The organism is Stenotrophomonas sp. 17(2023) (assembly GCF_030345315.1).
Classification (GTDB): Bacteria; Pseudomonadota; Gammaproteobacteria; order Xanthomonadales; family Xanthomonadaceae; genus Stenotrophomonas; species Stenotrophomonas acidaminiphila.
In genome coordinates this window covers 1-55,000 of sequence record NZ_CP128405.1, presented here as the reverse complement: position 1 = coordinate 55,000, position 55,000 = coordinate 1, and the positions used below count along the sequence as shown (strand labels likewise).

Below are 55,000 nucleotides of genomic sequence, written 5' to 3'. Positions count from 1 at the left end.
GCTGAGATCGCCTCGTGGATGTGGGCGCTGGGCATCGGCATGGGCGTGACCTGCATCGGCCTGTCGCTGCGCTACCGCATGCCGGTGGTGACGGCCTGGTCCACGCCCGGTGCGGCGATGCTGGTGGTCGGCTCCGCGGCGCTGCCGCTGTCCGATGCGATCGGCGCGTTCGTGCTGGCCGCGTTGATGGGCACGCTGGCCGGCTTCTCCGGCGTGTTCGAGAAGGCGATGCGGCGCATCCCGGTGTCGCTGGCCTCCGGCATGCTGGCCGGCGTACTGCTGCGCTTCGGGCTGGACGTGTTCGTCTCGGTCGGCACGCAGCCGTTGCTGGTCCTGGCGATGTTCGCCACCTACCTGGGCGGACGCCGGCTGGCGCCGCGCTACGCGGTGATCGCCACCTTGCTGGTGGGCGTGGCCATCGCCGGCAGCCAGGGGCTGATGCACATGGACCAGGTGCAGCTGCAGCTGGCACGACCACTGTTCACCCTGCCGACGCTGTCGTGGGCGGCGGTGTTCGGCATCGCGTTGCCGCTGTTCATCGTCACCATGGCCTCGCAGAACGTCCCCGGCGTGGCGGTATTGAAGGCCTCCGGCTACGACGCGCCGATCTCGCCGGTGGTGGGCTGGATCGGCGTGGCCAATACGCTGCTGGCGCCATTCGGCGGGTATGCGCTGAACCTGGCGGCGATCACCGCGGCGATCTGCATGGGCCGCGACGTGCACGAGGACCGGGCGCGGCGTTATCCGGCGGCGGTGAGCGCGGGCGTGTTCTATATCGTGATCGGGCTGTTCGGGGCGACGGTGGCGGCGGTGTTCGCCGCCTTCCCCAGGGAGCTGATCGCCACCCTGGCCGGCATTGCGCTGCTGGGCACCATCGGCAACAGCCTGGCGGTGGCGCTGAAGGACGAGGGCGAGCGCGAACCGGCGCTGGTGACTTTCCTGGTCACCGCCTCGGGGCTGTCGATGGCCGGGATCGGGTCGGCGTTCTGGGGGCTGGTGGCGGGCGCGGTGACGTTGCTGGCGCTGCGCCGGCGATAGCGGTTGCGCGCTGGCCGCCGCCAGTGCCGGCGCATGCCGGCATTACAACGGCCGGACCTCGAATACCTGCTTGAGGACGTGGCTGCCGCCCGGCGCCAGTTCGATCAGGTCCGGGCCGACATTGCCGGCTTCGACGCACACGTAGTTGCGCCAGCCGGCGCCGATGTCGTCCATCTTCGCGGCGGCCGCTTCGCCGGCATTCCAGACGACGGCGGAACGGCTGCCCCGGGTGGTGATGTCGATGCTGCGGCCGAAGCCCGGGTCGCGCAGCACGTAGTGGCCGCGCGCCTGCGTGTAGATGCGGTCGCTGCGGCCGGGATCGCGCGGGTCGCGCAGGTTCCAGTCGCCCTGCTGGACGTGGGCGTTGCCAGCGTCGAGCTTGTCCAGGTAGGTCAGGCCATCCAGGCCGGCGACGTCGACCTTGAGCGCATCGCTGACGTTGAAGTAGTTGTGCAGCGCCTGGGTGAAGACCGCCGGCTGGCTGCCGGTGTTCTCGGTGATGAGCTCCTGCTCCAGCGTGCGGCCGATGCGCAGCTTCATGGTCAGGCGCAGCGACAGGCCCTCCAGCACGGGCGGCACCAGGGTCAGGAGCATGCTGCCATCGGCCTCGCGGCGGGCGTCGCGCAGTTCCCAGGGCACGGTGCGCACGAAGCCGTGCGAGGGGACGTCGCTGCCCTGGCCCTGCCTGGCGAAATACGGCCAGCACACCGGGCTGCCGCCACGGATCGGCGTCGGCGGTGGCTTCGCCGCGGGCGAGAGCCACATCACCTCGCGGCCGCCGTTGGGCACGAACGACAGCAACTGGCCGCCAAACACGCTGATCGCCGCGGTGGAGAACGGCGTCTCCACCTTCCAGGCGGTGAAGCCGTTGAAATCGCCTGTGTCCAGGCCCTGCACATCCTTCATCGGAACCTCGCTCCGTACGATCGCTGAGTGGACGAACCGCGAATGGTCGGCGGGCAGCCGGAACACGGTGGGCGGCGCCGGCCGGGCATCGCGCAACGCCTGCAGGATGCGGCTGCCGGCGCGGCCGTCGGCATTCTGCCAGCCCAACCGCTGCTGTTCGATGCGGATCGCGCGGCGGGTGGCGTCGCCGACCATGCCATCGGCGCTACCGATGTCGTGGCCGCGCGCGAGCAGCAGGGACTGCAGTTCGCGGCGCTCGCTGCGGCCCAGGCCGGGATCGTCGGTGGGCCATGCCGCGACCAGTCCATTGCCGCCGCGCAGGCGGTCGGCCAGGGTGGCGATGGCCAGCGCGTAGCTCTCGGCCGCGTTGTAGGAATAGATCGCGTCGTAGTTGCGGAACACCAGCAACGCCGGCCCCGTGTTGCCCGCCGGCAGCAGCAGCGCGGCGGGGCTGTCGTCGGCCATCGCCTCGGCCTGCACCGCACCACCATCGACCCCGGTGATGCCCAGCGCGCGCCACGCCGCCAGCGGCCTGCGCTTTCCGCGCCCGGCCACGCTGGCGTCGAACCCGGCGGGAATGCGTACTTCCACGCCCCACGGCTGGCCGCTGCGCCACCCCGACTGCTTGAGGTAGTTGGCGGTGGAGGCCAGCGCATCGGGAATGCTGCCGACCAGGTCGCGGCGGCCATCGCCATCGCCGTCGACCGCGATGCGCGCGTAGGTGGACGGCATGAACTGGGTCTGGCCGAAGGCCCCGGCCCAGGAGCCGGTGAGGCCATCGGCGACCAGGTCGCCGCGATCGATCAGCCGCAGCAGCGCCAGCAATTCGCTGCGGAAGAAGGCCTGGCGGCGCCCGTTGCAGGACAGGGTCGCCAGTGACTGCAGCAGCGGGCGCCGGCCGGCGATGCGGCCGTAGTCGCTTTCCACGCCCCATACCGCGACCACGGTGGCCGGATCGACCCCGTACCCGCTGGCGATCCGCTCCAGCAGTGCGCGATGGGTGTCGAGCATGGCGCGGCCGTCGGCCACGCGCTGCGCATCCACCAGCGCGGCGAGGTAGTCCCAGATCGGCGTGGTGAATTCGGGCTGGGCATCGAGCAGGGGCAACACGCCCAGGTCCGGGGTGACCTCGGCGAACAGCGCGTCGAAGCGTTCGGCGGGCATGCCCTGGGCCAGGGCCGCATCGCGCACGCCGGCACCGCAACGACCGAAATCGGCAAGGGCGGCATGCGCCTGGGGCGCGGTGGCGAGCGCGCCGGCCAGGGCCAGCGCCGGCAATCTCCGCAACGACTTCATGCAACGGCTCCCTGCTTCGCGCCATCCTGGAACGCAGCCCGATGATAAGAGGCGCGGCGCCCGCCGTGCGAACTCAAGCCGGCCGCAGCAGGCGCAGGCCGAACATGCGCGCGGGCGCATCCCAGGCGGCCGCCACCCGCAGGCCGACGGCGGCCGCCATCGCGGCGAACTGCGCATCGTCGTACTTGTGGCTGTATTCCACGTGCATGGCCTCGCCGTGTTCGAAGGCGAATGCATGCCCGGCCACGTGCACCACCTGCGCGCGGCGACTCACCAGCGAGGTCTCGATGCGCCGCCAGGGCACCACGTAGCGGGCACGATGAGCGAAGCAGGAAAGATCGAAGTCGCTGCCGATCTCGCGGTTAAGCCGTGCCAGCAGGTTGAGGGTGAAGTCGGCAGTGACCCCGGCCGCATCGTTGTAGGCGGCCTCGATCAGCGCCGGATCCTTGTCCAGGTCGATGCCGATCAGCGCCAGCCCCTCCTCGCCCATCGCCTGGCGCATGCCGCGCAGGATCGCCACCGCCGCGGCCTCGGTGAAGTTGCCCAGGGTCGAACCCGGGAAGAACAGCAGCGTGCGCCGCGCCGCGCGCCGTGGCGGCGGCAGCGCCGGCAGCGCGGTGAAGTCGGCGCAGACCGGGAGCATCTCGACCGCGGGGAAATCCACCGCCAGCGCGCGGATGCTGTCCAGCAGCGCGGTGCGCGATATCTCCACCGGGGTATAGGCCACCACGTCGTCCAGGCCCTGCAGCAGCAGCCGGGTCTTGCGGCCACTGCCGCTGCCGTATTCCACCACCCGCACCCTCGGCCCGGCATGCGCGGCGATCTCCGGCAGCACCCGGGACAGCAGCTCGAGCTCGGCGCGGGTGAGGTAGTACTCCGGTTGCCGGGTGATGCACTCGAACAGCGCCGAGCCGCGCGCGTCGTAGAAGTACTTGGAGGGCAACGCACGCGGCCGCGCCGACAGCCCGGCGAGCACGTCGGCGATGATGGTGGCACGGTCGGGACGGTGGTCGACCAACCCCTCCAGCAACGGATCGGCGCTGCCCATCAAAGATCCCTGGCCAGGCGCAGGCCGGCGAACTGCCAGCGCGCCGAGGGTGGAAAGAAATTGCGGTAACTGGGGCGCACGTGCCCGGCCGGCGTGGCGCAACTGCCGCCGCGCAGTACGAACTGGCCACACATGAACTTGCCGTTGTATTCACCGGCACTGCCGGGCAGCGGGCGGAAGCCGAGATAGCCGGTGTACGCGCTGCCGGTCCATTCCCAGACATCGCCGAACAGCTGCCGTGGCACGCCCGGCGCCGTGGCCGCGACGGCGGCCGGGTGCAGCAGGCCGGCGTCGGCGAAGTTGCCGGCCACCGGCCTTGCCGCGGCCGCCGCTTCCCACTCGAACTCGCTGGGCAGGCGCGCACCGGCCCAGCGCGCGCAGGCGTCGGCCTCGAACCAGCTCAGGTGGCACACCGGCGCATCCGGATCCAGCGCGCGCCAGCCGCCCAGGGTGTATTCGCGTTCCAGCGCCGGGTCCCAGTACAGCGGACGGCACCATTGCCCTGCCTGCAGCTGCGCCCAGCCGTCGCTCATCCACAGCAGGGGATCGCGATACCCGCCATCCTCGATGAAGGCGCGGTACTCGGCGTTGCTCACGGGGCGGTCGGCCAGCGCGTGCGCCGGGACCAGCACGCGGTGCCGGGGCGACTCGTTGTCGTAGGCAAAGCGCGCATGCGCGGGCCAGGCCGGCGCGCCGATCTCGACGATGCGTTCGGCGCTTTCGATCCACACCGCGTCGGCACGGGCAGGCAGCGCGGGCGGTGCGGGCAGGTCGTCGCGGTAGGCCGGCTGCAGCGGGTTGCTCCACAGCGCGTGCTTGATGTCGGTCAGCAGCAGTTCCTGGTGCTGCTGCTCGTGCTGCAGGCCCAGCAGCAGCAGGCGTTGGCCCTCCTCGTCCAGGCTGCCGGCGCGCAGGCACTGGCCGATGCGCTCGTCGACCTGGGCGCGGTACGCCAGCACCTGGGCCAGTGCCGGTCGCGACAGCAGCCCGCGTTGCGCGCGCGCATGCGCCGGGCCAACACTCTGGTAGTAGCTGTTGAACAGCACCTGCCAATGCGGCTGCAGCGGCCGGTAGCCGGGTAGCCGGCCAAGCACGAACTGCTCGAAGAACCAGGTGGTGTGGGCCAGGTGCCACTTGGCCGGGCTGGCGTCGGCCATGCTCTGCACCATGGCGTCCTCGGCCGACAGCGACGCCGCCAGCGCCAGGCTGGCCTGGCGCACGGCGCGGTAACGCTCGGCCAGCGTGGGCGGCGTTGTCGCAGCGCTGGAGGCCTTCAGCAATGCGGCACTGGAAATCTGCATGTCCCCGAGCTTAGTCATGCCCGGTTAGCGCGGCGTCATCGACGCCGGGCAGTGTTCAGGCAAGCGCGTCCAGGTAGTACCAGCGCCCGTCCTGGCGCACGAAGCGGCTGTGTTCCTGCATGCGCACGGCACTGCCGCCGCCGATGCGGTAGCGGGCGACGAACTCCACCTCGGCGGTATCGGCGCCGGTGACCCGGTGGCGCTTCACGTCCAGGCCGAGCCATTGCGTGCGCTGGCCCGGCGCATCGTCCAGCGACAGCGCCTGCGGCCGTGTATCGGGATGCCAGGTGGCAAGCAGGTAGCCGCTGTTTCCGGTGACGTAGGCGCTGTAGCGCGAACGCATCAGCGCCTCGGCATCGGGGGCGGCCTCGCCGGCATGCCAGCGCGCGCAGCAGCGGCCGTGGGGGTGGCCGGAGCCGCAGGGACAAGGAGAGGTCGGGGTGATCGGCATGCGCGTATTTTCCCTCCCCGCCACCGCCGCGGCCAGCCGGCACCGGCGTATGCTGTCGCGCCCCCCGTTCAGGTCCGACCATGCTGGAACTCCTGCCCACCGAGTTGCCCTGGCTGCTGGCCATCGCCTTCATCGCCGGGCTGGTGGACGCCGCGGTCGGCGGCGGCGGGCTGATCCAGCTGCCGGGCCTGTTCACGGTGCTGCCGCAGCACACGCCGGCCGCACTGCTGGGCACCAACAAGTTCAGCTCGGTGTTCGGCACCGGTGCGGCGACTTGGCGCTACGCGCGCTCGGTGCGGTTCCCGTGGCGGCCGGTGCTGCTGGCCGCGGCGACCGCGTTCGTGTTCGCCTTCCTCGGCGCCACCGCGGTCAGCCTGCTGGCCAAGGACGCGGTGCGTCCGCTGGTGCTGGCCCTGTTGATCGTGATGCTCGGCTACACGCTGGCGAAGAAGGACTTCGGCGCCCTGCACCGGCCGCGCGAAGTCGGCCGCCGCGAACTGGGCATCGCGCTGGCGATGGGCGCGGTGATCGGCTTCTACGACGGCTTCTTCGGCCCCGGCACCGGCAGCTTCCTGATCTTCCTGTTCATCCGTTTCTTCGGCCTGGATTTCCTGCGCGCTTCGGCCGCCTCCAAGGTGGTCAACCTGGCCACCAACGTGGCCGCACTGTCGTTTTTCGTGCCCAGCGGCAACGTGCTGCTGGCCTTCGCGGTGCCGATGGCGGCGGCCAACGTCGCCGGGTCGGTGACCGGCACCCGGCTGGCCCTGCGCGGCGGCACGCCGCTGATCCGCAAACTGTTCCTGCTGCTGGTGGTGGTGCTGATCGCGCGCATGGCGTGGGACACGTTCGCTGGCTGAACGCAGCAGGACGGATTGATCGAGGACAACGCCGCTACCACGCGCGGATGTGGATGATGGGGCGATGGCGGCTCTCCCCGGCCGCCCTGGAGACCCACCATGCAACTGGATTTTTCAGGCAAGGTCGCGCTGGTCACCGGCGCCGCCTCGGGCATCGGCGAGGCCGTCGCCCGGCAACTGGCCGCCGGCGGCGCGCAGGTCGTCGTCGCCGACCTCCACCGCGACGCCGCCGAGCAGGTGGCCTCGAGCATCGGCGCCCAGGCCCGCGCACGCCAGCTCGACGTCAGCGACGCCGACGCGGTACGGCAACTGGTGGACGCCACGGTGGCCGAGTACGGCGGGCTGCACCTGGCGGTCAACAATGCCGGCATCGGCGGCGCCAGCCAGGACACCGCCGACTACCCGCTGGAGGAATGGCACCGCGTGCTCGGGGTGAACCTGCACGGGGTGTTCTATTCGATGAAGTACGAGATCGCCGCGATGCTGGCCGGCGGCGGCGGTGCCATCGTCAACATGGCCTCGATCCTCGGCAGCAACGGCTGGGCCGGGTCCACCGCGTACGTCGCGGCCAAGCATGCGCTGGTCGGCATGACCAAGACCGCGGCGCTGGAGTACTCGGCGCGGGGGCTGCGCATCAACGCGGTAGGCCCCGGATTCATCGACACGCCGCTGCTCGCCGGCATGGACCGCGCGGCCTACGACGGCCTGGTCGCGCTGCATCCGGCCGGGCGCCTGGGCAAGGCCGCCGAAGTGGCGGCGCTGACCTGCTTCCTGCTTTCCGGGCAGGCGTCCTTCATCACCGGCAGCTACCACCTGGTCGACGGCGGCTTCTCGGCCCGCTGAACCACCGCGGCCGGCGGTGGCGGCGCGGGCCCGGCGGCTGCCGTCCGTCGGGTCCGCCCGCGTCTTCACCTGTTCGCTCCTAACGAATTGCTTACATGTCGCCCACGCCCGTCATGGTGGCGGGCGAGGTAGTCCGGCAATCCAAGGAGCTTCCCGATGACGTCGTTATCGTTGCATCCGCACCGCCTGACCAGAGCCATACAGCTTTCCCTGCTGTGCCTGTTGCCTGCCGTCGCCACCGCACAGGAATCCACCACCGCCCGCACCCTGGACACGGTCCAGGTCACCGGCACCCGCATCAAGAAGGCCGAACTGGAAACCCAGGTACCGGTGCAGGTGCTCACCCGCGAGACCATCGACCGCACCGGCTACACCTCGGTGGCGGACGTGGTGCAGCACCTCACCGCCAGCGGCGCCTCGCTGAGCACCAAGCTCAACTCCAGCGGCAACTTCGGCTTCCCGCCCGACGGCGGCGGCGTCGGTGCCGGTGCGGCGACGGTGGACCTGCGCCACCTGGGGCCCAAGCGCGTGCTGGTGCTGGTGGACGGCATCCGCTGGGTCAATGAATCCTCCGGCTCGGGCGTAGGCGCGTCGGTGGACCTGAACACCATCCCGCTGGCGCTGGTCGAGCGCATCGAGGTGCTGGAGGACGGCGCCTCGTCGATCTACGGCTCCGATGCCATTGCCGGCGTGGTCAACATCATCACCCGGAAGAACGTGGAAGGTGGCCGCGTCGAGGTCCAGTACGGCGACTACAACCTCAAGGGCGGCGGCACCACCGGCGTGGACTTCAGCTTCGGCCGCAGCGGCGACCGCGCGCAGTGGGTGGTCGGCGCCTCGTACTTCAAACAGAAGGAAATCTCCTCGGCCGAGTACCAGTGGGCACGCGAGCCGGTACCGGGCACCGGGCTGGCCAACGGCAGCTCGGCCACGCCGCAGGGCCGGCTGGTGTTCGCCGACCCGGGCGGCAATACCTACAGCATCACCTCCAACACGGGCGTCACCAGCCCGCGCTTCGATCCCACCCAGACCGGGTGCGTGCGCACCGACGACTACCACTGCTTCGCGACGCCGGACCGCTTCAACTTCGCGCCGTACAACCTGCTGCTGACGCCGAGCGAGCGCAAATCGGTGTTCGGCCAGGTGCGCCTGGACTTCACCCCTGCGGTCAGCGGCTGGTTCCGCGGCCTGTACAGCGAGCGCACGTCGGCCAACCAGGCGGCACCGGAGCCGATCTTCCTGGGCACCGATGCCGGCGTGTACAACGCGTGGGCCGAAACCCGGCTGGTGATCCCCGCCAACCAGCGCTACAACCCGTTCGGCTTCGACCTGACCACCATCGGCCCGGACGCCAACCTGTTCCTGATCGGGCGCCGCCCGGTCGAAGGCGGGCCGCGCCGCTACGAGCAGGACGTGAAGACCTGGTACGCCGCCGGTGGGCTGGAAGGCAGCTTCGAGGTCAACAGCCGGCCGTGGAGCTGGGACATCAACGCCATGTCCAGCCAGAGCAAGGCCACCCAGACCAACACCGGCAGCTACAACGTCAAGCACATCAACCAGGCGCTGGGCGACCCGGCGGCGTGCGCGGCCATTGCCGGCTGCGTGCCGCTGAACATCTTCGGCGGCCCCGGAACCATCACCGCGGACATGCTGGCGTGGATCTCGCCGGTGGTGCGCGACCGCAGCAAGAACACGCTGAGCCTAGCCTCGGCCAACATCACCGGCGAACTGGCCGACCTGTGGGCCGGGCCGCTGTCCTTCGCCGCCGGCGCCGAGTGGCGCCGCTACAAGGGCGAGTACTACCCCGACCCGATCACCGTGGCCGGCGAGTACAACGGCGTGCCGTCGGGCATCACCATCGGCAGCTATTCGGTGAAGGAAGCCTATGCCGAGTTCGACGTGCCGCTGGCACGCGGCGGCTTCTGGGGCAAGAGCGTGGATCTGAGCGTGGCCGGCCGGTATTCGGACTATTCCACCTTCGGCGGCACCGGCACCGGCAAGATCGGGCTGCGCTGGCAGCCGGCCGACGAACTGTTGCTGCGCATGTCCTTCGCGCAGGGCTTCCGCGCACCATCCATCGGCGAGCTGTACGGCACGCTGAGCCGCTTCGACGCCACCCTGGTGGACCCGTGCAACAACGCCGCCTCCACCACCCCCAAGTGCGTGGCCGATGGCGTGCCGCCGGGTTATGAGCAGGTCAATCCGCAGATCTCGGTAGTCACCTCCGGCAACCGCGACCTGCAGCCGGAGAAGAGCCGTTCGTTCATGGCCGGCGCGGTGTGGAGCCCGGGCTGGGCCGAGGGCAGCAGCTGGGCCAGCAAGCTGGACCTGGGCGTGACCTTCTACCGCCACACCATCGACGGCGCGATCCAGGCGCCGGATGCGCAGGCGATCCTCAACCGCTGCATCGACAGCCGCGACGCGGTGGCCTGCGCCAGCTACACCCGCAACGAACGCGGGCAGATCGTCCGCTTCGAGGACATCCTCGCCAACCTGGGCACGATCAACACCAGCGGCTGGGACTTCAGCGCGCACTGGCTGCTGCCGGAAACCGGCTGGGGCCAGCTGGGACTGGACTGGAAGGCGACCTGGGTCACCCGCTACGAGCTGGTCAACGAATCCGGCCAGGCCGAGCCCAAACGCCCCGGCGTGGAGGTCAACGACAGCTCGATTCCCGAATGGACCTCGAACCTGACCGCCAACTGGGACTACCGCAACTGGAACGCGAGCTGGTCGCTGCGCTACGTCGACCGCCTGCGCGAAAGCTGCGCCGGCGCCAACGGCTTCCCGATCTGCACCGACAGCGCGGCCGACCTGCACTGGCTGGGCGCCACCACCCTGCACGACGCGCAGGTGAGCTGGCGCACCGACGCGTGGATGAAAGGGCTGAAGATCACCGTCGGCGTCAACAACGTGTTCGACAAGAACCCGCCGATCTGCCTGAGCTGCACGCTCAACGGCTACGACCCGGGTACGTACGACCTGCCCGGCCGCTACAGCTACGCCCGGCTCAGCCTGGACTTCTGAGCCGCCACCCCGGCAACGACGACAAGACGACAAGGGGAGCCACCAGGCTCCCTTTGTCTTTTGCTGCCCCGCTCCGCAACGGCCGCCGCTTACCGGCCATGCTGATGCGCTGCGTCCAGTTGAGCCAGGCGACGCGCGGTGGCGTCATGGATGTCCGGCAGGCCGGCGCGGATTTCCCGGAGACCGGCCAGCACGGCCAGTGCCGGCGCAGCGACCCTGATTGCTTCATCGCACCGCTCCGCCCATCGATGCGTCCATCCGGGATGGCGGGCAATGCCGTACCACTTCGGCCCGCCGGCAGGCTGCCCTGCCCTAGCGCAGCAGCGCGCCGGCCAGCCCCATCAGCACCAGCACCATCACCGGCAGCATCGACAATGCGAAGCCCAGCGCGCGGCTGGACGGTGCGCTCACGTAGGCGCGCCAGTAGATGAAGCGGCCGACCAGGTACACCGCGCCGATGCCGGCGGCCCAGGCGGCCGGCCAGAAGCGCGCGGCGACGAACAGCGCCGGCAGCAGCGCGACCATCAGCTCCAGGGTGTTCATCTGCACCCGGTAGGCGCGCTCGAAGCCCTCGTGGCCGCTAACCGCCGGCGCCTTCACGCCGTAGCGGCCGCGCGCACGCCCGACCATCACGCCGAAGAACAGGTACTGGACCACTGCCAGCAACGCCACCAACTCAACGTAATGCATGGTTACTCCGGGATGCTCGCGCGGGAATGCGGGGCGCCGGCTCCGCGCCTGCCGGTCGCCTGGCGCGCGGCTCAGCGGCGCGCGTGGCCCACTTCGATGAAGCGCAGGAACTCGGCGCGGGTGCGGGCGTCGTCGTGGAAGCTGCCGCGCATGCGCGAGGTGACCATGCTGACGCCGCGCTTGTGGATGCCGCGGGTGGTCATGCACTCGTGCGAGCCCTCCACCACCACGCCCACGCCCAGCGGCTGCAGCACGTCCTGGATGACGTCGGCGATCTGCGCGGTCATCTTCTCCTGCACCTGGAAGCGGCGCGCATAGGCCTCGACCACGCGCGCCAGCTTGGAGATGCCGACCACGCGGCCGTTGGGCACGTAGCCCACGTGCACGCGGCCGATGATCGGCGCCATGTGGTGCTCGCAGTGGCTTTCGTACTCGATGTCGCGCAGCACGATCATCTCGTCGTAGCCGGCCACTTCCTCGAAGGTACGCGCCAGGTACTCGCGCGGGTCGTCCTGGTAGCCCTTGAACCAGTCGCCATAGGCCTCGGCCACCCGCCGCGGGGTGTCCAGCAGGCCCTCGCGGGCGGGGTCTTCGCCGGCCCAGCGCAGCAGGGTGCGCACGGCCTCCTCGGCCTGGGCCTGGGTGACGGACGGGTTGTTGGAGTCGGCCATGGGTGACGGCGCCTGGATTGCGGGGGTGGACATGCTACCAGCCGGGTGTCGCCGGGGCATCGCCGGCAGCGGCCGGAAACGACGAAGGCGCCCGCAGGCGCCCTCGTCCACGGCTTGGATGCGCTGCCCTTACTGGCTGAGCACGTCCTTCACGTAAGCCACGATCTCCGCGTCCTGCGCATTGTCGAAGAACGCCTGCTGGAAGCGCGCGCCGCCCACGGCCTGCTTCACCAGCGCCGGGTCGATCGACTTCAGGCCGGCGATGAAGTCCTTCGAGGCGCCCTGCTTCACCTGCGCCAGGATGCCGGCGTTGGTCATCTGCGACTCCCTGCGCTCGGCCGGGTAGCCCTGGCCGCGCTCGCCGGCGAAGGCCTTCTCGAAGATGTAGCGGATGTTGATCTCCGCGCCCCAGCCATAGCCCTTGGCGAACGGCAGCGACAGCGCGTTGCCGTTGTTGACCTGGGCGAACAGGAACGCATCGGTCGGCTCGATGCAGTAGCCGCAGTACACGCCCGGCCAGGCGTTGAGCGACATCAGCGCGCCCTGCCCGGTACCGCAGCCGGCAACCACGAAGTCCACGGCCCTGGCGTTGAGCAGCAGCGCGGCGCAGATGCCCAGGTGGATATAGGTCAGGCGGTGGTCGTTGTCGCCATCCATGCCGACGTTGAACACCTGGTGGCCCTGCGCGGCGGCCACGGTCTGGAGCTGTTCCAGCACCACCGGGTTCTTGGCGGCCTGGCTGAACTCCTGCATCAAGGCGATCTTCATTGCGTCACTCTCTGTTCGAAGGGGGAAATGCATGGCGCCCGACCGTAGCCGCGCGCCGGGGGATGCCGGATCAGCGCGCCAGCCAGCCGCCGTCGACCGGGATGACCGCGCCATTGACGTAGTCCGAAGCGCTGGAGGCCAGGAACACGGCCGTGCCGCCGAGGTCTTCCGGCCTGCCCCAGCGGCCGGCCGGGATGCGGTCCAGGATCGCCTTGCTGCGGTCCTCGTCGGCGCGCAGCTGCGCGGTGTTGTCGGTGGCCATGTAGCCCGGGGCGATGGCGTTGATGTTCAGCCCCTGCTGCGCCCATTCGTTGGCCAGCAGCCGGGTGATGCCGGCGATGCCGCTCTTGGACGCGGTGTAGGACGGCACCCGGATGCCGCCCTGGAAGGACAGCATCGAGGCGATGTTGATGATCTTGCCGCGGCCCTGGGCGATGAAATGCCTGCCGGCGGCCTGGCACATGAAGAACGCCGACTTGATGTTGACGTTCATCACGTCGTCCCAGTCCTTTTCGCTGAACTCCACCGCGTCTGCGCGGCGGATCAGGCCGGCGTTGTTGACCAGGATGTCCAGCCCGCCCAGGCCCTCGACGGCCTCGCGCACCACCCGCTCGACCGGCTCGATGCTGCCCAGGTTGGCCTCGATGTTGACGAAGCGGCGGCCCAGCGCGCGCACCTTGGCCGCGGTCTCCTCGGCCGGAACGATGCCGGCGCCGGCGATGTCGGCCCCGGCGGCGGCCAGGGCCAGCGCGATGCCCTGGCCCAGACCGGTATTGGCACCGGTTACCAGCGCGATCTTGCCTTCGAGGCTGAATGGATTCGTCATGGTGTTCCTCTCCCTGAGCGGTGGTACGGGGGTGGGTTGCGGTGCCGCGCCTTGCCCGGTGGGCGATGCCGCGCGGCGCTGGCGCCTGGCGGGTCCTGGACGGACCTGCCGGATGCGATTCGGGGCCATCATAGCCAATTGGGTAACCGGTGTCATTCCGCGCCGCGGAATACTGGCTTTCCTTTCCGGAACAATGGTTTGGGATCAATCCAGGGGCGGTTGGCAGGAATCGCGCACGATCAGGTGCGGACGCACGCTGGCGATCTGCAGCGCGGCCTGGCCCTCGGGCTGGATCAGCATCGCCGCGGCGGTGCGGCCGGTATCGCGGGTATTGCGCCGCACCGAGGTCAGCGACGGCCACAGCCGCGAGGCCAGTGGGCTGTCGTCGTAGCCGACCACCGACAGTTCGCGCGGGACGTTGATGCCGGCGCGCATGGCGACCTTGTAGACGCCGGCGGCCATCTCGTCGTTGCCGGTGAAGATCGCGGTCGGGCGCTGCTTGCCGAGCAGCAGCTTCTCGGCCGCGGCCACGCCCGATTCGAAGGTGTAGCCGGCCTCGATGATGCGCGCCGGCGGCAGTTCGATGCCACGCCGCTGCAGCGCGTCGATGAAGCCGGCGGTGCGCTCGTGCGCCGAGCGGTAGGCCGAGGGGCCGGTGATCAGGGCGATGTCGCGGTGGCCGAGCGAAAGCAGGTAGTCGGCGGCCTCGGCGGCGCCGTCGCGGTCATGGGTGATGACCATCTGCGAGGTGTCGTCCAGCGGCAGCGAGGCGATGCGGGTGTAGCGGCAGCCGATCTCCTCCAGCATGTCGGCCAGCGCCTGGTCCTCGGATGCGCGCGGCACCAGGATCACGCCGTGCAGCTTCTGCTGCTGCACGAAGCGCTTCACGCCCTCGATGTAGCCGGGGCTGCGGGTGTCGCAGGGATGCACCACCAGCTCGAAGCTGGAGCCGCGCAGCGCGTCGAGCGCGCCGTACTGCATGTCCACCACGTACTGCGCGGTGGGGTTGTCGTAGACCATGCCGATCAGGAACGAACGCCGGAACGCCAGCCCGCGGGCCAGCGGATCGGGCGCGTAGCCAACCTCGCGCATCAGCGCCTCGACCTTCTCGCGGGTGTCTTTGCGCACCAGCGGCGAGTTGTTGATGATCCGCGACACCGTCTTTTTGGACACGCCGGACAGGCGCGCGATGTCGTTGATGGTCGCGGCCCTGCCCAGCGGCCGGGTCGTGGCGTTGGAATCGGCCTTCTTGCGCAATGACATGTCCTTGCAAACCATCCAGCGGAACGGGTTCTGGCGGCGCCGCGCCCGGGGGGCACGGCGATGGGAGCGGCGCGGCGGCCTCCCGTCGCTGCCGGCGGTATCCGCCGGCGGCAGGGCAGGGAACCCGCGCCAGGCGGTGATGTTAGCCCGAGACGGCGCCGTGGGCCGGAAACGGCGCCTGGCTGTCGCGGCCGGCCCGGCTCAGCCGCGCAGCAGTGCCGGCAGCCACAGCGACAACTGCGGGAAGAACGTCACCACCAGCAGTACCCCCAGCCCGGCCAGCCAGAACGGCCAGATCGTCTTCATGCTCTGGCCCACGGTGATCTTGCCGATGGCCGTGCCGATGAACAGCACCGAGCCCACCGGCGGCGTCACCAGGCCCAGGCCGCCGGTCAGCACCAGCACCAGGCCGAAGTGGATCGGGTCGATACCGTAGGCTTTGGCCACCGGCAGGAAGATCGGGGTGCAGATCAGGATCATCGGCGCCAGGTCCATGAAAGTGCCCAGCAGCAGCAGCATCACCACGATCATCAGCAGCACCATGAATTTGCTGTGCGCGAACGACTGCAGGAACGCCACCGCCGCCGCCGGTACCTGCAGGTAGGCCAGCAGCCAGCCGAACACCGCCGCGGTGGCGATCACGAACAGGATCACGCCGGTACTGCGCGCGGCATGGATCACCGTGTCCAGGAACGCGCGCCAGCGCAGCTGCCGGTACAGCACGGTGGTGACCAGCAGCGCGTAGACCACGGCGATGGCCGCCGACTCGACCGCGGTGAAGATGCCGGCGCGGATGCCGACGAAGATCAGCGCCACCAGCCCCAGGCCGGGCAGCGCGGCGACCAGCCGCAGCAGCACCGCGCGCAGGCCCGGGAAGGCTTCCACGCCGTAGCCGCGGCGCCGCGCCACCGCGTAGCCGGTGACCATCAGCACCACCGTCATCAGCAGTGCCGGCACCACGCCGGCGGCGAACAGGTCGGCGATGGACAGGCCGCCGCCGGCCGCCGCCGAGAACAGGATCAGGTTGTGCGAAGGCGGCACCAGCAATGCCACCAGGGCCGCGGTGATGCTGACGTTGACCGCGAAATCGCGGTCGTAACCGCGCTGGACCATCTGCGGGATCATCGTGCCGCCCACCGCCGACACATCGGCGATGGCCGAACCGGAGACGCCGCCGAAGAACAGCGAGGACAGGATCGAGACCTGGCCCAGGCCGCCGCGCAGGCGCCCGACCAGCGACGCGGCCAGCGCGATCAGGCGCTCGGAGATGCCGCCGCGCATCATGATCTCGCCGGCGAAGATGAACAGCGGAATGGCGATCAGCGAGGCCGAACCGGTGCCGGCCGAGATCTGCTGCACCAGCACCACGCTGGGCAGGTCCAGGTAGAGCAGGGTGGCCAGCGCGGCGGCGGCCAGCGCATAGGCGACCGGCACGCCGATCAGCAGCAGCGCGGCGAACACGGCGAACAGGATTGCGATGCCCATGGTTCAGCGGTCTCCTTCGATGGCGGCCGGCTGCAGCGCCAGCCACAGCCGGTTCAACGCGAACACCACCATCAGCGCGCCGCCCAGGCTCAGCGGCAGGTAGTTCACGCTCTGCGGCAGGTTGGCGCCGGCGGTCTTGATGTGCAGGCCGTCGATCCACAGCACCCAGCCCCACCAGGCGATCACCGCGCCGATGGCGGCCACTACCAGTGGCACCAGCGCATCGACCACGCGCCGCACCAGCGGGTTGAGGTGGTCGGCCAGCAGGAAGAAGCCGAAGTGGCGGTGGGTATGCACGCCGGCGGCCGCGCCCATGCTCATCGCCGTGCTCAGCAGCAGCAGGGTGACCGGCTCGGTCCAGCTGGGCGAATCATTGATCACGTAGCGGGCGAACACCTGCCAGCCCTGTACCACCACCAGCCCGAGCAGGGCGACGACGGCAACGTGGATGACGACGGTGGCCAGGGTTTCCAGCGCGCGCTGCGGGCCGGCCTGGGTACTGCGGGAAGTGGCTTCGGTCATCGCTGCGGATCCTCAGGCGAAATCGCGGATGCGACGGTGCAGGGCGGCGATCTCCGGCTGCTGCAGGTAATCGCGCAGCAGCGGGGCGGCAGCCTCGCGGAACGCGCCGATGTCCACCGCGTTGGCCTTCACGCCGTGGGCCAGCACCGCCTGCCGCGCCTTGTCCTCGGACGCATCCCATTCGGTGCGCATCACCTGCACCGACTGCCGCGCCAGGTCCAGCAGCAGCCGGCGGTCGCCGGGGGCCAGCGCGTCGAAGCTGCGCCGCGACATCAGCAGCACGTCCGGCGCGTACGAATGCTGGCTTTCCGACCAGTAGTGCGCGGCCTCGAAATGGCGGCTGGAGTGGAAGCTGCGCATGTTGTTCTCGGCGCCGTCGATCATGTGCGTCTCCATGCCGGAGAACGTGTCGCCCAGCGACATCGGCGTCGGGTTGGCGCCGAACAGGCGCATCAGCTGCAGGAAGATGTCCGAGCTGGCCACGCGCAGCTTCAGGCCGTGCAGGTCGCGCGGCGCCACGATCGGGTGCTTGGTGTTGTAGAAGCAGCGCGCGCCCGAGTCATAGATCGCCAGGCCGACCAGGCCGCGCTGCTCGAAGCCGGCCAGCACCGCGTCGGCGATGCCGCCGTCCAGCGCGCGGCGCATGTGCGCGACCGAATCGAATACGTACGGCAGGCACAGCGCGCGGGTCAGCGGGAAGGCATTGTTCAACGCCCCCGAGTAGACGCGGGTGATGTCGATGGCGCCGAAACGCGCCATGTCGATCGCTTCCGACTCGCGGCCAAGCTGGCCGGAGTGGTACTGCGCCAGCCGCAGCCGGCCACCGGTCTCGCGCTCGAGCTGCTGCCCGATCCACCTGACCGCGGTGACGGTGGGGTAGTCGGCCACGTGGACATCGGTGGCGGTGAGCACGCGCCCGTCGCCCACCGCCTGGCGCGCCCCGCCCGAACAGGCCACCAGCGCCGGCGCGGCAAGCGCGCCCAGGCCGGTGGCAAGAAATGTCCTGCGATCGATCATCGTACCCCCTCCACCCATGTCCACCGTATGCGCCGGTCAGCCGGCGGCCACCGCCCTGCAGGCAATCTCGCCGTGGCCCTCGAAGCGGATCACGGCCTGCTGGCCGACCGCAATGTCGTGGATGCCGGTGGCGTTGCCGGTGGCGATCAGGTCGCCACGGCGCAGCGGCCGGCCGCGGCGCGCCGAACGTGCCAGCGCGAACGCATACGCCGCACGCAGGCCGCCGGGCAGGTTGCAGGCACCGCCGATGCCGACCACCACGCCGTCGATCTCGGTGCGCGCCAGCAGGCGTGCTTCATCCAGCCGCGTCCAGTCGGCGATCGCGTTGCCCAGCACCAGGCCGTTGTTGTTGCCGAAATCGGACACCACCACCCGCGGCCCCAGCACGTTGATCGTCGCCAGCGGGCTGCTGGCCACTTCGACCCCGGTGAACAGGCGCGCGGGCAGGGCGGCGGCTTCCTCCGCGGTCCATTCCAGCTTGTCGGCAGGCGCATCGGCGTCGAGCTGCAGCACGTACTCGGCCTCGACCGCGGCAAACCCGCCGGCCCCGGAAAACACCGGGATATCCACGATGCTACCGGTAGCATTCCAGAGCTGACGTGCGAACACCGGGCCGAGCAGGCGCTCGTCGCCGGACGCATCGCGGCGCTCGGGGGCGATATAGCCGACCTTCCAGCCGACCACCGCATCGTCCCAGCGGCCGATGGCCAGGTCCTGCACGCGATAAGCGGTCACCAGGTCGGCCGGGATCCCGCCGGGGAACGCGGCGAGCGAACGCCCGGCGCGGCGCGCGTCCACGAACTGGCGGGCGATGTCGTCCAGCGCGGCGGACGGATCCTGTCGGCCTTGATCGTTGCTCAAGTGGCTCTCCTGGTGGCGTTGCTGCACCGCCCATCGACAGTGCTGTGGGTGCTGTATATGGTAAACCGGTGTCATATGGCAATACGCAACGCATCACGGCCGTCCCCGTTCCGCATCGCGAGAGTACCCATGTCCCTGCTCAGAATCGGCAGATCATTGTTATTCATGGCTTTTATCCTGGCCTACGGGGTTTCCGCCGCTGTCGCGGGCACCGCCCCGGACGGCGAACCGGCAGCGGGATCGGCACAGCGGATCGCGCTGTGGCCGGCTGGATTGGCACCGGGAGACAAAGCGCTGCCGGAGGCCGCCCGCATCGTCGAGCGCAGCGCCGATCCGGCGCTGCCGGACCGCTACATCACCCACGTCAGCGCGCCCTACCTGGTCATGTACCGGCCGGCCCGCCCCAACGGCACCGCGCTGCTGGTGACCCCCGGCGGCGGCTACCAGCGCGTGGTGCTGGACAAGGAGGGCTCGGCGCTGGTGCCGGCCTTCGTCGAGGAGGGCGGCATCACCCTGTTCGTGCTGCGCTACCGCTTGCCGGGCGAGGGCCGTGACGACCGCGATGCGGCGCTGGCCGATGCGCAGCGCGCGCTGCGCCTGATCCGTGCCCGCGCCAGCGAATGGCAACTGGATCCACGGCGCATCGGCGTGATCGGCTTCTCCGCCGGCGGGCACCTGGCCGCACGGCTGGGCAACGGCTTCGGACAACCGGCATATCCGGCCACGGACGCCATCGACCGCACCAGCGCACGCCCGGATTTCCAGCTGCTGGTGTACCCGGTGATCGACATGGACGGCGCCGACACGCACCCCGGCTCGCAACACCGCCTGCTCGGTCCCGATGCGGATGCAGCGCTGCGGCGGCGCTACTCGATGCAGCACCAGGTGCATGCCGACACCCCGCCGACCTTCCTGGTGCACGCCGGCGACGACGCCGCGGTGCCGGTCGGCAACAGCCTCGGCTTCTACGCCGCATTGCACCGGGCCGGCGTGCCCGCGGAACTGCATGTGTTCCCGTACGGCGGCCATGGCTTCGGTACCCGGGGCATCGCCGGGCTGGGCGCCGCCGCATGGCCGCGGCTGGCGCGCGACTGGATCGCCGCACAGGCGCCGGAGCGCGCGCCATGACCGCCCTGCCCGGCGATCCGCGACGGCGGCATTTCCTGCGCGCCGGCACGCTGTGCTCGCTCGGCGCCGGGCTGGCGGCCGCGCTGCCGGCCGCGGCCGCGCGCATGCCCCCGAGCCCGCTCGCCCGCGTGCGCGGGGGCCGTATCGCCGGGCAGACGGAGCACGGCATCCATGTGTTCCGCGGCATCCCGTATGGCGCGGACACCGCCCCCCGGCGCTTCCAGCAGGCCGTACAGGAAGCCCCCTGGCGCGGCGTACGCGACGCGCTGGCCTGGGGCCCGGCCGCGCCGCAGACCAGCGGCGAAGGGCCGGGCAGCGAGGACTGCCTGTATCTCAACGTGTGGACTCCGGCCCTGCGCGACGGTGGCCGCCGCCCGGTGCTGGTGTACCTGCACGGCGGCGCCTACAACAACGGGTCGGGCAGCGACCCGCTGTACGACGGCAGTGCCCTGTGCCGGCGCGGCGACGTGGTGGTGGTCACCGTCAACCACCGGCTCAACGTGTTCGGCTACCTGTACCTGGGCGGGCTCGGCGGCGAGGCGTTCGCCGATTCGGGCAACGCCGGCCAGCTCGACCTGGTGCAGGCGCTGCAGTGGGTGCGCCAGCACGCGGTCGAGTTCGGCGGCGACCCCGGCAACGTCACCGTGTTCGGCCAGTCCGGCGGCGGCGCCAAGATCGCCACGCTGATGGCGATGCCGGCGGCGCAGGGCCTGTTCCACCGCGCCTGGACGATGAGCGGCCAGCAGGTGACCGCCGCCGGCCCGCGCGCGGCCACGCAGCGTGCGCGACGGGTGCTGGAGCACTTCGGCCTGCGCGACCCGCAGGCGCTGCGCACGCTGCCCATGGAGGCGTTGCTGGAAGCGGTGAAACTGCGCGACCCGTCGTGGGTCGAGGACACCGGCCTGTACTTCGGCCCGGTGCTGGACGCGCGCCATCTGCCCACGCACCCGTTCTGGCCGCAGGCGCCGCTGCAGTCGGCCGCCATTCCCATGGTCATCGGCAATACCCGCGACGAGACCCGTGCCTTCCTCGGCCATGACCCGCGCAATTTCGCACTGGACTGGGAAGCGCTGCCGGCGAAGCTGGAGCGCGAACAGTTCGTGGACCTTCCCGCGTCGGAGGTGATCGCCGCCTACCGGCGGATGTACCCGCACTACACGGCGTCGGAGGTGTTCTTCGCCGCGACCACCGCCGGACGCTCGTGGCGCGGTGCGGTGGAGGAACTGGAGGCGCGCGCGCGCCAGGGTGCGCCGACCTGGGCCTACCAGCTGGACTGGTACGACCGTGGCGGCGACGCCGACCGGCTGCGTGCCTTCCACACCCTGGACATCCCGCTGGTATTCCACAACACCCGCCAGCCCGGTTCGCGCACCGGTGCCACCGCATCGGCCACGCGCATGGCCGATGCGATGAGCGATGCGCTGCTGGCGTTCGCCCGCCATGGCGATCCCAACCATGGCGGGCTGCCGCACTGGGCGCCGTACTCGCTGCAACGCCGGCAGACCCTGGTGTTCGACGACGACAGCCGCCTTCAGGATGATCCGCGCGGCGGCGAGCGCCGGCTGTACGCGCAGGTGCCGTTCGTGCAGCGCGGCACCTCATGAGCCACACATGCCACCCCGCCATGAGCGGCAGCGAACGGTTCGTTCACCGTTTTGCCCTAGACTGGCGGCATGATTTCAGATGCAAATGGTTACTTCGACTTCAGCGGGCGCGAGCGGCTGGTGGCGGCCATCGACGCCGCGCTGGCCACGGCTGATGTCGCCACCGCGGTGGCGCGGGTCGAACAGGTGCTGCGGCAGGCCATCGCCGACCCGGCGATCGTGCTGCCGGATTGCGTGCACGAGCCGATCAGCGACCACTACGCGCGCCGTGAGCTGTACCGCAGCGCGCGCCATGGCTACAGCATCATCGCCATGACCTGGGGGCCGGGCCAGGGCACGCCGCTGCACGACCATGACGGCCTGTGGTGCGTGGAGGGCGTGTGGCAGGGCACGCTGCTGATCACCCCGTACCGGTTGTGCGAAGACCACGGCGACATCGCCCGGCTGCAGCCCCTTGCCGCCGTGGACGGCGCGCGCGGCAGTGCCGGCAACCTGATCCCGCCGGATGAGTTCCATGTGCTGTGCAACGCCAGCGACGATGAGATCGCGATCTCGGTGCATGTCTACCAGGGGCCGATGGAGCACTGCACGGTGTTCGTTCCCGAGCCCGGGATCACCGACGGGTACCGGCGCGAGCGCCGGGTGCTGCAGACCGATACGCGGTGACGCCGGTCCCCCTTCTCCCGCCGGGAGAGGGGGATGGCCGGCATTGCCGGCGGTGCGCGACGCCTACCGCAGCGGCAGGCGGTTGTTGAGCCGCGTCACTTCCTCGATCCCGCCTTCCTGCATTACCCGCACACTGGCGCCGCTGCGCTGGAAACCCGGCGGCAACGCCAGTTCCACCGTGGTCGTGCGCGGCTGCAGGTCCGATGGCGCTTCCAGCGCCGGGATCGCAACGCGCGCCACTTCGCGGCCGCGTGCATCCTCCACCCATGCAAACCCGGGCCGGGTGGCGACATGGCCGAGGCTGTGCACGGTCAGCCGCACGCGCCCGTCCTCGACCTGCAGGTCGCCACGGCCGATGCCCAGGTCGGCGCGGGTTTCCACCGGCGTGCCCGCCGCGATCCGCTCGAACTCGAACACGTGCGCCTGCTTCGGTGCGAAACGCAGGGCGGTGGATGCGCTGCGCTCCAGCTCCACCTCGCGCACCTGCGGCTTGCCGTCGATCCGGTCGTCGCCGTCGCGGTCGATGCCACTGCTGATGCGCCAGGTGCCGGCGGCGATGTTCCAACCGGTCATCGTCGCTTCCAGCGGCACGTCTGCCATGTTCCAGGCGATCACCTTGAAGCGTTCGCGCGAGGGCGCGTGCACCAGCAGCGCCACCTGCTCGGCGGCCCCGGGCCGGGCGAAGCGCCAGCTCACGGTGTGCCCGGGGAAGCTCTGGTTGCGCTTGAGTGCGATGCCGCCCAGGCGCAGGCGCTGCAGGAATTCGCTCGGCGCCTCGACGCGGTCGCTCCACCAGTGGCCCTCGGTGTTCATGTACTCGCGCTGGGCCTTGGCCTGGATGCCTTCGGCATGCAGGGCTTCCAGATACGATTTGTCGCCGCTCAGCTGCCACGCCGTGACGGCGGCGAAGCCGGTGTCGCCCTTGTCGGCGGCGGCGACCAGCTGGCGGCCCCAGTCCTGCTGGCGGCCCAGCACGTCGATGAAGTTCTCGCCCAGGTTGGCCAGCGCGCCGGGGCCGCCGCGCTGCACGCGGTAGTCCAGCGCCTGCAGGTACTTGTCATCGCCACTCCAGCGCCAGGCCGCCCAGAACGTGTGCATGACGTCGCCAGCGCCCGAACCCTGGTTCAGTTCGCCACCCCGGGTCTTGCCGGTGGCCCAGTTGATCTCGTTCGGCAGCGTCCAGCGGCCGGTGTCGTCGGTATGGGCGTGGGCGAGGTAACTGTCGGCCAGGCCGGTGACCAGCGCGCGGCCGGTGCGATCGGCGTTGTATTCGCCCATCAGGAACGCCGGGTGCAGCGCCGGGAACGAATAGGGCTTCTGCCATTGCCAGTTCGGCTCGCGGTAGACCTTGTTGCCACCGAACCAGTTGCTGGAGAACAGCAGGTGGCCCTGCGGGTTGCGCAGGATGATGCGCTCGTCGAACGCGCGCACCGTGTGCATCAGCCGCTCCACGGTCAGCGGGTCGCCCCAGTTGAGGTAGAGCATGGCGCTGTTGGCGTTGATGCCTTCCTCGTAGGCGTGCAGTTCGTCGGTCTCGATGGTGCTCAGGCCGTTGGCGAACATGCCGTTGCGGTACACCGCGTCGGACAGCGCGGTCAGCGAGGCATTGAGGCGCTCCGGCTCCACGCCCATCAGCGCCAGCCCCGGCCACTGCTGGGTCAGGTCGGTATCGTCGGAAATGCCGCCGCCGAAATCGCCGTACTCGACCTGGCGGCTGTCGATCCACCAGTCGACGAAGCGGCGCACGCGCCTGAGGTCCTCCACCTGGCGAAACGCCCACAGCGGCACGCCCGCGGGCGGCTGCGGCTGCTGGAACGGTGGCCGGCCCTGGCTGTTGTAGCTGATGTAGTTCCAGTACAGCCGGCCCAGCGCGTGGTCGGGGTCCACCCGCAGCAGGTCGCTGAGGTCGGCGTACACGCGCGCATACAGGCGCTGGCGCTTGGAAGTGGTGTGCTCCTCGACCAGGAAGCCCCAGTTGTCGCGCACCTGGTTGAAGCGGTCGGCCAGGTGTTCGGCAAGCGCCTGGCGGCGGTCCTTGAACACCAGCCGCAGTTCGGCGCCATCCAGCGCGGCGGCATTGAAGCCGGGCGCGGCCGAGGCGATGGAGATCCACAGGCTGTCGGCGGTAAGGATCCGGTCGCGCAGGTCCAGCCATAGCGTGCGCGGCTGCCCGGGCCGTACCGAGACCGACACGTCGATCATGTCGCGGGCCGGCCAGATCGGGTCCTTGATGCGGATGTTCAGCGGGATCACCGCGCCGTCGGGGCCGTCGTGGGTGGCCGCCAGGTCCAGCGCCGGCAGGTCGATGGCGATGCCGTCCAGGCCATCGTGCATGTTCTCCCAGCTGTGCGCCCAGCTGCGGATCAGCGGCTGTGCCGCCGGCGCGTCGCCGACCCCGGATGGCACCAGTACATGCACGATCGGCTGCGGCCGTGCCGGCAGCGAATCGGCCGTGCGCCGGCGCGACCCCGCGCCCTTGGGCAGGGCCATCACCACGCTGCGCTCGTCGGGGGCGAAGCGGCCGTCGATGTAGTCGCGCAGCGCGGCGATGTTGGTGTAGTCCGGCAGCACCCGGCTGTCGATCAGGTAGCGCTGCTTGACCGTGCCCTGCGGCTCGGCGGCAGCGCTGACGTGGTAACCCCATATCTCCTGGATCGGTGTTTCCTGTTCGACGTTGGAAAAGCGCAGCGTGCCGCCGGTCTGCGTGGCGAACCCGTCCACGCTGCGGACCATGCCGCGGGGCCGGGTGAACAGGGTGCCGGCGCTGCCGCGCAGTTCGCCGTGGGCCGCGCCCCGGATCTCGATGCGGTTGATGGCTTCGCCATCGGGCACGGTCAGGTCCAGGTGCTGGCCGCCCTCGACATAGGTGTTCCAGTCCGGCAGCTGGAAGTAGTCGTTGCGGCCGGGCAGGCGCGAGCGGTTGTAGACGCCCGGCCAGGTGGTCTCGGCGATGCCGTCGGTGCCCTTCCACATCCACTGTTTCTTGTCGCGGACATCGGCGAACTCGACCTTGCGGATCGTGGTCACCGCCGCCTCCAGTACCGGCGGCGGCGCGCCGTCCCAGCCATGGCGGTGCCACCAGGCCCGTTGCGAGGAGGACGCGGTGCCCTCCTGCGCCCGTGGCGCGTCGTTGCGCGCCAGCGCGGCCACGTCGCTGGTGGCGAGCATGCGGTCGTAGACGCGGATCTCGTCGAAGTCGCTGCCGCGCAGGAAGTTGTAGCGGCTCTGCACCTGGTACGGCGCCATCACCCGCCCGGCCAGGCCGAGCTGGTCGAGCGCGGCGTCGTAGTCGCCGGTGGTGTCCACGCGCGCCACCTCGCGGCCGTCGAGGAACAGGCGCACGCCCTCGTCCTCGTCCCAGGCGAAGGCGATGTGCTGCCATTGTTCGGGCGACGGGTTGCGGTCCAGGCGGAACGACACGCGGGTCCGCGCGAGGTTGGCGTCGGTGACGAAGGCGTCGAAGCCATGGCCGTTCCAGTCGATGCGCAGCCAGGTCATGTCCCAGCTGCTGTGGTCGGCGTAGCCGACGCGGAAGATCACGAACGGGGCCTCGCCCACGGCGTAGCGCGAGCGCCAGAAAAAGGACAGGGTGCCGCGTTCGGCACGGATGTTGCCCGGTGCGTTCCACGACAGCACGCCGTCGTCCTCCCAGCGGATCGCGCGGCCGTGGGCGCCATCGTCGACCAGGCTCACCCTGTCCTGGAAGTTGGGGACGGCATCGCCCTGCGCCTGGTCGGCGACGAAGCCGTGGTCGGCCGATACGCGGAACAGCAGGTTCGGCGGGGAAGAAAGCGCCGCCGCCGGGAGAGCGGCGGACAGCGCCGAAGCCAGCAGCAGCAGGCGGAGCGGGGAGCAGGCGTTACGTGGTGACATCGGGCGTCTCTTGGAAGCGCGCGGCGGTTGCCTGCGCCGCGCGCGGTGGGCCAAGTTAGCGACGCCAACGCGTCATCACATCCTGCGTCGCACCATCGGCTGGCTCCCGGCAACACGCCGGGAGCGCAGCCATGATCAGAACCGGTAACGCAGTCCCAGGGTATAGGTGCGTCCGGTCTGGCTGTACTCCAGCGGCAGCGACACCGACGGGTTGGCCACCCACGATTCCTGTGCCTCGTTGGTCAGGTTGGCGCCTTCCAGGCTCAGCTCCAGCTGGTCGCTGATGCGGTAGTGGATCGACGCATCTACGATGGTGGTGCCGCTCTGGCCATGCACGCCGTTGGCGTCGCTGTTGAAGCCGGCCTCGGTGCCCGGCACCTGGATCAGGTAGTCGTTGCGGTTGGTGGCCGAAACACGACCGGAGAAACGCTCGCCTTCGTAGAACAGCGTCGCGTTCCACGAATTCTTGGACTGGCCGGTCATTGCCGCCTTCTGTGCCGTCGCACCGGAGGACAGCAGGTACTGGATGTCCGAATCGACGTAGGTGTAGTTCAGCTGCGTGCCCAGGTTGGACCACTTGCCCGGCAGGAAGGTGAACGGCTGCACGTAGTTCAGCTCCACGCCCTGCAGCTTGCCGCCCGGGGTGTTGACCGGCACGGTGAAGGTGAACTCGTCGCTGGGGCTGGCGTTGAGGTTGTCCAGCAGGCTGGCCGGCAGACCGCTGTCGGCGTAGACGCGGGTTTCGCGGGTGTTCTGGATGTAGCTGCCGATGTCCTTGTAGAACAAAGTGGCACCGAGCATGGCGCCTTCGTCGAAGTACCACTCCAGGCCCAGGTCGTAGCTCTTGGCGCGCACCGGGTCGAGCATCGGGTTGCCGCCGCTGACCGTCTTGGCGCTGCCGCTGACGTTGACGGTCACGCCCGGGGTCAGGCTGCCCAGGCCGGGACGCGACATCACCTTGGCCGCGGCGAAGCGCAGCAGGAAATCCGGGGTGAGTTCGGCCACCACGTTCAGCGAGGGCAGGGTGTCGTTGTACTCGCGGGTCACGGTGGTGGCCAGCGGGGTGCCGCTGGCGGTGGCGATGCCCGAGGAGGTCTGCTTGGTGCGGACATGGCGCACGCCGACGTTGCCGTACACCGGGATCGAACCGATCTCGGTGGAGAACTTGCCCATCAGCCAGCCGCTGCGGTCCTGTTCCTCGACGCCACGCATGCTGGCCGCGTAGTCGGCCAATGCGTAGATCCCTTCGCCGTTGAGGACACCGAACATACTGGCGATGGCGCCGAAGTTGGGCACCACCCACGTGCCGGGCGAGCCGGCCAGGCCGCCGAGGCTGGCCAGCTCGGTCATGTCGGCAGGCACGATCTTGTTGCCGGTGCTGAAGTTCGGCACCGCGGTCTCGTTGCCGACACGCCGGCGCTCCATCGAATCGAAGCTGTAGTTCTTGCCCTGCACGCCGCCGCTCAGGGTGAACGAAGGGCCGATGACCCACGAGAAATCCAGCTCGCCGTTGTGGAACTCGTTGGTCACGTAGTTCTGGCGCAGGCGGATCGTGGACAGGGTCCAGCCGTTCGGATCGGTCGGGCTGACACCGTAGTTGAACACCGGCTTGTTGGCGTTGCCACGGTAGTCGTAGCTGTAGCCCTTGACGTTGAGCTTGTCCATCATGATGGTCGCCTGGACCGGGTTGTCATGCTTGGACCGCGAGGTGCCGACCCTGCCGCTGAGGGTGAAGCTGTCGGTCAGCCTGTGCTCGCCGTCGAGGCTGACCTGGTAGAAATCCGTGCTCCATTCGTCGTGGCGGTTCTCGGCGCGGATATCGACGTTGTCCATCTGCGCGTAGACCAGGGCGCCGTTGCGCACCTCGCCGGCATTGACCAGGATTTCCCGCTTGCCCAGTGCGTCGGACTTGCTCAGGCCATTGGCCTCGATGTACTTCTCGTCGCGCTCGGCGTCGATCTTCGAGTACAGCGCATCGAGGCTGAAGGTGGTGCGGTCGCTGGGCTTGAACTGCAGCGAGCCAGTCACGCCCAGGCGCTTCTGGTCGTGCTCCATCAGCGTGTAGCGGGGGAACCGCGGCGCATAGACGTCGGACTTCAACGCCTCCTTGAACGCGGAGTTCGGATTGAAGCCGCCATTGGTGGTGCCGCCGGCCCAGCGCACGGTGCCGGTGCCTTCCTCCACGGTCTCGCGCTCGGAGTACGCCACCGACAGCAGCGCGCCGATCTTGCCGTCGGCCCAGCTGTTGGCGATCAGGCCGGCGAAACGCGGCATCGCCGCCTGCGAGGCGTCGTTGTAGGCGGTCTGCACGTTGGTCACGAGGGTGAAGCCGTCATAGTCGAACGGCCGTGCGGTGCGCAGGTCCACGGTGGCGCCGAGCGAGCCTTCCTCGACGTCGGCCGAGGCGGTCTTGCGCGCGATCAGCTGCGAGAACAGGTCCGAGGCGAATACGTTGAAATCGAAGCCGCGGCTGCGGTTGGTGCCGCCCTGGCCGTCGCTGCTGCCGACGGTGCTCAGCGCTTCCATGCCGTTGATGCGCACGCGGGTGAAATCCGGACCCAGCCCGCGCACGGTGATCTGGCGGCCTTCGCCGCCATCGCGGGTGATGACCACGCCGGGGATGCGCTGCAGCGATTCGGCCAGGTTGCTGTCGGGGAACTTGCCGATGTCCTCGGCGACCACGGCGTCGACCATGCCGGCTTCGCCGCGCTTGATGTCCAGCGCCTTCTCGACACTGGCGCGGTAGCCGGTGACGGTCACCGTGTCCAGTTCGGTGGCGGCGGCGCCTGCGTCCTGGGCGGCGGCGGCGCCGGCCTGCAGCGCCAGCGCGATCGACAATGCGAGCAAGGTAACCGGTGTCTTTTTCTGCTTGCTGTGTGGATACATGTGTTTCCCCCTCTCCAAAGGTTTACATGCGAAGCGGCGATTCCTGTAGTGCCAAAGGCATATGACACCGCTAGTCAAAACCGAAAGTAGCAGGAGCTCCGGGAGGGAGCATCTTGCACTGCAACAGGCGGGGAAATGCCCGCAACCCCTTGTCTTTGGGACATTACGGCGCCGATATCGACAGGGACAAGGGACATTTCGGCGTGTATGACACCGATGGTCAAACTATCGTGCCATCATTCCCGCCCGTGTAGACCGCGACAGGAGTCCCGATGAGTTCCCCCCGTGTTGTCTGTTTCGGCGAGCTGCTGCTGCGGCTCGGCGCCCCCGGCCACCAGCTGCTGCTGCAGACCCCGGCGCTGGAGGTGCATTGCGGTGGCGCCGAGGCCAACGTCGGCGTCTCGCTGGCGCACTTCGGCCATGACGTGGCGATGGTCAGCGTGGTCGCCGACAACCCGCTGGGCGCGGCGGTCGGCGGCGAGCTGCGCCGGCACGGGCTGGATACCACGCGGGTGCGGCGCGGCGACGGCCGCATGGGCCTGTATTTCCTGACTACCGGCGCCGGGCACCGGCCCAGCGAGGTGGTCTACGACCGCGCCGATTCGGCCTTCGCCAGCGCGCGCGCCGACAGCTACGACTGGCCGGCGCTGCTGCGCGGCGCACAGTGGCTGCACCTGTCCGGCGTCAGCCCGGCGCTCGGCGCCGAGGCGGCGCAGGCCACCCTGGCGGCCGCGCGCGCGGCCTGCGCGGCGGGCATCAAGGTGTCGTTCGACGGCAATTTCCGGCCGAAGCTGTGGGAGCGCTGGGGCGGTGACGCCAGGGCGATCCTGCATGATCTGTTCGACTGCGCGCATATCGTGTTCGCCGACTACCGCGACATCGGCGTGGTGCTGGGCGGGCAGTTCGCGCAGGCCGACGCACGGGCGCGCGTGGACGCGGCCGCGGCGATGGCATTCGCCGCATTCCCGCGGCTGCAGTACATGGCCTGCACCCAGCGCACCGCGCACAGCGCCGGCCACCACTCGCTCGGCGCGATGCTGCTCGGCCGCGACGGCACCCGCGCGGTCGCGCCGGATGCGGAACTGACCGGCATCGTCGACCGCATCGGCGGCGGCGACGCGTTCGCCGCCGGCGTGCTGCATGGCCTGATCGAGGGCTTCGACGCCGACGCCACGATCCGCTTCGGCCTGGCCGCCGGCTGCCTGAAGCATTCCATTCCCGGCGATTTCAACCCGGTCGGCGTCGCCGACGTGATGGCCCTGGTGGGCGAAGGAAAATTCGATGTCCGGCGCTGATCCGCGCGTGCGCGCTGTCCTGAAACTGGCACCGGTGATCCCGGTGTTCACCCCCGGGTCCATCGACGATGCCGTGCAGGTGGCGCAGGCACTGTTCCACGGCGGCCTGCCGGTGATCGAAGTGACCCTGCGCACGGCCACTGCCATGGACGCGATCAGGGCGATGGCCGAAGCGGTGCCCGACGCGGTGATCGGTGCCGGTACCGTGCTCGACGCGCGGCAGATGGCGCAGGTCAAGGCCGCCGGTGGCCGCTTCGCGGTCTCGCCGGGCGCCACCGACCGGCTGTATGCCGCCGCGCGCGATACCGACCTGCCGTTCCTGCCGGGCGTGGCCACCGCATCGGACCTGATGCGCGGGCTGGAGCAGGGGCTGGACACGTTCAAGTTCTTCCCCGCGGTACAGGCCGGCGGCACGGCGATGCTGGCGGCGTGGAACGGCCCGTTCGGCGACGTGCGGTTCTGCCCGACCGGCGGCATCGGCGTACAGACCGCCGCGCAGTTCCTGCACCTGCCCAACGTGCTGTGCGTCGGTGGCTCGTGGCTGACCACGCGCGATCTGCTGGCGGCGCGCGACTGGGCCGGGATCGAACGCCTGGCGCGCGAGGCGGCACTGCTGGCCGGCTGAACCGGCGACCGTCCGTCGGCCACCGCGCCGTTGCTTCCAGGGCGTGATCACGATCAATGCGGTGGCACGCGGACGGCGCGAGAGTAGGCGCGTTCCCCCACGGAGATCGCGCATGGACAGGACAATGAAGGCCGCGGTGGTGCGTGCATTCGGCCAGCCGCTGGTCATCGAGGAAGTACCGGTACCGCGCCCGGCGGCCGGTGACATTCTGGTGAAGATCGAAGCGTGCGGCGTCTGCCACACCGACCTGCACGCCGCCGAGGGCGACTGGCCGGTGAAGCCGGAGCCGCCGTTCATTCCCGGCCACGAAGGCGTCGGCCACGTGGTCGCAGTGGGCGAGGGCGTCCACCATGTCCGCGAGGGCGACCGCGTCGGCATTCCCTGGCTGTACTCGGCCTGCGGCCATTGCGAACACTGCCTCGGCGGCTGGGAAACGCTGTGCGAAAGCCAGCGCAACACCGGCTACTCGGTCAATGGCGGGTTCGCCCAGTACGCGCTGGCCAACGCCGATTACGTCGGCCACCTGCCCGACAGCGTGGGCTTCGTCGAGATCGCACCGGTGCTGTGCGCCGGGGTGACCGTCTACAAGGGGCTGAAGGTCACCGACACCAAGCCCGGCGACTGGGTGGTGATCTCGGGCATCGGCGGGCTCGGCCACATGGCCGTGCAGTACGCGCGGGCGATGGGCCTGAACGTGGCGGCGGTGGACGTGGACGAGGGCAAGCTGGCACTGGCGCGCCGGCTCGGCGCGACGGTCACCGTCGACGCCCGCGCCACCGACCCGGCGGCATTCCTGAAAAAGGAGATCGGCGGCGCCCATGGCGCGCTGGTCACCGCGGTATCGCCCAAGGCGTTCGCGCAGGCGCTGGGCATGGTCCGGCGCGGCGGCACGGTGTCGCTCAACGGCCTGCCGCCCGGCGACTTCCCGCTGGACATCTTCGGCATGGTGCTCAACGGCATCACCGTGCGCGGCTCCATCGTCGGCACCCGCCTGGACCTGCAGGAGTCGCTGCAGTTCGCGGCCGACGGCAAGGTCGCCGCGACCGTCTCCACCGATACGCTGGACAACATCAACGCGGTGTTCGCGCGCATGCGCGCCGGCCAGATCGAAGGGCGCGTGGTCCTGGACATGAGCGCCTGACCGTCCATGCATGGCCGCCGTCGCCCGCTTCCCCTCCCGTGGGCGCGGCGGCCGTGCATCGCCGCCTCAGTGCGGTGACCACTGCCATTCCAGGCCGAGGGTCCAGCTGCGGTCCGGGCCGGGTTCGTAGTAGCGGCGGTTGCCGTCGTTGACGATGACCGAACCGATGTAGCGCCGGTCCAGTACGTTGTCCACGCGCGCGAACAGGCGCAGCGGGCCGCTCGCGGTATGCCACTGGCGGGCCGCTTCCAGGTTCACGAGTGCGTAGCCCGGCGCGCGTCCGTCGCCCAGGTCGGTGCTTGTGGTCGCGCCCGCGGCCACGGTCTCGGCGGCCAGCTGCCAGCGATCCGGCCGCCAGTCCCAGCGCGCCTGCAACAGCTGGCGCGGCACCCCCGGCAGCGCGGTGCCGGGTGCCACTGGATTGCGCGGCGCGGTGCACGGCGCCGGCAGGCCCGAGCAGGTCAGGTAGCCCTCGCGCACACTGGCCTGCAGCCACGTCCATGCCAGCTGCAGGTGCTGGGCCTCGCCGATCGGCTGCCGCCAGCCCAGTTCCATGCCGCGGCGGCGGGTGGCGCCGATGTTGCGGTAACTGCTGCGGCCGCCGCTGTTGCTGGCGACCGCCAGTTCGTCGTCGGTATCGGTGTGGAACAGCGACAGGTCCAGCCGGGTGCCGGCCTGGGTGCGCCACTTGGCGCCGAGTTCGAGGGTGCGGCTGGTGGCCGGCGACAGGTCCAGCGCCAGCCCGGCACCGCCATCGGCGCGATAGCCCAGCTCGTTGAAGGTCGGCGTTTCGAAACCGCGCCCGGCCGATGCGTACAGGCGCAGGTCCTGGCCTGCACGGAACACCAGCCCCGCTACCGGGGTGGTGGCGGTGTACTGGCGGCGGCCGCTGTCGTCCGGGTTGCCGGCTGCGATGTAACGGTCGTCGGAGCGGAAGTCCACCCGGCTGTGGCGCGCCCCGGCCAGCAGCGACCAGCGCGGTGCGAACTGCCACCAGGCCTGCGCGAACGAATCGACGTTGCCGACCCGGTCGCGCTGGTCGCGACGCAGCCGGCCGCGGACGCCCAGCACGTCGCCGACGAAGTTCTCGTGGCCGCTGCGGTGCTGCCGCTGGCGGTCGGCGTTGGCGCCGATCACCAGTTCCAGCGGGCGCGCGGCCAGGGTGCCGTGCCAGGCCCAGCGTGCATCCACGCCGCCGTAACCACCGTCCAGGTCGATCACCCCGCCAGCATGCAGCGCATTGGCCTGCGCCGCGGGCGGGATGGCCAGGAACTGCGCCACGGTGCGCTGCCCGGCATAGGCCATCAGCCGCCAGGTCTGGCGGCTGCGCTGCAGCGTGTACACCGCGCCGGCCTGCGCCTGCCGCACCGACTTGCGGGTGTCGTACAGGGAGGCGACGGCAGTGGCCTGGCGCGGGTCCTCGCGCACCTGCGTGCGGTCCAGGCCCAGCGGGTCCTGCGCGCGCGGCGCATCGAGCACGTTGAACAGCAGGTCCAGGCGCTGGCCCGGCGCCATCTCGAACCCGAGCCGGGCGTTGAGCGATTGCCGCCGCGCCGCACTGTGCCGGCGCCAGCCGTCGGTGCGGTAGTCGCTGGCGGCGACGTTGTAGCGCATGGCACCGGCCTGGCCCCGCAGCTGCAGGCCCAGGCTGCGGCTGTTGTCGCTGCCGGCACTGGCACGCAGCCGCCAGGGGTCGCCCGCCTGGCCATCGGCGCTCCACAGCTGCACCACGCCGCCGGAGGAGTTGCCGTACAGCGCCGAGAACGGTCCGCGCAGCACGTCGATGCGTTCGGCGCCAAGCAGGTTGAAGTGCGACAGCTGGCCCTGGCCGTCGGGCATGGTCGCCGGCACCCCGTCCACCAGCAGCCGCACGCCGCGCACGCCGAAGGTGGAGCGCGCACCGAAGCCGCGGATCGACAGCTGGGTGTCCTGCGCCAGGTTCTGCCGCTCGCGCGCCAGCAGGCCGGGCACCCCGCCCAGGGCCTCGGACACCAGCATGCCGCGGCCATTGCCATGGGCGTCCACGTCCTGGGTGGTGATCGACGCGGGCAGGTCGAAATCGTCCACCGCATGCACCCGCGCCGCCTGTACCTGCACCGCGTCCAGGATCGCCGGGGCCGGCGCCGCCAGCGCCACCACCGGCAGCGCCGCTGCCACTTCCATCACCGGGAACCACCGCCTGCGTCGCTTCATGCCGGCATCATCGCCGATCGCCGCCAAGCGGTGGACCGTGCGCGACGGTTCCGCCTGAAACCCCCTGCGGCCAAGCGCCCCCGGCCCTGTTAGGATGGGGCGGTTTGACCGCGCTGCGCGGTCGTCCCGAAGTTCCCCCTCCCGCCACCGTGACGAGTACCGCCGTGTCCTTCTTTGCAAACGTGGAACAGGTTCCTGGCGACCCGATCCTGGGTCTGACCGAGGCCTACAACGCCGATCCGCGCCCGACCAAGGTCAATCTTGGCGTCGGCATCTATTACGACGAAGACGGCCGCATCCCGTTGCTGCGCGCCGTGCAGCTGATCGAACAGCAGCTCGCCGCCGAGGCCAAGCCGCGCGGCTACCTGCCGATCGACGGCCTGCCGGCCTACACCCAGGCCACGCAGAAGCTGGTGTTCGGCGAGGGTTCGGAACTGATCGCCAGCGGCCGCGTCGCCACTGCGCAGACCATCGGCGGCAGCGGCGCGCTGCGCGTGGGCGCGGACCTGCTGCACAGGCTGCTGCCGCACGCCACCGTGGCCATCAGCAACCCGAGCTGGGAAAACCACCGCGCGGTGTTCGGTGCCGCCGGCTTCGAGGTGGTCGATTACACCTACTTCGACAACGCCAGCCACGGCCTGGATTTCGCCGGCATGATCGCCGACCTGCAGAAGCTGCAGCCCGGCACCGTGGTGCTGCTGCATGCCTGCTGCCACAACCCGACCGGCGCCGACCTGGACACCGCGCAGTGGCAGCAGGTCGCCGCGCTGCTCAAGGACCGCCAGCTGTTCCCCTTCATCGACATGGCCTACCAGGGCTTCGACAAGGGCATCGAGCAGGACGGCCAGGCCGTGCGCATCATCGCCGAGGCCGGGATCGACAGCTTCATCGTCGCCAACTCGTACTCCAAGTCGTTCTCGCTGTACGGCGAGCGCGTCGGCGCGCTGTCGGTGGTCGGCCCGGATGCGGCCTCGACCAGGGCCGTGCAGTCGCAGGTCAAGCGCATCATCCGCACCATCTACTCCAGCCCGTCCACCCACGGCGCCGCGCTGGTGGCCGGCGTGCTGGGCAGCGCCGAGCTGCGCGGCATGTGGGGCGCCGAGCTGACCGCGATGCGCGAGCGCATCCACGCCCTGCGCGCCGGCATGGTGCAGAAGCTGGCCGCCCTGGGCGCGCCGGAGTTCGGCTTCATCCAGCAGCAGGCCGGCATGTTCTCCTATTCGGGCCTGAGCAAGGCGCAGGTGGACCGGCTGCGCGACGAGTTCGGCATCTATGCCGTCGGCACCGGCCGCATCTGCGTGGCCGCGCTCAGCCAGAACAACCTGGACTACGTCGCCAAGGCGGTCTACGACGTCAGCCGCGGTTGATCCGCGGCCGACGCCAGGATCCGGAAAAGCCCGGCCACGGCCGGGCTTTTTCATGCCCGGCTGCGTCGGCTCAGGCAGGTACCAGCCAGGTCGTGGCCGCCGCGCCGGCCACCATCGCCGCCAGCCCCGCGCCGACGGCGACGCCGTAACGCGGCCCGCCGCTGGCGAACGCCAGCACCGACTTGGCCAGCGAGGCCGAAGCCAGCAGCGCCACCACGCCCCAGCGCGCCGCGTCCAGCTGCAGGCCGCCGGACGCGTTCAGGCTGGCGATGCCGGCCGCGGCTGCGTGCAGTTCGCCGAGAGCGGCAATGGTCGCGCCCACCAGCGCCCCGGCCTGACCGAATACCTGGCGCAGCCATTCGGACACCAGCAGCACGGCGGCGATCACCAGCGCGATCATCACCGCATGGCCGAGGCGCAGTGCCTTGGCGGTGGCGGTACGCGGCACCGCCTCTTCCTTCACGTGGCGCAGGCCCAGCAGCGAGAACGCCAGCAGTGCCAGCGCGGCGGCCAGCAGCGGCCAGGCGCTGGCGCGCAGCAGCGCCGGCGACGTGGTGCCGATCACCGCCGCGAACAGCATCAACGAGGCCAGGTTGGCCAACAACGCCGCCGACGCCGACGGACCCACCAGCACGGCCGCCACCCTGCTGCCGCGGCCGAAGCCGGCCACCGCCGCGGTCGACGAGGCGAAGCCCGAGAAGAAGCCCGCCATCGGCAACCCCCAGCGCGCGCCGACCATCCGCAACGCCAGGTGGCCGAGCATGCCCACCCCCATCACCAGCACCACGATCTGCCACAACTTGGACGGCACCAGCACGCCCCAGGGGTCGATCGCCTCGTCCGGCAGCAGTGGCAGCACCACCAATGCACTCGCGGCGAGCAGCAACGCGTCGCGCATCTCCTGGTCGCTGATCACATCGCGGCTCAGCCGTGCCAGCGGCGCCTTGGCCCACAGCAGGATGGCCACCACCACCCCGAGCGCCGCCGCCAGTTCCGGCGCGTCGAACGCGAGCCCGCCGAGCAGTACGGTGAGCAGCAGCGCGATCTCGCCGGTCAGGCCCGGGTCGGCGCGCGCGGTGATCCGGTAACTGCTCCACGCCAGCAGGGCGGCCGCCAGCAGCACGACCAGGAATACCGCCTGTCCGAAGGCGATGCCCACGGTCCCCATCAACGCCAGCAGGGCGTGGGTACGCACTCCTGCCTGCAGCGTGGTGGCATTGCCATGCTGGCGCTCGCGCACGGCGCCGATCAGCAGGCCGATGCCGAGCGCCGCGGGCAGACTCTGCGTTGCCTGCTCCCAGTCCATGTCCCCTCCCTCCGGAATGCCCATTTTAAGCCAGTACCGGCAGGCCCCGACGGCGCGCGCCGGTCTCCAGGGACGACATCGCGTGGCCGCCGCCATGCCCTGCCAGGACAGGACCTGTCCATGACCTCGTAAAAGCAGGGACAACCCGCGACAATAGCGCTCCTTTCGTCTGAAGGTAGCTCCTGACCATGTCCCGCACGTCGCTGACCCGCTTCCTGATCGAAGAGCAGCATGCCCGGCGCATCAACGCCGACCTGCGCCAGCTGGTGGCGGTGGTGGCCCGCGCCTGCACCAGCATCTCGATCGCGGTGAGCAAGGGCGCGCTGGGCGGCGTGCTCGGCGACGCCGGTACCGGCAACGTGCAGGGCGAGGCGCAGAAGAAACTGGACGTGATCTCCAACGAGATCCTGCTCGAGGCCAACGCCTGGGGTGGCCACCTGGCCGCCTGCGCGTCGGAGGAGATGGACCACAGCCAGCCGGTGCCGTCGGAGTATCCGCAGGGCGACTTCCTGCTGCTGTTCGATCCGCTGGACGGCAGCTCCAACATCGACGTGAACGTATCGGTGGGCACCATCTTTTCGGTGCTGCGCGCGCCGCCGGGCGTGGAACAGCCCGGCGACACCCACTTCCTGCAGCCGGGCGTGCAGCAGGTCGCGGCCGGCTACTGCATCTACGGGCCGAGCACGATGCTGGTGCTCACCGTCGGCCATGGCACCCATGCCTTCACCCTGGACCGCGAGACCGGCGAGTTCGTGCTCACCCAGCGCGGCATGCAGGTGCCGGCCGACACCCGCGAGTTCGCCATCAACATGTCCAACCAGCGCCATTGGGAAGCGCCGATGCAGGGCTACGTGGCCGACCTGCTGGCCGGCCGCGAGGGCGTGCGTGGCAAGGACTTCAACATGCGCTGGATCGCCTCGATGGTGGCCGACGTGCATCGCATCCTCACCCGCGGCGGCATCTTCATCTATCCGTGGGACCGGAAGGACCCGTCCAAGCCGGGCAAGCTGCGGCTGATGTACGAGGCCAACCCGATGTCGATGCTGGTCGAGCAGGCCGGCGGTGCCGCCACCGACGGCCGCCGCCGCATCCTCGACATCCAGCCCGAACAGCTGCACCAGCGCGTGCCGGTGTTCCTGGGCTCGCGCAACGAGGTGGCCGAGGCTACCCGTTACCACCGCGAGCACGACGCGCAGGGCTGAGCCGCCTGCGACCTGGGGGCGCGGGGCAGCCGCGCCCCGCCGGGTCATGGCCGGGCGCAGCGCATCGGCGGCGGATCAGAACAGCTCGCCCTGCGGCGAGGCCTTCTTCGCTGGTACCGGCGGCACGAAACGGCTGCAGTCCAGCCACGGCCACTGCTCGCGCGAGGCGTTGAAGCCCAGGCGCCTGCTGGCCAGCGCGAAGCGCCGCGACAGCAGCTGCGCGTAGACGCCTTCGCCGCGCATGCGCCTGCCGAACTGGCTGTCGTAATCCTTGCCGCCGCGCAGCTGGTTGATGGTGCTCATCACGTGCCCGGCACGCTGCGGGTGGTGCGCCTGCAGCCAGTCGCGGAACAGCGGCGCCACTTCATGCGGCAGGCGCAGCAGCACATAGCCGGCGCTGCGCGCGCCCGCATCGCGCGCCGCTTCCAGCACTGCTTCCAGTTCGGCGTCGTTGATCCACGGGATCACCGGCGCGACCATCACCCCGACCGGGATGCCCGCGTCGTGCAGCCGCCGCATCGCCCGCAGCCGCGCATGCGGTGCGGAAGCACGCGGCTCCAGCCTGGCCGACAGGTGCGGGTCCAGCGACGTCACCGAGAAATGCACGCTGACCAGGCGCTGCGCGGCCAGCGGCGCCAGCAGGTCGATGTCGCGCTCGACCAGCGCGTTCTTGGTGATCAGCGAGAACGGGTGGCGGGTCTCCAGCATTACTTCGATCAGCTGCCGGGTGATGCCCAGCCGGCGTTCGATCGGCTGGTAGGCATCGGTGTTGATGCCCAGCGCGATCGGCTTGACCACGTACCCGGGCCTGGCCAGCTCCCGGCGCAGCAGCTCGGCGGCATTGGTCTTGGCGAAGATCCGGGTCTCGAAATCCAGCCCCGGGGACAGGTTCAGGTAAGCGTGGGTGGGCCGCGCGAAGCAGTACGAGCAGCCGTGCTCGCACCCGCGGTAGGGGTTCACCGACTGCTCGAAGCCCACGTCCGGGGAATTGTTGCGACTGATGATGCTGCGTGCGGTTTCCGCGCGCACGTCGGTGCGCAGCCGCGGCGCGGCGAACTCTTCGGTGTCGTCGGCCTGCCAGCCATCGTCGACGGCATCGGTGGTGGTGGTTTCGAAACGGCCGGGCAGGTGGCTGGCGGCACCGCGGCCCTTGATCACGGTCGGCATCGGCCTACGCTAGCGCGGCGGCGTCGCAGATGCAGCGACGCGGCGTTCATGCTGGCCGCCGGGGCGCCTTCGCCATCGCGCGCCATGCACCGCCCATGGCTAGAATCGCGGCATGCGCGAAGCCCTGCACCATCTCTGGACCGGCGTGTCCTCCATTCCGCACGCGGCCCAGATCCTGGCGGCGGCCTATGTCGTGTACCTGGTGCTGCTGGCCGGCTACATCGTGCTGCAGAAGCGCGAGCCGGTGGCGACGCTGAGCTGGATCCTGTCGCTGGCGGCGCTGCCCTACATCGGGTTGTTCGTGTTCTACCTGATCGGACCGCAGAAGATCGTGCGCCAGCGCCTGCGCCGCGGGCGTTCGCGCGAGGGCATGGAGGCCTACAACGTGGTCTGCCCGGCCGACCTGCACTGCACCGAGCTGGCGCGCATCGGCCAGGCCACCACCGGGCTGCCGCCCAGCACCGCCACCGCGGTGGACTGGCTGGTCGACGGCGCGGCGACCTACGCCGCGATCCTGGCGGCAGTCGCCACGGCGCGGCGCCACGTGAACCTGGAGTACTACATCTTCGAACCCGACCACGCCGGTAGCGCGCTGCGCGACGCGCTGGCCGAACGCGCAAGGGCAGGGGTGAAGGTACGGCTGCTGCTCGACGCGGTCGGTTCGTCGCGGATCCGGCGCAGCTTCCTGCAACCGCTGGTCGATGCCGGTGGCGAGGTGGTGTGGTTCCATCCGCGGCAGCTGCTCAAACCGTTCCAGCGGCCCTGGCTGAACCTGCGCACGCACCGCAAGCTGGTGGTGATCGACGGGGCGGTCGCCTTCACCGGCGGCATCAACATCACCGATGAGGAGGACGAAAGCCGCGACCCCAACGCCTATCGCGACCTGCATACCCGCCTGAGCGGACATGTCGTACGCAGCCTGCAGCTGGTGTTCCTGGAGGACTGGATCTACGCAAGCGGGCAGGGCATGGACAACTTCGACCGGGAGGACCTGTTCCCGTCCGACGGTCCCGTCCGCGAGGACGGCACGGTGCAGGCACAAGTGCTTGTGTCCGGTCCGGATTCGTCGTGGGAGGCGATCCATCGCATGCACGTGGCGGCAATCCACGAGGCGTCGCGCCGGGTGTGGCTGGTGACACCGTACTTCGTCCCCGGCGAGGCCGCGCGGATGGCGCTGACCTCGGCCGCGCTCGGCGGGCTGGACACGCGCCTGCTGGTCCCACGGCGCAGCGATTCGCTGTTCGTCACCCTGGCCGGCCGCTCGTACTACGACGAGCTGCTGCAGGCCGGGGTCAAGATCTACGAGTACGGTCCGCGCATGCTGCATACCAAGGCATTCATCGCCGACGACGACACCTGCATCGTCGGCAGCGCCAACTTCGACCACCGCAGCTTCCGCCTGAACTTCGAACTGTCCATGCTCTACCACGACCACCGGCTGACCGCGCAGCTGGATGCGATCCTTGCGCAGGAGTTCGAGCGCGCCACGCCGGTGTTGCCCGACCGCCATCGCCCACTGTGGCGCCAGCGCCTGCCCGAGGCATTCGCCCGCCTCGCCTCGCCGCTGCTGTAGCGCCCGGCACCATGGAACCGGCCCGGGGCGGGCCGCTACACTGGGCGCCTCCACCGGGAGATCGTCATGTACTGGCTGTCGCTGCTGCTCGCGCTGGGCGCCTTCACCGTTTCCATCACGACCACGCACAGCGGTCTGATGCTGCTGTCGTTGCTGGCCGCGCTGCTGCTGTTGCTGCTGTGGATGAAGGGGTTGTACGCGGCACGCTTCGGCAGCACCACCAGGCAGGCGCCTCGGCCGCTGCACGCGGCCGAGCTGCAGGCCCTGCGCGACCAGTTGCGTCCCCCGGTACCGCCGGCGGCTCCGCCGTCCTCCCCTGCACCTGAAGAACAACCGCCGTCATGACCTGCCTGAGCGTCAACGTCAACAAGATCGCCGTGCTGCGCAATTCGCGCGGCGGCAACGACCCCGACGTGCTGCGCGCGGCGGCCGCGTGCCTGGATGCCGGTGCGCACGGCATCACCGTGCATCCGCGCCCGGACCAGCGGCATATCCGCGCCGACGACGTGCATGTGCTTTCGACGCTTACCCGCGCACGCGGCGTCGAATTCAACATCGAAGGCAATCCATTCGCGCCACCACGCCCGGGCTATCCGGGGCTGCTGCCGTTGTGCGAGCAGACGCGCCCGGCGCAGGCCACCCTGGTACCGGACGGCGATGGACAGCTGACCTCCGACCACGGTTTCGATTTCGCCCGCGACGGCGAACGCCTGCGCCCGCTGATCACTGCCTTGAAGGGCTGCGGTTGCCGGGTCAGCCTGTTCGTCGACGCCGGCAACCCCGACATCGCGATGGCCGCGGCAATCGGTGCCGACCGCGTGGAACTCTATACCGGTCCCTACGCCGAAGCCTTCGCCAACGGTGCCCCCGATGCCGCGCTGGCGCTGTTCGCCGATGCCGCGCGCCGCGCCCAGGCCGCCGGCCTGGGGGTCAACGCCGGCCACGACCTGTCGCAGGCCAACCTGGGCCGCTTCCTCGCGCACGTACCGCAGGTGCTGGAAGTTTCCATCGGCCACGCGCTGATCGGCGAGGCGCTGTACGAAGGCCTGGATGCGACGGTCAGGAGCTACCTGCGCATCATCGGCCAACAGCGCTGATCCAGCCGCAACGCCCCTCCATCCCACAAGACCAGGCAGCCAGCGGGAGCACGGCACCGGCATCCCGGGAACGGCGCAGCGTGCATTGGAGCCTGCCCATATCCCCAGGCCCGGGCCGCGGAGCCGCTTGTCCGGGCACGCGGGCTCATCCGGCAACGATGCACGCCCCCGTCCGCAGCACGATGCTTCCGTGTCGGCCCAGGGGCCGGTAGCGGGTGCGTAGCGGAACCGGGACAAAGGCGTAGCGGCTGCATCAGGGCAAAAAAAAACGCCCCCGGCTTGCGGGGGCGTTTTCCAGTCGCGTCATGACTTGGGTATTGCGTTACTGCACGAAACCGATCTTCTTCATCTGGGCGTTCTTGGCCTGGGCCAGGATCTTGGCCATGACCTCGTACTCGGAATCCGGATTGGCATCGATGCGAAGTTCCGGCTGGTTGGTCGGATCCTTCTGTACTTCTTCTTCCATCTTCTGCTGCAGGTCGTTCACGTTCACCGGGCTGTTGTTCCAGTAAACCTGATTGCTCGCATCCACACGCAGATCGATCGGCGGCGGCGGCTCGCGCAGCTGCGGCGGCGGGTTGATGACCCGCTGCGGCAGGTCCACGGCGATCGGGTACGTCATGATCGGCGCGGTCACGATGAAGATGATCAGCAGCACCAGCATCACGTCCACGAGGGGCGTGACGTTGATGTCGGCCATGGGGCCCCTGTTTCCACCACTACTGAAAGCCATCGCTTATTGCCCCTTTTCTTTGGTGGCAACGAAACCGACGTCCAGCATGCCCTGGCCCTGCGCGATCTTGGTCACTTCATTGATCACGCTCATCTTGGTGGTCTTGTCACCACGCAGGTTGAGCGGGGGCTGCGGCGTCTGCTGGGCAGCAGTGGCGAAACGCGACTCCAGGGTCTCCTTCGACACCGGCTCATCGTTCCAGTAGAGCGAACCGTCTTCCTTGACTGCCACCGTGATCGGGCCCGAACGCTTCTCAGCGTCGTCCGGATTGATGTACAGGTTGGCCTCGGGCAGCTCGACCTTGACCTTGTGGGACATCAGGGGAGCCGTGATGATGAAGATGATCAGCAGCACCAGCATCACGTCCACGAGGGGCGTGACGTTGATGTCGGCCATGGGGCCGCCGCTGTTACCACTACTGAAAGCCATAACGGGCTCCGTCTATATCGTTGCGAGGACTGCTCTGCTGCCGGCTCAGCGAACGCGCGAGCCGGTGGCGAAGAAGTCGTGCAGATCGTGCGCGAAGGTGTCGAACTTGCTGACGGTGGCGCTGTTGATCTTGCTGAAGAAGTTGAAGGCGAACACGGCCGGGATCGCGACGAACAGACCGATGGCGGTCATGATCAGCGCTTCACCCACCGGGCCGGCAACGGCGTCGATCGAGGCCGAACCGGTGGCACCGATCTTGATCAGCGCGCCGTAGATGCCCCACACGGTACCCAGCAGACCCACGAACGGAGCGGTCGCGCCGACGGTGGCCAGCAGGATCATGCCGCCCTGCAGCTTGTTGGATTCGCGGGTGACGGCCTGGCGCAGGGCGCGGTCGACGAACTCCGAACGGCTCAGGGTCTCGGCGGCACCGGCCTGCTGGTGGTGCGCAGCGGCCTGGGCGGCGTCCAGCGCGATCTTCGAGAACGGCTCCGAAGCCGGCTGCTCTTCCATGGCGCGGATCGCGTCCTGGGCATTGGCGGCGTCCCAGAACATGCCCGGCACGCGGTCGGAAGCCGACTTCAGGCGGGTCGAACGGAAGATGTTGATGACGGTCCAGTACCACGACATCGCCGACATCGCGACCAGGGTCAGCAGCACGACCCAGGAAACCGCGAAGTCACCCGGCTTGGAGGTCATTTCGTGAATCAGATGCTCGAAGCCCATCTGCGAGAGCGCGTTGTTTGCGTTGCCCCCGGCAGCAGCGGCGATGAAGATTTCCTGCAGCATGACGCTTACCTTTGTTGTGTGTGGTGTTAAAGGGTGTAGCTAAAGTCGAACGGTTCCCTGCTGGCGGCCGAGGGCCGCCGGGGGATCAGCTCAGCGCAAAGTTGACCGGGACGCGGACGCGACCAGCCGCCTTTTGTCCATTGATGACGGAAGGATTGAACTTCCACTTGCGTGCCGCATCCATGGCGGCGCGGTCGAGATCACGGTTACGGCTGGACTTCTCGACGGACACATTGGTGACGTTGCCGCTGGCGTCGACATCAATGATGAGGATGACCTCGCCCTGGATACCGGCGCGGAAGGCGGCCGGCGGGTAACGCGGCGGGTTCATGTTCTTGGACGAGATGTCCACGCTGGCCTGGATGTCGGTGACCTGCGCCGGCGGCGACGGCGGCGACGGCGGCGTCACCACGTCGGTCGGGCGCGGTTCCGGCACGTCCACCACCGGAGCTTCCGGCGGCGGCGGCAGCGGCGAGGGCTTCGGCGGCGCCAGGTTCTTGACCGGCGGCGGCGGGGTGTCCTGCGGCGGCGGCGGCGGCGGCGGCGGCGGCGGCGGCGGCGGGGCGTCGACCAGCGTCACCATGACGTTGCGTTCCTTTTCCGCGGCGGCCTTGGGGGCCACGGCCGGGATCAGGAGCATCATCAGGGCTGCCAGATGGAGTGCGATTACAAAGGCGATACCGGCGATGCGGGGCCAGCTCAGACCCGTCTCTTTCTCGCCGTCATACCTGTGGTGGAAAACCAGTTGTTCCGTCATGCGCCAAGAGCTCATTAGTGGGGCCGGGACGCCGCTGTTCCGACGCCCCTGATTCAGCGGTGCATGACACCGCAGGAACCTCCAAGCTTATACCAATCCTGACCGGCTGCGCATCACAAATGCAGCTGTTCAGGCGTTATTCCTGCTTACTTCAGGTTGATGATCTTGTCTGCATCGGCCGGGTTCTTGACACCTTTAGCCTTTGCATCCCGGGCCGCCTGCTTGGCCTCGGGAATCCGCCCTTCAGAGTGCAGTACACGCGCCAGATTCAGGTAGGTCTCGCCATCCTTGGAAAGCGGGGCGGCCTTCTGCCACGCCTCGATGGCCTGCGGGATCTGGTCGGAGTAGTAGTACGACTGCGCCAGCGCCAGGTATGCCTGGTAGTCCGGCTTGAGGATGCCCTTGGACATGCCCTCGTTGATCACCGCAATGACGTCCTTTTCCTTGTTCTCGGTGTTGGCATAGATCGAGTACAGCTGCTTGTACTCGCGCTCTTCGGTGAGCTGTCCGGCCGTACGCAGCTTGTCCATCACCGCGGCGGCCTTGTCCATCTGGTCGGCCTGCATGTACATGCTGGCCAGGTTCAGTTGCGCCTTCTTGTCGGCCGGGTTCCTGGCGGCCAGCGCTTCGGCGGCCTTGACCGCTTCGCCGGTCTGGCCGGCCTCGGCGTAGGAGGCCATCAGCAGCTGGTTCCAGCTGTCCTTCGGCTCGGGCGAGGCGGCGATGGCAGCCTTCAGCACCGGAATGGCCTCGGCATACTTTTCGGTCTGGTACAGGGCCTGGCCCTTGATCACCAGTTCTTCGGGCTTCTGCGACTTGGACTCGGCGAAGTACTTGTCCAGGTTGGCCAGGCCTTCGGCGTACTGCTCGTCCTGCAGCTGCAGCTGGGCCAGCATCAACATCGCCTGGAGGTGGCCGTTGTTGTCCAGCTGGTTCAGGGCGATGGCCTGCTGCAGGTACTGCTTGGCGGCGGCGTTGTCGTCCAGGTTGTAGGCCGCCTGCGAGGCGAGCTGGTTGGCGACCGCCTTGTCGTACTCGTTGGCGCCCTCGGCGGCGATGATCTCATCGGCCAGCTTGCGGGTCTCCTCGTACTCTTCCTTGTTGTAGGCGGCGAACAGCTTCTGCAGCTTGCCGTTCATCTTCGAGGACGACTTGCCGTTGGGTTCCTGGCGGGTTGCCTCCGGATACAGCACCTCGGCCTTGGCCGCACCGCGGCTGCGACGTTCGCCACCGCGGTCGGACGAGCGTGCCTGGGCGGCAGCATCGGCAACCACGACACCACCAAGCACGGTCGCGATGAGGACGGAAAGCAGGGCCTGCTTATGGCTGCGGGAGATCATGGGTCACCTCGATGGAACCGCGGGGGCGGGGCTGTAGACGGGCTGTCTGTGGGGACAGAGCCGCCAAACGTAACAGAAAAATTTTGACGGAGAAATCACTTCCGATGCTGTATTGCACCAATGTCCAGGGCCCCGGACGCTCATGTCCACGGATCAACCGCAGCGTGGCGTGCGTCCGGACTGCCGCGCCTGGCGGTAGACGGGTTCCAGCACGGCCACGTCGCGCTGCAGTTCGCGGATCCGGTTGGTCGGGTCCGGGTGGGTCGACAGCCACTGCGGGGGACGCCCGCCGCCGGCCGCCATCATGTTCTGCCACAGGTCCACGGCCTGGGCGGGATCGAATCCGGCCTGGGCCATCAGCCGCTGGCCGACCACATCGGCCTCGCTTTCCTGGGTGCGCGAGCCAGGCAACAGGATCAGTCCCTGTGCGCCCATGCCACCGAACTGGTTGACCGCGCTGGCCGCGGTATCGCCGTAGGCGGCGCCGGCCAGTGCGCCGATTATGCCCAGGCCCAGCTGCGTGCCCTGCTGGCGGGTGAGGCGCTCCTCGTGGTGCCGCGAGATCACATGGCCGATCTCATGGCCGATCACCGCGGCCAGCTGGTCCTGGTTCTTCGCCACCGTGAAGATGCCGCTGTTGAGCCCGACCTTGCCGCCGGGCAGGGCGAAGGCATTGGGTTCCTTCTCGACGAACAATGCCGTTTCCCAACGTACGTCCCGGTATTGTTGCGGCAGCTCGGCGACCAGCGCGTTGACCACGCATTGGACATACGCATTCTGGCGGGCGTCCCTGCTCAGGGTCTGCCTGGCCTTGGTTTCGGCGAAGGCCTGCGCACCGAGCTGGTCCAGCTGCTGTGGGGAAATCCCGCCCACGACCTGACGGCGCCCGGTGGGCGAAGTGGTGGTCGCGCAGGCGCCGAGCAGCAGGGCGATGGCGGCGCCGAACAGCAGCGGTTTCATGGCGTACTTACCCTCATTCATGCAGGCAGTGTGCGAGTGCCCGGCTTAAATTTCCGTCAACCTGCGACGCGCTTACTGGAGCCCGAAAAACACCAGTGCCGTCAGTGCGATCGCGTTGTTGAGCGTATGCGCGCCGATCGCCGCCCACAAGGTCCCGGTGCGGCGGTACAGCCAGGCGAAAGCCACGCCCATGCCGCCATAGACCAGCCACAGCTGCAGGATTTCCGGCAGCCCGTTGCCGCTGGTCCCGGGAATCTCGTGGATGAACGCGAAGGCCGCGCCACTGAGCAGCATCCCCAGCCAGGGCCGGCCCGCCGCCCACAGACGCCCGAACAGCACCCGCCGGAACAGCAGTTCCTCGTAGGCCGGGGCCAGGAACACCGCGAAAACCACCAGGAACACGGGGTAGTGGGCCAATGCCTGTTCCATCAGCGGCAGATTGGTCGGTACCGGCTCGATGCCGAACTGCTTGCCGATCCAGCTGATCAGGCTGCTGCCGGCGAACACCGCGGCGGCCACCAGCAGGGTCCAGCCCCAGGTGGAACCACGGCGGACAGCGGCGTGGGAAGCGGCACGTTCGGCCTGCGAGGCGGGCCGGCGCCAGAAATACAGCACCAGCGCGGCAAGGCCTGTGGACACCAGTGCGATCAGCATCTGCGCCAAGGCACCGGGCTGGCCCAGCTGCGAACCCAGCTGCGCCGCATCCGGCGCTCCACCGCCTTCGCGTGCGAGCGCCATGCCGACCTCGAAACCGCGCCACAGGCCCCAGGCCAGGCCGCAGGCCAGGCTCAGGCCCAGCAGGATGCAGGCTGCCAGCAGGATATCCAGTCCGAAGCCCAGCAGTGGCGAACCCGGGCGGGACGCGCGGGGTGCGGCAGGCGGGACGGACAGCGGAACCGGTGGGGGTGCGGACATCGTGATCCTGCGGCAGCAGCGGAAGTCGTGGGCAGGCGCCAGCTGCGGCCCCTGCCCGTGTTGCCGGATTGTGTCAGATATCCAGATTGGTGACCTTCAGCGCGTTGTCCTCGATGAAATCGCGGCGCGGTTCGACCACGTCGCCCATCAGGGTGCTGAAGATCTGGTCGGCGGCCACGGCATCCTCGATCCGCACCTGCAGCAGGCGGCGGGTATCGGGGTTGACCGTGGTGTCCCACAGCTGCTCCGGGTTCATTTCGCCCAGACCCTTGAAGCGCTGGATCTGGCGGCCCTTCTTGGCTTCCTCCATCAGCCAGGCCTGCGCCTGGGCGAAGCCGGTGACCTCGGCCGAACGGTTGCCGCGGTTGATGGTCGCGCCTTCGCGGATCAGGCCGTGCAGCAGCTGCGACGCCTGGTGCAGCGGACGCAGGTCGCCGGATTCGAATGCCGCCAGCGGCAGCACCTGGATGTGTTCCTCGCCCATGTGGCGACGCGTGACCAGCACCGCGGCTGGACGCTGTTCGGTGGGCTCCTGCAGGACCAGGCTGAAACGCGGCGTGCCCAGGCTGCCCTGGTTCAGGCGCTTGGCCAGCGCGTCCAGGCCTTCGCCGGCGGGGGCGTTGCGCAGGTGCTCAAGGTCCATCGGGGTGAAGTCGACCAGGGCTTCGAGCAGGCTGCGATCGTAGCGATGGGCGTTGCGGTCGATCGCGTCCTGGGCGCTGGCGTAGGTCATCAGCAGCTTCTCGAGCGCGACCCCTTCGATCGGCGGTTCGCCACTGGCCGGGATCAGCGAAGCGTTTTCGACCGCGTTGTTGGCCAGGTAGGCATCCAGTGCCGGATCGTCCTTCAGGTACAGCTCGGTCTTGCCCTGCTTGATCTTGTACAGCGGCGGCAGTCCGATGTAGACGTAGCCGCGCTCGATCAGCTCCGGCATCTGCCGGTAGAAGAACGTCAGCAGCAGCGTGCGGATGTGCGCGCCGTCGACGTCGGCGTCGGTCATGATGATGATCTTGTGGTAGCGCAGCTTGTCCGGGTTGTACTCATCGCGGCCGATGCCGGTACCCAACGCGGTGATCAGCGTACCGACCTGGTCGGAGGACAGCATGCGGTCGAAGCGTGCGCGTTCCACGTTGAGGATCTTGCCGCGCAGCGGCAGCACTGCCTGGTTCTTGCGGTTGCGGCCCTGCTTGGCCGAGCCGCCTGCCGAGTCGCCCTCGACGATGAACAGTTCCGACAGCGCCGGATCCTTTTCCTGGCAGTCGGCCAGCTTGCCGGGCAGGCCCGCGATATCCAGCGCACCCTTGCGGCGGGTCAGATCGCGTGCCTTGCGCGCGGCCTCGCGGGCGCGGGCGGCGTCGACGATCTTGCCGGCGATGGCCTTGGCTTCGTTCGGGTTCTCCTGCAGGAATTCCTCAAGGCGCGCGCCGAAGGCATTTTCCACGGCCGGGCGCACGTCGGAGCTGACCAGCTTTTCCTTGGTCTGACTGGAGAAGCTCGGGTCCGGCACCTTCACCGACAGCACCGCGATCATGCCTTCGCGCATGTCGTCGCCGGTCAGACTGATCTTGGCCTGCTTGGCGATGCCGTTCTGCTCGATGTAGTTGTTCAGCACGCGGGTCAGGGCGCCGCGGAAGCCGGCCAGGTGGGTGCCGCCGTCCTTCTGCGGGATGTTGTTGGTGAAGCAGTACATCGTTTCCTGGTAGGAATCGGTCCACTGCAGCGCCACCTCCACGGTGATGCCGTTGTGCTCGCCGCTGACCGCGATGACGTTCGGGTGCAGCGGGGTCTTCAGCTGCGCCAGATGTTCGACGAAGCTCTTGATGCCGCCTTCGTAGTGGAAATCGTCGCGACGGCCCTCGCCACGTTCGTCGGCCAGGATGACCTTGACGCCCGAGTTGAGGAACGAGAGTTCGCGCAGGCGCCGCGCCAGGATTTCGTAATGGAACTCGACGTTGCCGTGGAAGGCCACGGTCGAGGGCCAGAAGCGCACGGTGGTACCGCGCTTGCTCGTGGTACCCAGCTGCTTCAGCGGGCCGACCGCGGCACCGTTGCTGAATTCCTGCTGGTAGTGGAAACCGCCCTGGAACACATCCAGCAGCAGCTTCTCCGACAGCGCGTTGACCACGCTGACGCCCACGCCATGCAGGCCGCCGGACACCTTGTAGCTGTTGTCGTCGAACTTGCCGCCGGCGTGCAGGACCGTCATCACCACCTCGGCGGCGGACACCTCGCGGCCGAGCTTCTGGCTCATCTGCTCGTGCTTGCCCACCGGGATGCCGCGGCCGTTGTCCGACACCGATACCGAGCCATCGGCATGGATCGTCACCAGCACGTTGTCGGCATGGCCGGCCAGCGCTTCGTCGATGGAGTTGTCGACGACTTCGAACACCATATGGTGCAGGCCGGTGCCATCGTGGACATCGCCGATGTACATGCCGGGACGCTTGCGGACAGCCTCCAGGCCTTCAAGGGCGGTGATGCTGTTGGCGTCGTAATTGCCGTTGCTGGCCGGAGTGTTCTGTTCTTCGCTCATCGCGCTTGCCGTTGGCTCCACAGGTCACGCGCCGGCCCGGAGGTCGGGGCGTGAGTAAAGAGGGGATCGTTGAAAGTATACCAGCCGGGCCATTACCCACCCGGAACCGTCATTGACGGACCTGGATGGCACCGTGTTCCACGTGGAACACGGCAGCCGGGTGCAGGCGTTCTTCAAGTACCGCAGGGATCTCGGTGGCGGTAATGAAAACCTGCGCGGGGGTTGCGGCCAGCAGCTGCAGTACGCGTTGCTGGTGGTGCCGGTCCAGTTCCGCCCCCAGGTCGTCCAGGGCGATCACCGGCCATTCGCCCCGCTGGGCCGCGTAATCGTCCGCCTGGGCCAGCAGGCAGGCCAGGGCAGTGAGCTTGGCCTGCCCGCGCGACAACGCATCCCGGCCGGGGATTTCCCCGTAGCCAACCGACCAGTCGGCCCGGTGTGGCCCCACCGAGGTATGACCCACGGTGCGGTCGCGCTCGCGGGACAGCAACAACGCGTCGGCCAGCGACATCTCGTGCCGGCGCCAACCGGGTTGCAGCTCCAGGCCCTGCAACTGCAGCCCTGGCGCCAGATCCGCGGCGATGGCCACCGCACGTTCCTGCAGGCGATCGAGGTACTGCTGCCGCCGCGAGGCCAACGGAACGCCGGCTTCAGCAAGCTCGTGATCCCAAGCATCGAGCTGGCGTGGCGCCGCCCCGGCCTTGAGCAGGGCGTTGCGCTGCTTGAGCGCACGCGTGTAACGGCGCCACAGGGGAAGAAAGTCAGGTTCCACGTGGAACAATCCCCAATCGATGAAGCGCCGGCGCGGTTCGCTGCCACCGCTGACCAGTGCATGGCTGCCGGGCTCGAAGGTCACCACCGCCAGCGCCGCGCACAGCGACCCCAGCTGCGCCACATCCTCTCCATCAAGACGGCCTTTCCAGGCCTGCCCGCCATGGCGCAGGCCGGCGCGCCGGACCCGTTCCCCACCGGCAGCCCCGGCACGTTCCTGCCATTCGACGAAGACGTCCAGGGCCTCGGCGCCCTTCTGCACCAGTCCATCGCGGACCCGCCCCCGGAAGCTGCGGCCGTAAGCCATCAGGTGCAGGGCTTCGAGCAGGCTGGTCTTGCCGGCCCCGTTGTCCCCCGTGATCAGGTTGATCCCCGGGCGGGGAGCCAGTTCCACGGAATCGAACCGGCGGACGCGGTTCAGCGAGATACGGACGATGTGCATTGATGCTCGGGAGTAGAAGCAACGCCCAGGCATTGCATCCGGGGCAGGATCGGCAGCTTAAAGCATCCACCCGTCGAACCGGGCACCGGGCCAGCACCGCGGATCTAGACACCACGCCGTCTCCGGATCCTGTGCGTCGAGGGTGGGGTGCCCGTTGGCATCCTGTGGATAAATTTGCTGGGTATTGCCCCGAAATCGCTTGCCCACAGCTATCCACAGGCTCTTCCCCGGCTTTTCCATAGGGGTTTCAGCATACTAATTCCATTTAAAAACAACAATATAGCTGTGTTTTACATGAAATCCAGCCCTACCATCACCACCAAGCTTCTGATTTATTCCTAGATTTAAAGCTCTAAGGGCTCGCAGGAACAATGTTGGAACGGCAATCCGTCTTCCAGTTCGGGACGCAATGGGGAATTGAAAGCCGGCGCCAACCTGCGAAACCGCGCGGTCATGACCAGGATCCTTCCAGGATCGAAGGTGGGCCCGTGTAGTTCAGTTCCACGTGGAACTCCCTTTGGGGCAGGCAATCGCCAGGCGAAAAAAAGCCCGGCACTGCCGGGCTTATGTTCCACGTGGAACCAGAACTGTCACAGACGCAGCGGCATGACCACATGCCGCGATTTCTCGCTGCTGGCTTCACGCACCAGGGCCGAGGAGTTGGAATCGCGCAGCAGGATGACGATGTGCTCGTCGCGCAATGCCGACAGCGCATCGAGCAGGTAGTTGACGTTGAAGCCGATAGCCAGGTCGCTGACCTGGGTTTCCGCCTCAATCTCTTCCTGCGCTTCTTCCTGCTCGGGATTGTGCGCACTGATCTTCAGCTGGCCCGGGGTGACCTCGACGCGGACGCCGCGGTACTTCTCGTTGGACAGGATGGCTGCACGCTGCAGCGACGCACGCAGGGTTTCACGGTCCACCTTCACTTCGCGGTCGGCGCCGATCGGAATAACCGCTTCGTAATCCGGGAAACGGCCGTCGATCAGCTTCGAGGTGAAGGTGACATCGTCGCGCTTCACCCGGACGTGGCTGCGGCCGACTTCCAGCTCCACCTCGCGGTCGCCCCCCTCGAGCAGGCGCTGCAGCTCGGTCACGCCCTTGCGCGGCACGATGATCTGGCGCTTGGAACCGGTGCTGTTCTCCAGCGCGGTTTCGCACAGGGCCAGGCGGTGGCCGTCGGTAGCCACGCAGCGCAGCAGCTGGTCGCGCAGGTCGAACAGCAGGCCGTTGAGGTAATAACGCACGTCCTGCTGTGCCATCGCGAATGCGGTGCGCTCGATCAGTTCCTTCAGTGCCGACTCCGGCACCGCCACGCGCTCGGTGGCCTCGACTTCATCCACCGACGGGAAATCGTTTGCCGGCAGCGTGGCCAGCGTGAAGCGGCTGCGCCCGGCCTGCACTGTGATCTTCTCGCCGGTCTGCGACACGGTCACGCGGCTGCCGTCGGGCAGGGCGCGGACGATCTCGAACAGCTTGCGTGCCGGAATCGTGGTTTCGCCGTCCTGCGCATCCTCGACCGCGATGCGGGAAACCATCTCCACTTCCAGGTCGGTACCGGTCAATGACAGCTGGCCGCCCTGCACCTGGACCAGGAAGTTGGCCAGAACCGGAAGGGTCTGACGGCGTTCGACCACGTTGACGACCTGCGCCAACGGCTTGAGGAAGGCTTCGCGCTGCAGTGTGAAACGCATGTGGTTTCGTGCCCCTATGCTTTTAAAGATGTGGGTTAAATCAAAAGCTTGGTGGTGCTGGTAGAGCCAGATTTGGTTTAAAACACACCCAAGTATTTGTTTTTAAAGGATTTCATTGCGTTGAAACCCTCTGTACTACTGGCCCGGAACGGGTGGGGAAAGTTGTGGATAACCTGGCGCCGATCCGGAACCGCATTTTTATCCACAGCTTCCCCAATGTCTGCCCCCGAATGATGCACCGTTTTGTGCGATGACGCCTGCATGGCGCCGATGCATCATCTGCCGGCCCTGCTGCCTGGCCGTTCCCGGTGCCCCGATGACTCACTCACTCAACTTGCGGATGAGCTTGTCCCAGTCCTCGCGCAGCTTGCCGTCCGTCTCCATCAGCGTGCGGATCTGGCGGCATGCGTGCAGGACCGTGGTGTGGTCGCGGCCGGCGAAGGCGTCGCCGATTTCCGGCAGGCTGTGCTCGGTCAGCTCCTTGGTCAGCGCCATCGCCACCTGGCGCGGGCGCGCCAGCGAACGGGTCCGGCGCTTTGACAGCAGGTCCTTGATCTGCAGGCCGTAGTAGTCGGCCACGGTCTTCTGGATGTTGGGGATGCTGATCGCCTGCTGCTGGGCGCGCAGCAGGTCGCGCAGGGTTTCCTGGGCGAACTCGGTGGTGATCGCGCGGCCGGTGAAATTGGCGCGCGCGGTCAGCGTGTTGAGCGCGCCTTCCAGGTCGCGCACGTTGGAGCGCATCTTCTTGGCGATCAGGAACGCCACGTCATCGGGAATCTCGGCGCCGCGTTCGCGCGCCTTGGCCAGCACGATGGCCGCGCGGGTCTCGAAATCCGGCGGTTCGATCGCCACCGACAGACCCCAGGCCAGGCGCGACTTCAGCCGCGCTTCCAGGCCCTCGACTTCGCGCGGGTAGCGGTCGCAGGTCAGGATGATCTGCTGCTTACCGTCGAACAGCGCATTGAAGGTGTGGAAAAACTCCTCCTGGGTGCGGTCCTTGCCGGCAAAGAACTGGATGTCGTCGATCAGCAGCGCGTCCACCTGCTGGAACTGGCGCTTGAACTGGTCCATGGTCTTTTCCTGCAGCGCCCGGATCATGGCGCTGAAGAACTGCTCCGAACGCAGGTACAGCACCCGCGCGGCCGGGTTGGCCTGGCGCATCGCGTTGCCGGCGGCCAGCATCAGGTGGGTCTTGCCCAGGCCGGTGCCGCCGTACAGCAGCAGCGGGTTGTGCGCGCGGTCGCCGGGCTTCTGCGCCGCCTGGAAAGCGGCGGCCAGGCCCAGCTGGTTGCTGCGGCCCTCGACGAAGTTGGCGAAGGTGTAGTGCGCGTCGAGGTTGCCGTTGAACGGCACCACCGGCGCGGCCGGCGCCATGCTGGCGGCCGGGGCCAGGGCGGCCACCGGTTCGACCGCGCGCGGGCGCGAACCGATTTCCAGCTGCACGTCGGTGATGTCGGCGAAATAGCGCAACAACTCCTGGATGCGCGCCAGGTAGCGCTCGCGCACCTGGTCGACGATGAAGGCGTTCGGGGCGTACAGCACCATGCTGTCGGCGCGGTGGTCGGCCTGCAACGGCTTCAACCAGGTGTGGACATCTTCGGGCGGGAACTCCGCTTCCAGACGTTCGATACAACGGGACCAGGCATCCAT

At 68.9% G+C, this 55,000-nt stretch carries 44 protein-coding genes (1 of these 44 cut by a window edge); 15 read left to right on the top strand and 29 right to left on the bottom strand.

Features of this window, described 5'->3' with window-relative positions; genetic code table 11:
• Positions 1–1,038, top strand: partial view of a benzoate/H(+) symporter BenE family transporter gene (locus tag QQA12_RS00220; RefSeq protein ID WP_054661340.1) — the 3' portion only. It extends 141 nt beyond the left edge of the window; only the last 1,038 of its 1,179 coding nucleotides appear in the window; the start codon falls outside the window, past its left edge; its stop codon occupies positions 1,036–1,038.
• Between the two features lie 42 nt (positions 1,039–1,080).
• Here QQA12_RS00220 and QQA12_RS00215 read toward each other — a convergent pair whose 3' ends face one another.
• From QQA12_RS00215 to QQA12_RS00200, 4 genes are all read right to left on the bottom strand, one after another.
• Complete coding sequence (locus tag QQA12_RS00215) at positions 1,081–3,240, bottom strand: lytic murein transglycosylase (protein ID WP_226049917.1); 2,160 nt, start codon at positions 3,238–3,240, stop codon at positions 1,081–1,083.
• A gap of 73 nt (positions 3,241–3,313) precedes the next feature.
• Positions 3,314–4,288: an L-histidine N(alpha)-methyltransferase gene (gene egtD / locus QQA12_RS00210; RefSeq protein WP_226049916.1), complete on the bottom strand. Its 975-nt coding sequence runs from the start codon at positions 4,286–4,288 to the stop codon at positions 3,314–3,316.
• Positions 4,288–5,589 (bottom strand): ergothioneine biosynthesis protein EgtB, encoded by a 1,302-nt coding sequence (gene egtB, locus QQA12_RS00205; protein ID WP_226049974.1) that lies wholly within the window; start codon positions 5,587–5,589, stop codon positions 4,288–4,290. Before egtB ends, egtD begins: the two co-directional genes overlap by 1 nt.
• 55 nt (positions 5,590–5,644) lie before the next feature.
• The gene (locus QQA12_RS00200) at positions 5,645–6,040 is read right to left on the bottom strand and encodes a YchJ family metal-binding protein (protein WP_226049915.1); all 396 of its coding nucleotides are present in this window, start codon (positions 6,038–6,040) and stop codon (positions 5,645–5,647) included.
• 80 nt (positions 6,041–6,120) lie between these two features.
• Here QQA12_RS00200 and QQA12_RS00195 point away from each other — a divergent pair, with 80 nt between their 5' ends.
• The 3 genes from QQA12_RS00195 (at position 6,121) to QQA12_RS00185 (ending at position 10,767) form a co-directional block, all read left to right on the top strand.
• Complete coding sequence (locus tag QQA12_RS00195) at positions 6,121–6,897, top strand: TSUP family transporter (protein ID WP_054661324.1); 777 nt, start codon at positions 6,121–6,123, stop codon at positions 6,895–6,897.
• A 99-nt stretch (positions 6,898–6,996) separates the two neighbouring features.
• Positions 6,997–7,740, top strand: a complete 744-nt coding sequence (locus QQA12_RS00190) for an SDR family NAD(P)-dependent oxidoreductase (protein WP_056932509.1) — start codon at positions 6,997–6,999, stop codon at positions 7,738–7,740.
• 156 nt (positions 7,741–7,896) lie between these two features.
• Positions 7,897–10,767: a TonB-dependent receptor gene (locus tag QQA12_RS00185; RefSeq protein WP_226049914.1), complete on the top strand. Its 2,871-nt coding sequence runs from the start codon at positions 7,897–7,899 to the stop codon at positions 10,765–10,767.
• 312 nt (positions 10,768–11,079) lie between these two features.
• Here QQA12_RS00185 and QQA12_RS00180 read toward each other — a convergent pair whose 3' ends face one another.
• The 9 genes from QQA12_RS00180 to QQA12_RS00140 form a co-directional block, all read right to left on the bottom strand.
• Entirely contained in the window at positions 11,080–11,457 is a 378-nt protein-coding gene (locus QQA12_RS00180) for an MAPEG family protein (protein ID WP_226049913.1), read from the bottom strand.
• Positions 11,458–11,528: 71 nt separating this feature from the next.
• Positions 11,529–12,128 (bottom strand): GTP cyclohydrolase I FolE, encoded by a 600-nt coding sequence (gene folE / locus QQA12_RS00175; RefSeq protein WP_054661311.1) that lies wholly within the window; start codon positions 12,126–12,128, stop codon positions 11,529–11,531.
• Positions 12,129–12,257: 129 nt separating this feature from the next.
• Positions 12,258–12,896 (bottom strand): RpiB/LacA/LacB family sugar-phosphate isomerase, encoded by a 639-nt coding sequence (locus QQA12_RS00170; RefSeq protein WP_226049912.1) that lies wholly within the window; start codon positions 12,894–12,896, stop codon positions 12,258–12,260.
• Positions 12,897–12,966: 70 nt separating this feature from the next.
• The gene (gene kduD, locus QQA12_RS00165; RefSeq protein WP_054661305.1) at positions 12,967–13,722 is read right to left on the bottom strand and encodes a 2-dehydro-3-deoxy-D-gluconate 5-dehydrogenase KduD; all 756 of its coding nucleotides are present in this window, start codon (positions 13,720–13,722) and stop codon (positions 12,967–12,969) included.
• 204 nt (positions 13,723–13,926) lie between these two features.
• Positions 13,927–14,985: a LacI family DNA-binding transcriptional regulator gene (locus QQA12_RS00160; protein ID WP_226049911.1), complete on the bottom strand. Its 1,059-nt coding sequence runs from the start codon at positions 14,983–14,985 to the stop codon at positions 13,927–13,929.
• A gap of 201 nt (positions 14,986–15,186) precedes the next feature.
• Complete coding sequence (locus QQA12_RS00155) at positions 15,187–16,470, bottom strand: TRAP transporter large permease (RefSeq protein WP_054661299.1); 1,284 nt, start codon at positions 16,468–16,470, stop codon at positions 15,187–15,189.
• A 3-nt stretch (positions 16,471–16,473) separates the two neighbouring features.
• Positions 16,474–16,992 (bottom strand): TRAP transporter small permease, encoded by a 519-nt coding sequence (locus tag QQA12_RS00150; RefSeq protein ID WP_054661296.1) that lies wholly within the window; start codon positions 16,990–16,992, stop codon positions 16,474–16,476.
• A 12-nt stretch (positions 16,993–17,004) separates the two neighbouring features.
• Entirely contained in the window at positions 17,005–18,009 is a 1,005-nt protein-coding gene (locus QQA12_RS00145; protein WP_082595104.1) for a TRAP transporter substrate-binding protein, read from the bottom strand.
• 36 nt (positions 18,010–18,045) lie between these two features.
• Complete coding sequence (locus QQA12_RS00140) at positions 18,046–18,870, bottom strand: 2-keto-4-pentenoate hydratase (RefSeq protein WP_226049910.1); 825 nt, start codon at positions 18,868–18,870, stop codon at positions 18,046–18,048.
• 165 nt (positions 18,871–19,035) lie between these two features.
• Here QQA12_RS00140 and QQA12_RS00135 point away from each other — a divergent pair, with 165 nt between their 5' ends.
• The 3 genes from QQA12_RS00135 (at position 19,036) to QQA12_RS00125 (ending at position 22,268) form a co-directional block, all read left to right on the top strand.
• Entirely contained in the window at positions 19,036–19,998 is a 963-nt protein-coding gene (locus QQA12_RS00135) for an alpha/beta hydrolase (protein ID WP_226049909.1), read from the top strand.
• A complete protein-coding gene (locus tag QQA12_RS00130; protein WP_226049908.1) occupies positions 19,995–21,602 on the top strand; it encodes a carboxylesterase/lipase family protein in 1,608 nt (535 codons plus the stop codon). Before QQA12_RS00135 ends, QQA12_RS00130 begins: the two co-directional genes overlap by 4 nt.
• 69 nt (positions 21,603–21,671) lie before the next feature.
• Entirely contained in the window at positions 21,672–22,268 is a 597-nt protein-coding gene (locus QQA12_RS00125) for a cysteine dioxygenase family protein (protein ID WP_226049907.1), read from the top strand.
• A gap of 63 nt (positions 22,269–22,331) precedes the next feature.
• Here the strand turns inward: QQA12_RS00125 and QQA12_RS00120 are convergent, their stop codons facing one another.
• Both QQA12_RS00120 and QQA12_RS00115 read right to left on the bottom strand, forming a co-directional pair.
• Positions 22,332–26,141 carry a LamG domain-containing protein gene (locus tag QQA12_RS00120; protein ID WP_226049906.1) on the bottom strand — a complete coding sequence of 1,270 codons (3,810 nt, stop codon included), beginning with the start codon at positions 26,139–26,141 and terminating at the stop codon, positions 22,332–22,334.
• Positions 26,142–26,276: 135 nt separating this feature from the next.
• Positions 26,277–29,027, bottom strand: a complete 2,751-nt coding sequence (locus QQA12_RS00115) for a TonB-dependent receptor (RefSeq protein ID WP_226049905.1) — start codon at positions 29,025–29,027, stop codon at positions 26,277–26,279.
• Between the two features lie 272 nt (positions 29,028–29,299).
• Here QQA12_RS00115 and QQA12_RS00110 point away from each other — a divergent pair, with 272 nt between their 5' ends.
• The 3 genes from QQA12_RS00110 (at position 29,300) to adhP (ending at position 32,088) form a co-directional block, all read left to right on the top strand.
• On the top strand, positions 29,300–30,322 hold the full coding sequence (locus QQA12_RS00110) for a sugar kinase (protein ID WP_226049904.1): 1,023 nt from the start codon (positions 29,300–29,302) through the stop codon (positions 30,320–30,322).
• Positions 30,309–30,947, top strand: a complete 639-nt coding sequence (gene eda, locus QQA12_RS00105; RefSeq protein WP_226049903.1) for a bifunctional 4-hydroxy-2-oxoglutarate aldolase/2-dehydro-3-deoxy-phosphogluconate aldolase — start codon at positions 30,309–30,311, stop codon at positions 30,945–30,947. Before QQA12_RS00110 ends, eda begins: the two co-directional genes overlap by 14 nt.
• A 112-nt stretch (positions 30,948–31,059) precedes the next feature.
• A complete protein-coding gene (adhP, locus tag QQA12_RS00100) occupies positions 31,060–32,088 on the top strand; it encodes an alcohol dehydrogenase AdhP (protein ID WP_054661274.1) in 1,029 nt (342 codons plus the stop codon).
• Positions 32,089–32,154: 66 nt separating this feature from the next.
• On the opposite strand, the gene QQA12_RS00095 is transcribed toward adhP, so the two are convergent.
• Positions 32,155–34,251, bottom strand: coding sequence for a TonB-dependent receptor (locus tag QQA12_RS00095; protein WP_226049973.1), 2,097 nt, complete (start codon positions 34,249–34,251; stop codon positions 32,155–32,157).
• Positions 34,252–34,445: 194 nt separating this feature from the next.
• On the opposite strand from QQA12_RS00095, the gene QQA12_RS00090 reads away from it, so the two are divergent.
• The gene (locus QQA12_RS00090; protein WP_226049902.1) at positions 34,446–35,648 is read left to right on the top strand and encodes an amino acid aminotransferase; all 1,203 of its coding nucleotides are present in this window, start codon (positions 34,446–34,448) and stop codon (positions 35,646–35,648) included.
• A 70-nt stretch (positions 35,649–35,718) separates the two neighbouring features.
• On the opposite strand, the gene QQA12_RS00085 is transcribed toward QQA12_RS00090, so the two are convergent.
• The gene (locus QQA12_RS00085) at positions 35,719–36,954 is read right to left on the bottom strand and encodes a DUF4010 domain-containing protein (RefSeq protein WP_054661268.1); all 1,236 of its coding nucleotides are present in this window, start codon (positions 36,952–36,954) and stop codon (positions 35,719–35,721) included.
• Between the two features lie 188 nt (positions 36,955–37,142).
• Between QQA12_RS00085 and QQA12_RS00080 the strand changes: the two genes are divergently transcribed.
• The gene (locus QQA12_RS00080) at positions 37,143–38,156 is read left to right on the top strand and encodes a class 1 fructose-bisphosphatase (protein WP_054661265.1); all 1,014 of its coding nucleotides are present in this window, start codon (positions 37,143–37,145) and stop codon (positions 38,154–38,156) included.
• A gap of 75 nt (positions 38,157–38,231) precedes the next feature.
• On the opposite strand, the gene QQA12_RS00075 is transcribed toward QQA12_RS00080, so the two are convergent.
• Positions 38,232–39,323 carry a PA0069 family radical SAM protein gene (locus QQA12_RS00075; RefSeq protein ID WP_226049901.1) on the bottom strand — a complete coding sequence of 364 codons (1,092 nt, stop codon included), beginning with the start codon at positions 39,321–39,323 and terminating at the stop codon, positions 38,232–38,234.
• Between the two features lie 112 nt (positions 39,324–39,435).
• Here QQA12_RS00075 and cls point away from each other — a divergent pair, with 112 nt between their 5' ends.
• The 3 genes from cls (at position 39,436) to QQA12_RS00060 (ending at position 41,993) form a co-directional block, all read left to right on the top strand.
• On the top strand, positions 39,436–40,896 hold the full coding sequence (gene cls / locus QQA12_RS00070; protein ID WP_226049900.1) for a cardiolipin synthase: 1,461 nt from the start codon (positions 39,436–39,438) through the stop codon (positions 40,894–40,896).
• A gap of 66 nt (positions 40,897–40,962) precedes the next feature.
• Positions 40,963–41,241 (top strand): hypothetical protein, encoded by a 279-nt coding sequence (locus tag QQA12_RS00065; protein ID WP_225546662.1) that lies wholly within the window; start codon positions 40,963–40,965, stop codon positions 41,239–41,241.
• A complete protein-coding gene (locus tag QQA12_RS00060; protein ID WP_226049899.1) occupies positions 41,238–41,993 on the top strand; it encodes a pyridoxine 5'-phosphate synthase in 756 nt (251 codons plus the stop codon). Before QQA12_RS00065 ends, QQA12_RS00060 begins: the two co-directional genes overlap by 4 nt.
• Positions 41,994–42,315: 322 nt before the next feature.
• On the opposite strand, the gene QQA12_RS00055 is transcribed toward QQA12_RS00060, so the two are convergent.
• From QQA12_RS00055 to dnaA, 11 genes are all read right to left on the bottom strand, one after another.
• On the bottom strand, positions 42,316–42,726 hold the full coding sequence (locus QQA12_RS00055) for a biopolymer transporter ExbD (protein ID WP_054661253.1): 411 nt from the start codon (positions 42,724–42,726) through the stop codon (positions 42,316–42,318).
• A 3-nt stretch (positions 42,727–42,729) separates the two neighbouring features.
• On the bottom strand, positions 42,730–43,155 hold the full coding sequence (locus QQA12_RS00050; RefSeq protein WP_054661250.1) for a biopolymer transporter ExbD: 426 nt from the start codon (positions 43,153–43,155) through the stop codon (positions 42,730–42,732).
• A gap of 45 nt (positions 43,156–43,200) precedes the next feature.
• Complete coding sequence (gene exbB, locus QQA12_RS00045; RefSeq protein WP_054661248.1) at positions 43,201–43,944, bottom strand: TonB-system energizer ExbB; 744 nt, start codon at positions 43,942–43,944, stop codon at positions 43,201–43,203.
• A gap of 85 nt (positions 43,945–44,029) precedes the next feature.
• Positions 44,030–44,587: an energy transducer TonB gene (locus QQA12_RS00040; RefSeq protein ID WP_226049972.1), complete on the bottom strand. Its 558-nt coding sequence runs from the start codon at positions 44,585–44,587 to the stop codon at positions 44,030–44,032.
• Between the two features lie 260 nt (positions 44,588–44,847).
• Positions 44,848–46,041, bottom strand: coding sequence for a tetratricopeptide repeat protein (locus tag QQA12_RS00035; RefSeq protein WP_054661243.1), 1,194 nt, complete (start codon positions 46,039–46,041; stop codon positions 44,848–44,850).
• Positions 46,042–46,194: 153 nt separating this feature from the next.
• Positions 46,195–47,001, bottom strand: a complete 807-nt coding sequence (locus tag QQA12_RS00030; protein ID WP_226049898.1) for a M48 family metallopeptidase — start codon at positions 46,999–47,001, stop codon at positions 46,195–46,197.
• Positions 47,002–47,073: 72 nt separating this feature from the next.
• Positions 47,074–47,916 (bottom strand): CPBP family intramembrane glutamic endopeptidase, encoded by an 843-nt coding sequence (locus tag QQA12_RS00025; protein WP_226049897.1) that lies wholly within the window; start codon positions 47,914–47,916, stop codon positions 47,074–47,076.
• A gap of 73 nt (positions 47,917–47,989) precedes the next feature.
• Positions 47,990–50,449: a DNA topoisomerase (ATP-hydrolyzing) subunit B gene (gene gyrB / locus QQA12_RS00020; protein WP_226049896.1), complete on the bottom strand. Its 2,460-nt coding sequence runs from the start codon at positions 50,447–50,449 to the stop codon at positions 47,990–47,992.
• 109 nt (positions 50,450–50,558) lie between these two features.
• Positions 50,559–51,659, bottom strand: a complete 1,101-nt coding sequence (gene recF / locus QQA12_RS00015) for a DNA replication/repair protein RecF (RefSeq protein ID WP_226049895.1) — start codon at positions 51,657–51,659, stop codon at positions 50,559–50,561.
• 590 nt (positions 51,660–52,249) lie between these two features.
• The gene (dnaN, locus tag QQA12_RS00010; RefSeq protein ID WP_054661226.1) at positions 52,250–53,350 is read right to left on the bottom strand and encodes a DNA polymerase III subunit beta; all 1,101 of its coding nucleotides are present in this window, start codon (positions 53,348–53,350) and stop codon (positions 52,250–52,252) included.
• Positions 53,351–53,671: 321 nt separating this feature from the next.
• Complete coding sequence (gene dnaA / locus QQA12_RS00005) at positions 53,672–55,000, bottom strand: chromosomal replication initiator protein DnaA (protein WP_054661223.1); 1,329 nt, start codon at positions 54,998–55,000, stop codon at positions 53,672–53,674.

Coding starts and splice junctions, on each gene's coding strand:
- QQA12_RS00040 (WP_226049972.1), bottom strand. CDS start 44,587: ATGATGCTCCTGATCCCGGCCGTGGCCCCCAAGGCCGCCGCGGAAAAG.
- QQA12_RS00180 (WP_226049913.1), bottom strand. CDS start 11,457: ATGCATTACGTTGAGTTGGTGGCGTTGCTGGCAGTGGTCCAGTACCTG.
- QQA12_RS00185 (WP_226049914.1), top strand. CDS start 7,897: ATGACGTCGTTATCGTTGCATCCGCACCGCCTGACCAGAGCCATACAG.
- QQA12_RS00030 (WP_226049898.1), bottom strand. CDS start 47,001: ATGAAACCGCTGCTGTTCGGCGCCGCCATCGCCCTGCTGCTCGGCGCC.
- QQA12_RS00150 (WP_054661296.1), bottom strand. CDS start 16,992: ATGACCGAAGCCACTTCCCGCAGTACCCAGGCCGGCCCGCAGCGCGCG.
- QQA12_RS00125 (WP_226049907.1), top strand. CDS start 21,672: ATGATTTCAGATGCAAATGGTTACTTCGACTTCAGCGGGCGCGAGCGG.
- QQA12_RS00065 (WP_225546662.1), top strand. CDS start 40,963: ATGTACTGGCTGTCGCTGCTGCTCGCGCTGGGCGCCTTCACCGTTTCC.
- kduD (WP_054661305.1), bottom strand. CDS start 13,722: ATGACGAATCCATTCAGCCTCGAAGGCAAGATCGCGCTGGTAACCGGT.
- QQA12_RS00155 (WP_054661299.1), bottom strand. CDS start 16,470: ATGGGCATCGCAATCCTGTTCGCCGTGTTCGCCGCGCTGCTGCTGATC.
- QQA12_RS00055 (WP_054661253.1), bottom strand. CDS start 42,726: ATGGCTTTCAGTAGTGGTGGAAACAGGGGCCCCATGGCCGACATCAAC.
- QQA12_RS00025 (WP_226049897.1), bottom strand. CDS start 47,916: ATGTCCGCACCCCCACCGGTTCCGCTGTCCGTCCCGCCTGCCGCACCC.
- QQA12_RS00080 (WP_054661265.1), top strand. CDS start 37,143: ATGTCCCGCACGTCGCTGACCCGCTTCCTGATCGAAGAGCAGCATGCC.
- QQA12_RS00160 (WP_226049911.1), bottom strand. CDS start 14,985: ATGTCATTGCGCAAGAAGGCCGATTCCAACGCCACGACCCGGCCGCTG.
- QQA12_RS00200 (WP_226049915.1), bottom strand. CDS start 6,040: ATGCCGATCACCCCGACCTCTCCTTGTCCCTGCGGCTCCGGCCACCCC.
- QQA12_RS00190 (WP_056932509.1), top strand. CDS start 6,997: ATGCAACTGGATTTTTCAGGCAAGGTCGCGCTGGTCACCGGCGCCGCC.
- QQA12_RS00170 (WP_226049912.1), bottom strand. CDS start 12,896: ATGAAGATCGCCTTGATGCAGGAGTTCAGCCAGGCCGCCAAGAACCCG.
- QQA12_RS00060 (WP_226049899.1), top strand. CDS start 41,238: ATGACCTGCCTGAGCGTCAACGTCAACAAGATCGCCGTGCTGCGCAAT.
- QQA12_RS00130 (WP_226049908.1), top strand. CDS start 19,995: ATGACCGCCCTGCCCGGCGATCCGCGACGGCGGCATTTCCTGCGCGCC.
- QQA12_RS00215 (WP_226049917.1), bottom strand. CDS start 3,240: ATGAAGTCGTTGCGGAGATTGCCGGCGCTGGCCCTGGCCGGCGCGCTC.
- dnaA (WP_054661223.1), bottom strand. CDS start 55,000: ATGGATGCCTGGTCCCGTTGTATCGAACGTCTGGAAGCGGAGTTCCCG.
- QQA12_RS00095 (WP_226049973.1), bottom strand. CDS start 34,251: ATGGAAGTGGCAGCGGCGCTGCCGGTGGTGGCGCTGGCGGCGCCGGCC.
- recF (WP_226049895.1), bottom strand. CDS start 51,659: ATGCACATCGTCCGTATCTCGCTGAACCGCGTCCGCCGGTTCGATTCC.
- adhP (WP_054661274.1), top strand. CDS start 31,060: ATGGACAGGACAATGAAGGCCGCGGTGGTGCGTGCATTCGGCCAGCCG.
- QQA12_RS00075 (WP_226049901.1), bottom strand. CDS start 39,323: ATGCCGACCGTGATCAAGGGCCGCGGTGCCGCCAGCCACCTGCCCGGC.
- exbB (WP_054661248.1), bottom strand. CDS start 43,944: ATGCTGCAGGAAATCTTCATCGCCGCTGCTGCCGGGGGCAACGCAAAC.
- QQA12_RS00085 (WP_054661268.1), bottom strand. CDS start 36,954: ATGGACTGGGAGCAGGCAACGCAGAGTCTGCCCGCGGCGCTCGGCATC.
- QQA12_RS00110 (WP_226049904.1), top strand. CDS start 29,300: ATGAGTTCCCCCCGTGTTGTCTGTTTCGGCGAGCTGCTGCTGCGGCTC.
- QQA12_RS00115 (WP_226049905.1), bottom strand. CDS start 29,027: ATGTATCCACACAGCAAGCAGAAAAAGACACCGGTTACCTTGCTCGCA.
- folE (WP_054661311.1), bottom strand. CDS start 12,128: ATGGCCGACTCCAACAACCCGTCCGTCACCCAGGCCCAGGCCGAGGAG.
- QQA12_RS00195 (WP_054661324.1), top strand. CDS start 6,121: ATGCTGGAACTCCTGCCCACCGAGTTGCCCTGGCTGCTGGCCATCGCC.
- cls (WP_226049900.1), top strand. CDS start 39,436: ATGCGCGAAGCCCTGCACCATCTCTGGACCGGCGTGTCCTCCATTCCG.
- egtD (WP_226049916.1), bottom strand. CDS start 4,288: ATGGGCAGCGCCGATCCGTTGCTGGAGGGGTTGGTCGACCACCGTCCC.
- gyrB (WP_226049896.1), bottom strand. CDS start 50,449: ATGAGCGAAGAACAGAACACTCCGGCCAGCAACGGCAATTACGACGCC.
- QQA12_RS00145 (WP_082595104.1), bottom strand. CDS start 18,009: ATGATCGATCGCAGGACATTTCTTGCCACCGGCCTGGGCGCGCTTGCC.
- dnaN (WP_054661226.1), bottom strand. CDS start 53,350: ATGCGTTTCACACTGCAGCGCGAAGCCTTCCTCAAGCCGTTGGCGCAG.
- eda (WP_226049903.1), top strand. CDS start 30,309: ATGTCCGGCGCTGATCCGCGCGTGCGCGCTGTCCTGAAACTGGCACCG.
- QQA12_RS00120 (WP_226049906.1), bottom strand. CDS start 26,141: ATGTCACCACGTAACGCCTGCTCCCCGCTCCGCCTGCTGCTGCTGGCT.
- egtB (WP_226049974.1), bottom strand. CDS start 5,589: ATGCAGATTTCCAGTGCCGCATTGCTGAAGGCCTCCAGCGCTGCGACA.
- QQA12_RS00135 (WP_226049909.1), top strand. CDS start 19,036: ATGGCTTTTATCCTGGCCTACGGGGTTTCCGCCGCTGTCGCGGGCACC.
- QQA12_RS00050 (WP_054661250.1), bottom strand. CDS start 43,155: ATGGCTTTCAGTAGTGGTAACAGCGGCGGCCCCATGGCCGACATCAAC.
- QQA12_RS00035 (WP_054661243.1), bottom strand. CDS start 46,041: ATGATCTCCCGCAGCCATAAGCAGGCCCTGCTTTCCGTCCTCATCGCG.